The following is a 57367-nucleotide window of genomic DNA, read 5'->3' as shown; positions in this document are numbered from 1 at the left end:
GTGGGACTGGGGGGAATGTTTTTCCCTATCGCGTCGGTATTAGTTTCTCAGCCAATAACCGGAGGCTGGTGGCTTTTGCTGGTGGGATGGGCGTTTGTCTGGCCGCATCTGGCATGGCAATTGGCAAGTAAAGCTATCGATCCACTGCATAGCGAATATACCAACCTAAAAGCCGATGCCATTCTCGCCGGGATGTGGATGGGGATTATGGGGATAAACTTGCTGCCATCCACGGCGCTGTTGATGATTATCTGTATCAACCTGATGGGCGCAGGGGGTATGCGTGTCTTCATCGCAGGCGCCGTGTTGATGGTGGTTTCCTGCCTGGTGACGTTACAGTTAACGGATATTCCCGTGGCTTTTAGCAGTACGCAACTGAGTGTGCTGTTGTCGCTGCCGGTGTTAGTGGTTTACCCGTTGCTGTTTGCCTGGGTGAGTTACCAGACGCTCATCAGGCTGGCAGAACATAAACGTCGCTTACAGGTTATGAGCACGCGAGATGGGATGACCGGGGTTTATAACCGACGTCATTGGGAACTGTTGCTGCGGAATGAATTTGATAATTGCCGCCGCCATCAGCGTGATGCCACGCTCCTTATCATCGATATCGACCATTTTAAGAGTATCAATGATACCTGGGGCCATGACGTCGGGGATCAGGCCATTGTTGCACTGACCCGCCAGTTACAGATGACCTTACGCGGTAGCGATGTGATTGGTCGCTTTGGCGGTGATGAGTTTGCGGTAATCATGTGTGGCACGTCAGCGAGCAGCGCGATTGCAGCGATGTCTCGTGTTCACGAACGGCTTACCCAACTGCGTTTATCTTGCGCGCCGCAGGTTGACCTGCGCATTAGCGTGGGCGTTGCGCCGCTGACGTCTGAAACTGAACACTATCGAGAATGGTTAAAATCAGCAGATATGGCTCTCTACAAAGCAAAGAATTCCGGACGTAACCGCACTGAAGCGGCGGCCTGACGTCCGGCGGTGTTAACTCAGGAGCGGCTGAGTTTTTCCGACTGCTCCATGCACTTAATCATCGCTTCAATCACCGATGAACGGAAACCGCGTTCTTCCAGGACGCGTACCGCCTCAATGGTGGTTCCACCTGGCGAGCACACCATATCCTTCAATTCGCCAGGATGTTTACCCGTTTCCAGAACCATTTTCGCCGAACCCATTACCGCTTGTGCTGCAAATTTATAAGCCTGCGCGCGGGGCATCCCCCCCTGAACGGCGGCATCAGCCATCGCTTCGATAAACATAAATACATAGGCCGGTGCTGAACCGCTGACGCCAACGACCGGATGAATCATCCCCTCCGCAATGACTTCTGCTTCACCAAAGCAGCGGAAGATATTCAGCACGTCGGCTGTTTCTTCTGGCGTGACTAAGGCGTTCGGCGTGACGGAGGTCATTCCGGCGTTCACCAGCGACGGCGTGTTTGGCATCGCGCGAATGATTTTACGGTCGTGACCCAGGGCACGGGCCAGCTGATCGAGAGTGACGCCTGCGGCAATCGAGACGACCAGGGAATCTTTGTTCAGGCTGGAGGTAATTTCACTCAGCACCTTAATCATGATGCCTGGTTTTACGGCCCCAAAAACAATATCAGCGATTTGCGCGACTTCTTGTGCAGACTGCGCCGCATTAATGCCGTACTGGTCGTGTAGCGCGGCGACCTTATCGGGGGAAGGGGTGTAGACCCAGATTTGTCCGGGGAGAACCTGGCCGCTGGCGATCATGCCGCCAAGAATGGCTTTGCCCATATTACCGCAGCCGATAAAACCAATTTTCTTGTCCATCTTGTCACTCCCTATGGATGATATTCATTGTTTTATACCCGTCATACTTCAAGTTGCATGTGCGTTGGCTGCGTTCGCTCACCCGAATCACTTACCAGAGTAAGCTCATCGGGACTCACTCTCTTGCCGCCTGCCTGCAACCCGAATTATTTAGGGTAAATCTGGGAAAGCTAAGCTTAGCGCGGAATGAATATGTTCAGAAGGAGAAACAGCACTTTGCCTGAAAGTAAAAGCACGCGACAATGTGCGACAGCACACCAGTGGGGAGAAGTTATGACAATATGGGTGGATGCCGATGCGTGTCCGAATGTGATTAAAGACATTTTGTACCGCGCCTCTGAGCGCATGCAAATGCCGCTTGTTTTGGTGGCCAACCAAAGCCTGCGCGTCCCGCCTTCGCGTTTCATCAGCACATTACGTGTGCCTGCGGGCTTTGACGTGGCTGATAACGAGATTGTGCGTCAATGCAGCGCCGGTGATTTAGTGATAACGGCAGATATTCCGCTGGCGGCTGAAGTGATTGAAAAAGGTGCGGCGGCGCTTAACCCGCGCGGCGAACGCTATACCGAAGCCACGATCCGCGAGCGTCTGATGATGCGTGATTTTATGGATACACTGCGAGCCAGCGGTATCCAGACCGGGGGGCCGGACAGTCTTTCGCCCCGCGACAGACAGCATTTTGCGGCTGAACTGGATAAGTGGTGGCTGGAAGTTCAGCGTAGAAAATAGAGTGTGTAATTTATTATTTACACTTTATTCATTGTGAATTCTTGTTATAGTAGGGGTTAACTCATCTCGCCATTCTTTCTGTAATTTTTTCTTTACGGTTTTGGCGATGTACTAGTTTGATGATATGATTATATTTTTAACCGCATCAGATCCCGCTTGTTGGCGGCTCTCTGGGGAAATTCTGTGATGACGCAACCTCTTTTTCTTGTTGGCCCCCGGGGGTGTGGTAAGACGACAACCGGTATGGCGCTGGCAAAGGCTATTGATTTCCAGTTCGTTGATACCGATCGCTGGTTGCAATCGCACGTGCAAATGACCGTGGCGGAAATCGTCGAAAGAGAAGGATGGGAAGGGTTTCGTGCCCAGGAAACGACCGCTCTGCAGGCTGTTACAGCTCCTGCCACGGTTGTTGCGACCGGCGGCGGTATCATTCTTACCGAATTTAATCGTCATTACATGCGCAGCCACGGCGTGGTTATCTATCTAAGCGCACCGGTATCGGTACTGGTTGATCGTCTGGAGGCCACGCCTGAAGAAGGATTACGACCGACTCTAACCGGCAAACCGTTGACCGAAGAGGTTCAGGAAGTGCTCGCCCAGCGCGATGTTTTGTATCGTGAGGCTGCGCACTATATCGTTGATGCCACCAATCCGCCTTCGCAGGTAGTGGAAGACATTCTTGGGATACTGGCGCAGGCAGCGCCATGGTTGCAGGGCGGTGTCTATACTTAATGTTCATCCAGTGAAAAGGAAGAACTATGCCGACACAACCACCTTACCCACGTCAAGCGACCATTGTTACGGTTGAAAAAGGGACGCCAGGCCAGACGGTAACCTGGTATCAACTTCGTGCTGATCACCCTAAACCGAATTCGTTGATCAGTGAGCATCCTTCAGCTCAGGAAGCGATGGATGCTAAAAAACGCTACGAAGACCCCGATAAAACCTGATATGAAGACCGCTCTGGCACGAGTCTTAAAAGTGCCAGTCCGGGCGTGCATCACATTATTTTAAATTTCGCCGTATACAGTAAAAATTGAAAATTAAACAATAACAATCCAGTACTGGAATGATCTGGAATCTTTACACAATACACCGCCGATCTACTGCTACGCTTTTGAGCATTTGTAGCACAGGTCAGCGCCCGGCACTTATCCGGGATTTCACAGCAAAGTAAGAAGACGGTGGAGCAACAAATGAGTACGTCGTTGGCTATCCTCACGATTGGCGTTGTGCCGATGTGTGAGATGTTACCGCTCCTGACGGAATATATTGATGAACAGCACATTACTCACCACAGTCTGCTGGGGCAGATGCAGCGAGAAGATGTGATGGCTGAGTACGGAGCTTCACCCGGTGACGAGCTGTTATTAACGCTGCTTAGCGACCACCAACTTGCTCATGTCTCACGTCAAAAAGTGGAACGCTCGCTGCAAAGCATTGTGGAGGTTCTCGATAATCAGGGATTTGATGTGATCCTGCTGATGAGTACCGCCTCAATTACCCGTCTGACCGCCCGCAATAGTATCTTGTTGGAACCTATACGCATTATTCCCCCGTTAGTGGCTTCGATTGTCGAAGGGCATCAGGTTGGGGTCATTGTACCTGTTGCTGAATTGCTCAAAGCCCAGACACAAAAGTGGCAGGTGTTACAAACTCCGCCAGTGTACGCCGTGGCGAATCCAGTAGAAGGTTCTGAACAACAGCTGATTGATGCCGGGAAATATCTCCTTGAGCAAGGTGCTGATGTTCTTATGCTGGACTGCCTGGGGTTTCATCAACGTCATCGTGATTTACTGCAAAAGTCGCTGGATGTCCCGGTTCTGCTGTCCAATGTGTTGATTGCCCGACTGGCTTCGGAATTGCTGGCGTAATTTTGCGTGACAGGTGGAACGTCAGCCCCCTATATTGGTTCCTAACTTAATCACGAGATAGGGCCAGTTGTATGCTTCAAAGTAATGAATACTTTTCCGGCAAAGTAAAATCGATCGGTTTTACCAGCAGCAGTACTGGCCGCGCCAGTGTAGGCGTGATGGCTGAAGGTGAATATACCTTTGGTACTGCGGCACCTGAAGAGATGACGGTAGTTAGTGGCGCACTGAACGTGCTGCTGCCAGGGGAAACCGAGTGGAAAGTGTATGCCGCAGGAGACGTGTTTAACGTACCGGGCAACAGCGAGTTTCATCTGCAGGTAGCAGAGCCAACATCCTATCTTTGCCGTTACCTGTAAGCGTAAAAATGACGAATGGCGATATTGAGTCGCCATTCGCTAAACACGGCTTAACGTTGCGCTTCGCCGCCTAATCCTTCCACCAGACTTTTAATCAGCGCCGCCAGTTCGCCTGTCATCAGGATGAAATCGGCATCAAAACGCTGAGCATAATCTTCGCGGTCGATATCTTCATTCTGATCGCGCAGCTCGTCGCTGAACTTCAGGCGCTTAATGGAGCCGTCGTCACACATAACGAACTGAATGCGCTGCTGCCAGTCGAGGGCCAGCTTAGTGACCAGTTTGCCCGCTTCGATATGCACGGCGATTTCGTCGCAGACCAGATCCTGTTTTTTCGCGCGGATCACACCGCCGTCTTCAAGGATCGCTTTCAGTTCAGCTTCATCCAGCAGTTGGAAGCCCTGCGCCGTGGTGCCGGAGCGAACCCATTCAGTCAGCGTCAGCTCAATAGGGTTTTCCATCGTCAGCGGAACGACCGGCAGCGAACCGAGACTCTTACGCAGCAGCGCCAGCGTATCTTCGGCTTTTTTCGCGCTCGCACAATCAACCATGATCAGATCGTTGACGGTATCGATCCACATCATTGTCTGGCTGAAGCGGCTAAAGGCGCGCGGCAGCAATGAGTGCAGAACTTCATCTTTCAGCGAGTCTTTTTCGGTCTTCTTAAGTTTGCGACCTTGCTCAGCTTCCAGTTTGAATATTTTGGCTTCCAGCGCCTGTTTGATAACCGGCGACGGCAGAATTTTTTCTTCTTTGCGGGCGCAGATAATAATTTGGCCATTGGCGGTATGCGTTAATGCATCGCTGTGCGATCCCATCGGCGGAACCCAGCCCATTTTTGCCATATCCTGGCTACCGCAAGGGGTGAACGTCATTGATGCCAGCTGTTTTTCCATCTCTTCGGCACGCAAAGAAACATCGCGGCTAAGACGGTAAACCATTAAATTTTTGAACCACAGCATGATAATTTCCACGGCCTTGTCGTTAAATCCAGCGGGCATGATAGCGAATTGTCGCTATGCTTGCATTGTTAATCGGGAAGAGGAGCAAACAGTGCGTATAGGTATCGATTTGGGCGGTACGAAAACGGAAGTTATTGCGCTTGGCGAGGCGGGCGAACAGCTTTTTCGCCATCGCCTGCCCACGCCGCGTGATGATTATCGGCAAACGATAGAAACCATCGCCACGCTGGTGGAGATGGCGGAAAACGCCACCGGGCAGACGGGAACCGTGGGAATGGGCATTCCAGGTTCAATCTCGCCTTACACCGGGGTGGTAAAGAATGCCAACTCGACCTGGCTTAACGGACAACCTTTTGACAAAGACCTGAGTTCGCGTCTGAATCGTGAAGTGCGGTTGGCAAATGATGCCAACTGTCTGGCGGTTTCAGAAGCGGTGGATGGTGCGGCGGCCGGGGCGCAAACCGTGTTTGCGGTGATTATCGGCACCGGATGTGGCGCAGGCGTGGCACTGAATGGTCGGGCGCACACGGGCGGTAACGGTACAGCGGGCGAGTGGGGGCATAATCCGCTGCCATGGATGGACGAAGATGAGCTGCGTTTTCGACAGGAAGTCCCCTGTTATTGTGGCAAACAAGGCTGCATTGAAACCTTCATTTCCGGGACCGGCTTTGCCACCGACTACCAGCGTCTGAGCGGTAAGCCGCTCAAAGGCAGTGAAATTATCAGCCTTGTTACTGCGCAGGATGCTCTTGCGGAGCAGGCGTTGAGCCGCTATGAGCGTCGTCTGGCGAAATCACTGGCACATGTGGTGAACATTCTCGATCCGGACGTCATTGTGCTGGGGGGCGGAATGAGCAATGTCGACCGACTGTATCAAAACGTTCCGGCGTTGATTAAGCAGTTTGTCTTTGGTGGCGAGTGCGAAACGCCTCTACGCAAGGCGCTACACGGGGATTCCAGCGGTGTACGCGGTGCGGCCTGGCTGTGGCCGCAGGAGTAAGGTTCGCGTAGCCGGGTAGCGCAGATGCTATCCGGCAGCGTGTGTCATCTGGGGGACTGCGCGCTTCAGGCGACCGTACAGCAGCAGTGACGACATCGCAGAAAACGACAGCAGTGCCGCCGGCAGCGTCACGTAGTTGTAGGCAAAGCCCAGCGTCAGCATCATGCCACCGCAGTAAGCGCCAATCGCGCTACCGAGATTAAAGGCAATTTGCCCGCCAGCCGCACCCAGCAGCTCCCCTCCTTTAGCATTTTGCAGCAGCAAAATTTGCAGCGGTGCCGACAGGGCAAACAGGCCCGCGCAGCAAATAAAGGCGAAGGTCAGCGACGCGGCTTTGATCCCGCCAAAGGCAAAGAGCAACAGCAGAGCCAGCACAATCACGAAGTCGGTTATCACCGCAATGCGCAGCGGCGTATAGCGACCAGACAGCCGACCGCTCAGCAGATTTCCCAACACCATTCCTAATCCTACCAGCATCATGATGAAGGTCATCAGCGCTTCGGAAAAGCCGGAGGTGAACATCATGTATGGTTTGACATAGCTGAACCAGGCGAAAACCCCGGCGTTACCAAACATGGTGGCGGAGAAAATGAGCCACGGGGCGGGGCTTTTCAAAAAGTGAAATTGTTCGCGCAGGTTTCCTTTTGCTTCATCGCTGATGTTGGGAACCCAAAAAGCGACCGAGACCATCACGGCGATATTAAAGACGGCAATCAGCAGGAACGTATAGCGCCAGCTAAATTCCTGACTCAGCCAGGTGCCGACGGGAATGCCAACCAGATTGGCAACGGTCATCCCCGAAATCATGCCCGCGACAGCGGCGGTGACTTTTCCCGGGCGGGCGAGCTTCGACAGGATAATTGCGCCAACGCCAAAAAATGCGCCGTGCGGGAAGCCTGAAACCAGCCTGCCTACCGCCAGCATAAAATACGAGGAGGAGAGGGTGAAAATGGCGTTGCCAATCACACACAGCGTGACCAGAAACAGCAGAATATGCTTGAGCGAAAAGCGGCTGGAAAAGAGTGCAATAATGGGCGCGCCAAGCACCACGCCAAAGGCGTAAAACGAAATCATATGGCCAGCGGCAGGAATGGAGATTCCCACGTCCCGCGCCAATTCGGTGAGTACACCCATGATGCCAAACTCGGCCATGCCCAGCCCAAACGTCCCAAGGGCTAAAGAGAAAATGACTTTTTTCATACCACCTGTCATACACAGCAACAACAGCTAAGTAGGGCTAATGCTATCATATTTGTGAAGTCTGAACGAACGATTGCAATTATTCTTGAAAGCAATTATTTGCATGTTAGATGCCGATAACATACGGACTCGGAATTGTAGTCTTTTCAATATATAAAATACACTAAAATAATGTTTTATTGATGGGCGGTTTCTGGTTGGGAATGGGTTGTTGTATTCATAACGAATATGAATCGATAGTGATTTATTTTTTATATATAAAACGCATAGCTATAAATTATTTAAATATTGTTTTTCTTTGTGTGGTTAATTTATTTTAACTTACTGTTTTATAATGGTATTGTTTTTTGTCTTTGTGCTATTGATGAAATAAAAATCATATTATATTATATATGCCGACCACAATATCCATTGGGTTAGAACGCATAAGATTCTATCTTTCGGACCTCTTCTGAGGACTGTTTGGGATTTTTATATGCAAAAGTCTTTGGCGGGAATTTCAGAGGCAGCATTCGAAAGATAATAAAATATATTATAGGGAAATTTTACATGAAAAAGAAAGTACTCCTTTCTGCCTCTTTGTTGCTTGTTGCGGCTATCAATGTTGCGCATGCGGCAGACTTAACTGATGACCAGGGCACCGTCACTTTTACCGGTACTATTATTAACCCACCTTGCCAGGTTGATACAGACAGCGAAGATGTTCAGGTACCCTTTACCCCGCTGGGGACGAACGCCTTTGCTGGTATTGGCGAAGAAGCGTCTCAGGTTCAGCCATTTGCAATTAAATTGACTAAGTGCCCGGCAAATACTGTGGTAAACCTGACCTTTACAGGTGATACCGCAACGGAAAATACGCAGCTGAAAGCGCTTACTGGCGGCGTTGATACCGGTGTTGGCATTGTGGTTTATGGCGCTGATGCCAGCAATGATAAAGTCGTTTTTAACGACGAAGCGAACTCTGCTTTTGCTCAAACGACCGGGGCAAGCGAAGAAAATGACCTGACGTTTAACTTCACATCAAAAGTTGTGGCAACCGTTGATCCGGCGAGTATCAAAGGCGGCGAGTTTGCCGCAACCACAACCTATACCATTTACTATCCATAAGGGACGTAGAGTGGGAGTGATGTAAGTCCAGACAGGATATGCCATAGGATAATCAGGGTATGTCCTGTAATTCTTTTCGAGATTTAGCCATAAGGGATGAATGATGAATCTCAACATTTCTGGTTTGCTGTTTTCAGCAATATTCATTCTTTTTCAAAACGCTGCTTCGGCGGGGGTGCAAATTAGCAATACGCGTATTATTTATCCTGGAGATGTAGATGAAGTTCAGGCAACGGTAAAAAATACGGGTAATGGAAATCAGCTTGTTCAGGCATGGGTTGATAACTTCGATAAGAATGATAAAAGTAAGCCTCCTCTTATTATTACTCCTCCGTTATTTAAACTTATTGGCGGACAGACAAATATCCTGCATTTTATCTCAGTCGATAAAAATGGCATCCTGACAAAAGATCGTGAACAAATTTTTTGGGCTAATATCAAGTCTATCGAAGCGACGCCTAAAGTGTTAGTACAACAAAGTAAGCTACAATTGGCTACCCGCAGTCGTATTAAGCTGATATGGCGACCAAAGGGATTAAATAAAAGCGACGCGCAAGAAGCATACAAAAGTCTGATATTTTCTGTTTCAGGTGGACGTTTGGCTGTGGATAACCCGACGGCATATTATATTTCTTTGCATAACATGACCGTTGACGGCAAAGAGGTAAAGCCGCCGAAAGATACGCTTTCCGCTGTGTCTATGATGATTTCACCCTATTCAAAAATGATCTATTCCCTACCGGGTGGGAACGCTAAGTCTGTTCGGTGGAGCGCAATCGACGACTACGGTAATGCCACTTCCGAACAGGAAAAGTCACTTTAAATTTGGCGGATAAGGATATCCACAATATGCGGCCTATCAATAATTATCATGAAATACTCTCATTGAAATTATCAGCTATTACCGCCGCATTGATTTTGTGTAGTCCGTTTTGTATCGCTGACTCACAAGTTGCTGATGATGAGTTTAATATTGATGCGCTACGTTTTGATTCCCCAATAGACAGCGCAGAGGCGATCCGTACTTTTTTAGACGATAATGCGCTTGCACCAGGCGTCTACCTCAGTTCTGTTTATTTTAATAATCATTTTGTTGAAAAAAAGAATGTGACGTATGTGCTTAATGAAGCCCATACCGCACTCATTCCCGTGTTAAAAAAATCAGAACTGGCCGCCTATGGCGTCAATGTCAGCAAAATGCCATTGATGAAAACGATGTCTGATGACGCCACGGTTGATGATATCGGACGTTACATTGAAGAGGCTTCCTGGACTTTCTCCACACAGCAACAACGGCTGGATATTCGTGTTCCGCAAGTTGCTGTTAATCAGGAAGTGCAGGGGTATATCGACCCTGATAATTGGGATGATGGAATACCTGCTGCACTGTTGGGTTATTACTATAGCGGTTCTAAAACACACTACAGCTCTCAGGGCTCGTCGACACAAAATTACCTAAGTTTAAACAGTGGACTGAATTTAGGGCCGTGGCGCATACGAAACAATGGAAACTACCAAAGTGGAGACGGTTGGGAAAACATTTCGACGTATATTCAGCGGGATATAAAGCGCCTGCGTAGCCAACTGACGCTCGGCGATAGCTCTACAGCGGGAGATATTTTTGACAGCCTTCCGATTCGTGGTATTCGTCTGCAAACAGATACCGCTATGCTGCCCTATAGCCAACAAGGGTTTGCGCCGGTGATCCGGGGGATTGCGAAAAGCGATGCTAAGGTGACCATTAAGCAAAATGGCTACACTCTCTATCAAACCTATGTCAGCGCAGGGGCGTTTGAAATTACGGATGTACCGCAGGTATCTTCCGGCAGTGATTTCGATATAACAATCACGGAGGCTGATGGGAGTGAGCGTAGCTTCGTTCAGACGTCGTCTTCTTTACCTATCATGCAGCGACAGGGGGCATTGCAATATAGCGTTGCCGCCGGGCATTACCAAAATAATGATACATCAGAGGATCCTAATCTGGTCGAAGCGCAACTTATCTATGGGTTGCCTTATGGTTTTACCGTGTATAGCGGCGTGTTGGGCAGTGATTTTTATCGTTCCGCGGCATTAGGTTTTGGTATTGATCTTCATGATTTTGGCGCGTTTTCGTTTGATGCCACAACGGCCAGAAGCGAAGTGGCTGATAACGTCTGGCAGGGGATGTCTTATCGTGCCCAGTATGCGAAGAATATCGATACGACCAACACCAATCTTACGCTTGCGAGTTATCGTTACTCTACCCGTAATTTTTATACGTTTACGGAAACGTTAAATAACCGAACTAACGATATTGATGACGACAGTTTTTATGCTTATCGCAATACCAATAACCGTCGTAGCCGCTTTCAGGTAAATATCAGCCAGAGCCTGAATGAGCTAGGTTCTTTCTATATCTCCGGTTATCAGCAAGATTACTGGGGACTGGCGGGATATGAGCGCACGGTATCTGTCGGTTATAACCAGAACTGGGAACGGATCCGATTTATGCTCAACTATTCGTTGACGCAAACGCCAACCTCACATCGAGATGAGCAGGTTTCATTTACTGTCAGTATTCCCTTAGATAAATGGTTACCCAGTGCCTGGGCGAATTATACTTATACAGATAACCGTCATCGTAGTCAGCAACATCTGATTGGGATCAGTGGTACTGCATTGCAGGATGATAACCTCAATTATAATCTCCAGCAGTCCTGGGGGAATAATGGAATGGGGGAGAATGGAAGTATGAATGCCACCTGGCAAGGCTCATTTGGCTCTGTTTCTGGTGGGTACAATTATGACAACAACAGCCGGCAAGTGAATTATAAGTTACAAGGTGGGATTATCGGCCATGCTGGCGGGTTTACTTTAGCACAGTCGCTACCTGAAACGGTGACCTTAGTCGATGCCGACGATGGGCCTGATATTAAAGTAGAAAACAGTACCGGCGTATATACTGATTCCTATGGCTACGCTGTTATTCCATATGCCTCACCCTATCGAACGAATAACATTATATTGAATACGGCAAGTAACCCGCAGGTTGATATTGAGGAGCCCGTCAAACAGGTGATTCCTTCGCGTGGTGCGGTCACACTGGCAACATTTTCTGCACGCACCGGTATACGTGTTTTGTTAACGCTACAACATAATGGAAATAACGTTCCTTTCGGCGCGCTTGCGGCATTGGCAGGGGAAAACGAAAAAAATTATGCCAGTATCGTGGGTGATAATGGACAGGTTTATTTAACCGGTGTATCGGCAGGCGATCGCGTTATGGTGAAGTGGGGTGAGAAAGCAACACAGCAGTGTACCGCGCAGATTGCTATTCCTGCCGATGAACTTACCAACAAAACCGTTGCTATATTAGCGGCAGAGTGTAAATAAAGGTGAAAGTGATAATGATATCCTTCATTAGGTATGTGATTGTATTTTTTGTACTAAACTGGTCAGTGGTAAGTTATGCTTCATGTTATTATAAAAATGATACGACAGCTGCAACCTATACGGTCACCGTTCCGACTATTAACGCTCAGCGCGATGTCCCTGCAGGAACTGTCCTATGGGATAGCGGTTATCTTAGTGCTCCAAATCAATCGGATATATTTTGTAATGGGGTGCACCCAATCTATCGTGGATATGATGACTCATCATTGACGCTGGTAAATGGTGTTGAAGAATATGTTTATCAGACGAATAACCCAGGTATTGGGATTAAAATTTGGTGGTTGTCTGTTGATAGTGGCAAAAGCTACTCACCAAGTGATGCCCGTATTTTTTATTCTCCGGCGAAGGCTGAAGGTTCAAAAACATGCAATGGCTGTGAATACACAAATGTATCGGCAATGTTTGAGGTGCGATTAATCTCAACCGGGCAACCTATTACAGATACTCCCTTGCAATTATCACGATTTAGTGCTTCCCGAATATATGAATCCGCCGCTCAACTTCATATTAACTTTACCGATGCAGATGTGGTAGTTAACAGTGCCAGTTGTGTGCTTAATAGTAAGAATATTTCTGTTAATTTGGGTCGTTACTTTAAAACTGTCAGTCTGAATAACCCGGGTGATACTGGTGATGCGGTTGATTTTAAAATTGATTTGACGTGCGATCAGGATACCAATGTCAATGTATTATTTTCTGGTACAACGGCAGCAGGCGATAGCACTATTCTGACATTAAATGATCTTGATTCTCCGACGTCTGCGCAAGGTGTCGGTGTGCAAATTTTATATAACGATCGGTTAGTGAATTTTGGCGAGCTCCTGTCCACGATAAAAAATGGTGCAGAAGGGAGCGTCGCTCTGCCGTTTAAAGCTCACGTCATACGTTTAAATGAGAACTTGCGGGCCGGCGAAATCAACGCCACGGCGACCTTTGATATGATTTACCGCTAGCGGTTATTTTTTAAGCGTAAGAATAATATGCAGGGAATGATATTGCCGATCTTGTCGGCAATATCAATACGTCGAAAAATCAGCGTCATTCCACTCTGAAAGTGTTGTCGAGTTTGCTGTAACCCAGCCCGTTGATTTTTTTCACTTTGATTTGCACCGGAATGCGTTCTTTCATTGCTTCGACGTGGCTGATCACGCCAATGGTTTTACCGGTAGCGTTGAGTGCATCCAGTGCGTCCAGAGCGGTATCCAGCGTTTCGCTGTCCAGCGTGCCGAAGCCTTCGTCGAGGAACAGGGAGTCAATTCGCGTTTTGTGGCTGACCAGATCGGACAATGCCAGCGCCAGCGCCAGACTCACCAGGAAGCTCTCACCTCCGGAGAGCGTACGCGTGTCACGCACCGCATCGGCTTGCCAGGTATCGACCACTTCCAGCTCCAGCGCTTCGCTGGCCTTGCGCTGCAACAAATAGCGACCGTGCAGACGGGTTAACTGGTTGTTGGCAAGCCAGACCAGGTTATCCAGCGTCAGTCCCTGGGCAAATTTGCGGAACTTATCTCCCTCTTTCGAGCCGATCAGCGCATTCAGATAGCCCCAGTCTTCGACCTGCTGCGCGACTTTTTCAATCTCCTGCATCAGCGCCTGCTGCTGCTGGCGGTTTTCAGTATCCTGCCTGAGCTGCTGGCGAATTTCTCCCTGACGAGTGGTGTTATCCCGCAGCAGTTGGGTGAGCTGCGCCAGCGTGTCGCGAAGATGTTGTGCCGTGAGCGTGAGATCCACCCCGGTTGGTTGCTGCTGTTGATGAGTCACCAGCGCCTGCTGGGCCTGATTAAGCAGCGTTTGTGCCTGTTGTTGCTGGTTTTCCAGCGATTGTTTCAACAGCTCAAGACGGTTGAAGGTCTCTTCATCCAGCAGGGCGGCAATAAAGGCGTCACGGTTGTCAAAGATGCTGGCCTGCAATGCGGCATCAAACTGCGCCTGAATGTCTGCGGCGCGCTGAACGTCCTGTGCTTCCTGCTGCTGCAAGGTTTGCCACTGTCCCTGTAAAGAGAGGCAATCGTCGTGCACCTGCCGCCAGTTTTCCAGCGACAGATCCTCAATGATTTCAGAAAGAGCCTCTGATTCTGGCAGCGTTTCCAGCAGCGGCGCAAGCTGGGCAATCCGGGCCTGTATCTCGGTCAGTTCATTCTGGCGCTGTTGCCACATTTGCGCTTCGTTCGCCCGTTCTCTTAGCCATGAGGAGACTTCATCCTCGGGCGGAAGGGCCAGACCATGACGGTCCAGCTCTGAGGTTAAGGTTGCCTGGCGCTGGTCAATATGCTGTTGGAGTTGAGTAATATGTTCGGTATGCGCGGCGATTTGCGCCTGCAGGGTATGACGCAAGCTTAACTGGTGAAGCTGTTGTTCGTACTCTTCCTGAGCGGCCAGCCACGGGGCAATGTCATCCTGCGGTTGTAGCGATACGTTGAGGCTGGCGGTAACGGTCAACCACTCTTGAGTAAGTGCTTGCTCCTCCTGAGAAAGCCTCTGTGCTTCGTGTTCATCGCGCTGAAGTTGCTGCGTTATCGCCTCAAGCTGCCCGCGCAGGGTTGAACCCTCATCGGCCAGCGTTTTGACCTCTTTTTCCAGCGCTTCACGTCGTGCCTGATTTACGCTCAGCTCAAGCGTCTGGTAACGCTCAATAGCCGGATGTGTGGTAGAGCCACAAAGCGGACAAGGTTTGCCGGATTCCAGTAACGCCCGATGGCTTTCCAGATCTTTGATGCGGGCTTCCTGCTCGCAAATGAGTCTCACATCGGCAAGTTGCTGATTTTTATCTTTATAGCGCTGACGTTTCTCGGCAAGTACCGCGTTGCGCTGGGTCAGCTCTTGCTGGCGCTGCACCAGTGAAGCGCGTAGCTGTGCCAGCTGCTTTTGCTTCGGGGCGATTTGCCCGTGCAGATTACTGAGGCGCTGGCGTAGTGGACGAAGCTGCACATGTTGCGCCAGCGCTTCTGTCACTTCCTGCGGGGAAAGGGTCAGCGCAGGAAGCGCCAGTGCATCGAGCTTACGTGTGTCGTTCTCCCGCAGCTGTTGCCACTGGCGTAGCTGGGCGCTGGCGTCGGACTGTTGCGCCAGCAGCGCTTTCCATCCTGCCAGTTCGCTACTCCATAAGCGGAAGCGGTCATGTTCGTTCAGCCAGTCGGTTAACGTCTGTTGTTCGGCGAGTATCGCGGTCGATTGCGTGTGCGCTTGCTGACGGATACACCCGCGCAGCGCTAAGCTGCTTTGTAAGCGAGTATTCACTTCCTGAATCTTCTGGCGCGTACGCTCGATAGTAGCCGTTTGTTCCTGGATTCGCTCCCAGTGAGGGCGCAATGCTCTGGCCGGCTGCGCCAGGCTCAGCGCTGCCAGCTGCGGCTGCGCGTCTTCTTGCGCCTGAAGTGCTGCCTGTAATGCCTGCTGATGGCGGTTTATGTCCGTCTGAAGCTCATTTTGCCGAATAAGCCAGTTGAGGTGCTGTTGCTGGGTTTGTTGGCTGGTAAGGTATTGTTTTTCTTCGTCAGTAAGTACCTGCAAACTTTCCGTCAGGGACTGCACCTGCTCTGCTGCTAACAGCGCCACGCCGCTGGCCTGGGCCTGCAGTTTTTCCAGCTCCGTACGCGCCGACTTGTGCTTTTCAAACACCATGGCGGAGATTTGGCCGTAGATCTCAGTACCAGTTAACTCTTCCAGAAGCTCGGCGCGCTCTTTCGGTTTGGCATTAAGAAAGGCGGCAAACTGGCCCTGAGACAGCAGCATCGAACGGGTAAAACGCCCGTAATCCAGCCCGGTAAGCTCGGCTGTCATCTCCAGCTTGTCTTTGACTTTATCGGCGAGGATTTTACCGTCAGCGCAGCGGGCCAGCTCTACGCGCGGGATCTGCAGGTTGCCCTCGGGCTGATTGCGCGCCCGGTTCTGGCTCCAGAATGCGCGGTAGGCTTCGCCGCGCACCTCAAACTCAACTTCGGCCAGACACTCCGCGGTGTCGCGGGTCATCAGGTCGTTTTGCGACTGTGATACGGTATTCAGGCGCGGCGTTTCGTGGTACAGGGCGAGGCAAATCGCGTCCAGCAGGGTGGTTTTCCCCGCGCCCGTTGGCCCGGTAATGGCAAACAACCCGTTGCTGGCAAAAGGTTCTGCCGTGAAATCGACTTTCCATTCTTCCTTCAGGGAGTTGAGGTTCTTCAGGCGCAGGCTGAGAATTTTCATGCTTCGCTCTCCCCGGCAAGCGTGTGTAAGGTTGCGCTAAACAGCTGACTCAACCGCTCACGCTGAGGCTCCTCGAGCTCTTCCAGCGCCAGGCGGCGGTCAAAAACTTCCGTTACGCTTAGCTCGCTTAACGTTTCGCGTCGTTCATTGGCCATAATACGTTCACGTTGTTCCCTACTGCGGCGCACCAATAACACCTCGACCGGTAAATCTTCGGTTAAGGCCTGGATCTTACGTTGCATGTCATGCAGATAGTCGTCGGTGGTGATTTCAATATCCAGCCATATCGGCGGCTCTTGTGGCACGTTACGCCACTGTTCAAGCTGGGTGGTAATGGCGGCTAAATCGCCTTTCAGTACCGCAAGCGGCTGGGTGACCGGTACGGTGAGATTTTCAACGGCGCTGAGTTTCCCCGCTTCAAAGCTCACCAGATGTACACATTTGTTTTTGCCGCACTCGTCAAAACTGAGGGCAATCGGTGAACCGCAGTAGCGAATATGGTCCGTCCCGCCGATAACCTGCGCCCGGTGAATATGCCCCAGTGCGATGTAGTCCGCGGGTGGAAAGTTTTGCGCCGGAAAGGCGTCCAGCGTACCGATATAAATGTCACGTACGGCGTCACTTTTACTGGCGCCAACGGTGGTCAAATGCCCGGTCGCAATGATGGGCAGGTTTCGATCGCCACGCAGCGTGCAGGCGTCCTGATACTGCTGCTGGTAATAGTCGGTGATCGCCCCCAGCAGATGCTGCTGTTTTTCTTGTCCGGTTAGCCCGGCCTGGCTGGTAATGATGTCACGTGGTCGTAAGAAAGGAACCGGACACAGGATCGCTCCCGGCGTGCCATCACGTTGCGGCAGCACCTGCGGCGCATGGCCGGCGCTGGCAACGACCGTGGTGTTGAGAAACGCCAGAATATCGCGGGACTCATTGAGCGTGGCGACGGAGTCGTGGTTGCCTGCCAGCACGACCAGATGACAGCCAGTTTGCTGCAGATTGACGACAAAACGGTTATACAGCTCACGGGCGTAGCTTGGCGGTGAGCCGGTATCGAAAATATCGCCTGCCACAATAATGGCATCCACCTGCTGGGATTGTGCCGTTTCCAGCAGCCAGTCGAGAAAGGCCTGATGTTCAGCGGCGCGGCTCTTGCTGTAGAAATTTTGGCCCAGATGCCAGTCAGACGTGTGAAGGATGCGCATAAGAGTTCCATGACGATAAAACAGTGGCGGGGATTATAACCTTTCAGAGACGGTAATATCTTGTCTCCGGGCTGTCATAATTCGTCTGGCTGCGTTAAACCTGGACTATCTTTTCATAAATCTGTCATAAAACTGACGCATAATGGCACCGTATTGATGGCAAACGATTTAATTATAAACAGGGCAAATCATGGCGAGACGTATTCTGGTCGTAGAAGATGAAGCTCCAATTCGTGAAATGGTCTGCTTCGTGCTCGAGCAAAACGGTTTTCAACCCGTAGAAGCCGAAGACTATGACAGTGCTGTGAACCAACTCAATGAACCCTGGCCGGATCTCGTCCTGCTTGACTGGATGCTTCCCGGCGGCTCGGGTCTACAGTTTATTAAGCATCTCAAGCGCGAAGCCATGACGCGGGACATCCCCGTGATGATGCTGACGGCGAGGGGAGAAGAGGAAGATCGCGTCCGGGGTCTGGAAACCGGTGCGGATGACTATATTACCAAGCCGTTTTCTCCCAAGGAGCTGGTGGCGCGTATTAAAGCTGTGCTGCGTCGAATTTCCCCCATGGCGGTGGAAGAGGTTATTGAGATGCAGGGGCTGAGTCTTGATCCCACTTCGCATCGCGTAATGACCGGCGAAGAACCGCTGGATATGGGGCCGACCGAATTCAAACTGTTGCACTTCTTTATGACTCACCCCGAGCGCGTCTACAGCCGTGAACAACTCCTCAATCATGTCTGGGGAACCAATGTCTACGTAGAAGACCGGACAGTGGATGTGCATATCCGCCGCTTACGTAAAGCGCTGGAGCACAGCGGACACGATCGTATGGTGCAGACAGTTCGCGGGACGGGATATCGTTTTTCGACCCGCTTTTGACTGACAAGAATCAGGGCCTGATGGATTAGGCCGTTTATGGAGTAAGACGTTTGCTAGAACGATTGTCATGGAAAAGGTTGGTACTGGAGCTGATCCTGTGCTGCATACCGGCATTTATCCTTAGCGCTTTTTTCGGTTACCTGCCCTGGTTTTTACTGGCGTCGGTAACGGGCCTGCTTATCTGGCATTTCTGGAATTTATTACGTTTGTCCTGGTGGTTATGGGTCGACAGAAGCATGACGCCGCCGCCGGGGCGAGGCAGTTGGGAGCCGTTGTTATATGGGCTGCATCAAATGCAGCTTCGCAACAAAAAGCGCCGTCGAGAACTGGGTAACCTGATTAAACGTTTTCGCAGCGGGGCGGAATCCCTACCCGACGCGGTGGTGTTGACCACCGAAGAAGGCGGTATCTTCTGGTGTAACGGACTGGCTCAGCAGGTTCTGGGACTGCGCTGGCCGGACGATAGCGGGCAAAATATTCTTAACCTGCTGCGCTACCCGGAATTCACACAATATCTGAAAACGCGCGATTTTAGCCGGCCAATAAATCTGGTGCTCAATACCGGACGGCATCTGGAAATTCGCGTGATGCCCTATACCGATAAGCAATTGTTGATGGTGGCGCGCGACGTTACCCAGATGCACCAACTGGAAGGTTCACGGCGTAACTTTTTCGCCAACGCCAGCCATGAGTTGCGCACACCGCTGACGGTGCTGCAAGGCTACCTGGAAATGATGCAGGAGCACCCGCTGGAAGGGACAACGCGCGAAAAAGCACTGCATACCATGCGTGAGCAAACGTACCGTATGGAAGGCCTGGTGAAGCAGTTGCTGACGCTGTCAAAAATTGAAGCTGCGCCGACGTTGCAGCTGAATGAGAAAGTCGATGTGCCCATGATGCTGCGCGTGATCGAGCACGAAGCGCAAACCCTGAGCCAGCATAAACATACCTTTACCTTTGATGTCGATAACAGCCTGAACGTGCGAGGCAACGAGGAGCAGTTGCGTAGCGCTATCTCGAATCTCGTGTACAACGCGGTTAACCACACACCAGCGGGAACGCACATTACCGTACGCTGGCAGCATGTGGCGTCGGGGGCGGAGTTTTGCGTGGAAGACAACGGTCCGGGCATTGCCCCCGAGCATATTCCACGTTTGACTGAACGTTTTTATCGTGTGGATAAGGCGAGATCGCGACAAACGGGCGGTAGCGGGCTGGGTCTGGCTATCGTGAAACATGCGCTGCATCATCACGACAGCCGTTTGAACATCGAAAGCGAACCAGGCAAAGGGACGCGATTTAGTTTCATGATCCCGGAACGTTTCATTGCCAAAAGTAACGGCTAAGACGTATTCGTAAGATTATCTTTCCAAAAGCCAGCGCAAGCTGGTTTTTTTTATGTGGTCAATAGATGCCTCCTGAATTTTACGACGTTTGATTGTTTTTTGTTCGAATTATTACCCATACCTTTTTCCATGAAATGGTGTTTTGTGCTAACCCTATTTTTCATATCGCTATATTGTTCTGGTTTTTGGATCCCACCTTGCTTTAAAACGTTATAAGCGTTTAAATTGCGCTCCAGGTGCTGTCATACCGACTGCATTTACGCGGTAAATCGAAAAACTATTCTTCGCCGCGCCAGGTCGGGAGTGTTTCCCGCTGGAATTGAGCAAAAATGCCGCTGTATTGTCCCCCAGGGAAAGGCAAAAATTTACTATTTTCAACACCACATCCACAGGCAGTAAGACTTTATGACCCATCAGTTAAAATCGCGCGATATTATCGCTTTGGGATTTATGACATTTGCACTGTTCGTTGGTGCAGGTAACATCATCTTCCCCCCAATGGTTGGTTTGCAGGCAGGTGAACACGTCTGGACTGCGGCTTTTGGCTTTTTGATTACGGCCGTTGGCCTGCCGGTACTTACCGTTGTCGCGCTGGCGAAAGTCGGCGGTGGTGTGGACCGACTGAGCACGCCTATCGGTAAAGTTGCCGGTCTGCTGCTGGCGACCGTTTGCTATCTGGCCGTTGGGCCGTTATTCGCTACCCCGCGTACCGCGACGGTCTCTTTCGAAGTCGGGATTGCACCGCTGACTGGTGATTCTGCGCTGCCGCTGTTTATCTATAGCGTTATCTATTTCGCGATTGTCATTCTGGTTTCGCTTTATCCGGGCAAACTGCTGGATACGGTGGGTAATTTCCTGGCACCGCTGAAAATCCTGGCGCTGGTGGTCCTGTCTGTCGCTGCAATCGTCTGGCCAGCAGGCCCGATCAGTAATGCGATGGAAGCCTATCAAACTGCGGCGTTTTCTAATGGCTTCGTGAACGGGTATCTGACCATGGATACGCTGGGCGCGATGGTGTTTGGTATTGTTATCGTTAACGCCGCTCGCTCGCGTGGTGTTACTGAAGCGCGTCTGCTGACTCGTTATACCGTTTGGGCGGGTTTAATGGCGGGTGTGGGCTTAACGCTGCTGTATCTCGCGCTGTTCCGTCTGGGTTCAGATAGCGCGATTCTGGTCGATCAGTCTGCTAACGGCGCGGCGATTCTGCATGCGTATGTTCAGCACACCTTTGGCGGTGCAGGAAGCTTCCTGCTGGCGGCGCTGATTTTCATCGCCTGTCTGGTCACCGCGGTTGGCCTGACCTGTGCGTGCGCAGAGTTCTTTGCCCAGTACGTTCCACTGTCTTATCGCACGCTGGTATTTATCCTCGGCGGCTTCTCGATGGTGGTTTCTAACCTGGGTCTGAGCCATCTGATTCAGATCTCTATTCCGGTGCTGACGGCTATCTATCCGCCATGTATCGCACTGGTTGTATTAAGCTTTACCCGCTCATGGTGGCATAATTCTTCCCGCGTCATTGCTCCTGCGATGTTTATCAGCCTGATTTTTGGTATCCTTGATGGCATTAAAGCTTCTGCAATTGGCGACGTGTTACCGGCCTGGACCCAGCGTTTACCGCTGGCGGAGCAGGGGCTGGCGTGGTTGATGCCAACAGTCGTGATGGTGGTCCTGGCAGTTATCTGGGATCGCGCCGCGGGTCGACAAGTGACCTCCAGCGCACACTAATATCACTGACAATAAGTTTTAACCACGGGGCTATTAACATGGCCCCGTGGTTTTTTTATTGTGTTAACAGGTTAGGAATCGATGGAAAGTAATAACAAGCTAAAGCGTGGGCTGAGCACCCGGCACATCCGCTTTATGGCATTAGGTTCAGCAATTGGTACTGGGCTGTTTTACGGCTCGGCCGACGCTATCAAAATGGCGGGGCCAAGCGTATTGCTGGCCTATATTATCGGCGGTGTCGCGGCGTACATTATTATGCGTGCGCTGGGCGAAATGTCTGTTCATAACCCGGCAGCCAGCTCCTTCTCGCGCTACGCGCAGGAAAACCTCGGACCGCTGGCAGGCTACATTACCGGCTGGACCTACTGTTTTGAAATCCTGATTGTCGCCATTGCCGACGTGACAGCCTTCGGCATATACATGGGCGTCTGGTTCCCGGCGGTACCGCACTGGATTTGGGTACTCAGCGTGGTGCTGATTATCTGCGCCATCAACCTGATGAGCGTGAAGGTGTTTGGTGAGCTGGAGTTCTGGTTCTCGTTCTTCAAAGTCGCCACCATTATCATCATGATTGTCGCCGGTTTCGGTATCATCATTTGGGGGATTGGCAACGGCGGGCAACCAACCGGTATCCATAACTTATGGAGCAACGGTGGCTTCTTCAGCAACGGCTGGCTCGGCATGGTGATGTCGCTGCAAATGGTGATGTTTGCCTATGGCGGGATTGAGATTATCGGGATTACCGCAGGCGAAGCCAAAGACCCGGAAAAATCTATTCCGCGCGCCATCAACTCCGTACCAATGCGTATCCTGGTATTTTATGTGGGGACGCTGTTCGTCATTATGTCTATCTACCCGTGGAACCAGGTGGGTACCGACGGTAGCCCGTTCGTTATGACGTTCCAGCATATGGGCATTACTTTTGCTGCCGGGATCCTCAACTTTGTGGTTCTGACTGCGTCGCTGTCGGCTATTAACTCTGACGTCTTCGGTGTGGGGCGTATGCTACACGGCATGGCGGAGCAGGGCAGTGCCCCGAAAATGTTCGCCAAGACGTCGCGTCGTGGCGTGCCGTGGGTGACGGTAATGGTGATGACTATCGCGCTGCTGTTTGCGGTGTATCTTAACTACATCATGCCGGAAAACGTCTTCCTGGTGATCGCCTCTTTGGCGACCTTCGCCACGGTATGGGTGTGGATTATGATCCTGTTGTCGCAGATTGCTTTCCGTCGTCGTCTGCCGCCGGATGAGGTCAAAGCGCTGAAATTTAAAGTTCCGGGTGGGGTAACGACGACCGTTGTTGGCCTGATTTTCCTGGTCTTTATCATCGCGCTCATCGGCTATCATCCGGATACCCGCATTTCGCTGTACGTCGGCTTTGCGTGGATTGTCCTGCTGCTGGTCGGATGGGGATTCAAGCGCCGTCGCGAGCGCCAACTGGCTGAAGCACAGTAATATTTTTGCCGGGTAGCTTTGCGTTACCCGGCAATTTTCTCCTCCCCCGAACTCCTCCCCCAATAAACGTTAAGATGATGAGTGATCCTGCACTTCGCTATGGCAAGGTGACGTCATTATCATCAAAGGGGATACGTGATGTTGAACGCCTGGCACCTTCCGGTTGCCCCATTTGTTAAGCAAAACAAAGATCAACTGACGATTACATTATGGCTGGCGGGGGAAAATCCACCCCAGCGGGTGACGCTACGCGCAGAAAACGATAACGAAGAGATTTCGCTGGCTATGCACAAGCAGCGCAGCCAGCCGCAGCCGGGTGTGACCGCGTGGCGAGCGGCGATCGATCTCTCCAGCGGGCAGCCTCGTCGACGCTATAGCTTTAAATTACTTTGGCTCGATCGTCAGCTGTGGTTCACCCCGCAGGGATTCAGCCGTTTTCCGCCTGCGCGTCTGGAGCAGTTTGCGGTTGATGTGCCGGATAATGGTCCGCAGTGGGTTGCCGATCAGATTTTCTATCAAATTTTCCCGGACCGTTTTGCCCGCAGCCAGTCGCGTGAAGCGGGCCAGGATAACGTCTATTACCACCACGCCGCCGGACACGACATCGTGCGGCGCGAATGGGACGAACCGCTTACGGCTCAGGCCGGTGGCTCCACGTTTTATGGCGGCGATTTGGACGGCATCAGCGAAAAGCTACCGTACCTGAAAACGTTAGGGGTCACGGCGCTGTACCTGAATCCTGTATTTACCGCCCCGAGCGTGCATAAATACGATACCGAAGATTACCGTCATGTTGATCCGCAATTTGGCGGCGACAGGGCGCTACTGCGTCTGCGGCACAACACCCAACGGCAGTGTATGCGTCTGATTCTCGACGGCGTCTTTAACCATAGCGGCGATTCGCACGCCTGGTTTGACCGACATAATCGGGGGACAGACGGGGCGTGCCATAATCCAGAATCCCCCTGGCGCGACTGGTATCATTTCTCAGCCGACGGCGTTGCGCTCGACTGGCTGGGATATTCCAGCTTACCTAAGCTGGACTTTTCCTCGGAAAGCCTGGTGAATGAAATTTATCGTGGTGAAGACAGTATCGTCCGCCACTGGCTGAAAGCGCCGTGGAGTATGGACGGCTGGCGTCTTGATGTGGTGCACATGCTGGGAGAGGCTGGAGGCGCACGTAACAACCTACAACATGTGGCCGGAATTACGCAGGCGGCAAAAGAAACCCAGCCAGAGGCGTATGTGGTGGGTGAGCATTTTGGCGATGCGCGCCAGTGGTTGCAGGCTGATGCAGAAGATGCCGCCATGAACTATCGCGGATTTACCTTCCCCCTCTGGGGATTTCTCGCCAATACCGATATCTCATACGACCCGCAATCCATTGATGCCCAGACCTGTATGGCATGGATGGATAACTACCGCGCGGGGTTGTCGCATCAGCAACAGCTGCGGATGTTTAACCAGCTCGACAGCCACGATACCGCCCGCTTTAAATCTCTGCTCGGTAAAGACGTCGCACGGTTACCGCTAGCGGTGGTATGGCTGTTTACCTGGCCTGGCGTGCCCTGTATTTACTACGGTGACGAAGTGGGGCTGGATGGGAACAACGATCCGTTTTGTCGCAAACCGTTCCCGTGGCAGCCTGAAAAACAGGACGCTACTCTGCTGGCGTTGTATCAGCGGTTGGCAAAATTACGCCACCAGAATCAGGCGCTGCGCCACGGTGGTTGCCAGGTGATTTACGCCGAGGATAACGTGGTAGTGTTTGTTCGCGTGCTAAACCGTCAGCGCGTGTTGGTGGCGATTAACCGTGGCCACGCTTGTGAAGTGGTCCTGCCAGCCTCGCCATTACTGAGCGTGAGTCAATGGCAGCACAAAGAGGGCAACGGCATGCTTGCCGACGATATCCTGACGTTGCCGGCGATTTCCGCCTCGGTATGGATAGGTCATTGATATAAGCGCGCAATCTCCGGGCTTGCCAGCAGCGTTTCCCGCCACCAGCGCTGTGCCAGCCCATCGCGGTTATTGCGCCATGCCATATATGCCACGTCTTTTTGGCGAAATGAGATAACCGTTTTTTCCACTAGCTCGCCCGTGGTAAGCCACGGGCTGGCAATATGGCGGGGGAGAAATCCGCAGCCCATACCGGCTCGTAGTAGCATCACCTTACTGTGGAAGTCATCGACGCGGATTTGCGCCTGTTCCTCCATCAGATTGGTTTGTAACGGATGGCAGAAGCGGGCGCTGTCGCTGATAACAATCGCCCGATGCAGGCATAACTGTTCGTTGGTCAGGCCGTCTGCTGCTGCGGCCAGCGGATGCTCAGGCGCAACGACAAACACATTGTCCAACGTGCCGAGCATTTTATAGGACCAGGCTGCAGACGTTGGCGGTTCATTAATTGCCCCCAGAATAATATCGGCTCCATTATGGGTCAGCTCCTCCCAGGAGCCCGCCAGCGTATGGTGGGTAAAACTGAGGCGAGTTTGCTTATTGAGCGCATGAAATTCATCGATAATGGGCAACAGCGCGGCGAAAGGGAAGGAGTCGTCCAGCGCAATTGCCAGCTCTTTTTCCCAGCCTGAACTCAGCTGTACCGCCTGCTTTTCGAGATCTTTTGCCGCATTCAGCAGCAAACGCCCTTTTTCCAGCATCATCTGTCCGGTATCGGTAAATTTTGCCCGGTGCCCGGAACGGTCAAGCAGCTCGATATTCAAATCGCTTTCCAGCTTCTGAATCATATAGCTGAGTGCGGCAGGGGTTTTAAACAGCGACTCGGCCGCTGCGGCAAATGAACCCTGTTTGTCGAGTGCGTCGAGAATAAGCAAAACATCCAGATTAATGCGCATAAGCAGAAAATATCCTGAAAATTAAACCCTTCTGTTGTACCGAATGAAGAAAAACAATGCCAGTGAATAAATTAGATGAGTCATGCGCATTTTTTTGATGTTGTTTAGGATATATCGCAACACAAAATTAATAGTTTCACAGGATAGTAAGTTTTCTTTAATAACTCGTTAGAAATTTCCCGCTATACTCAACAAGCTTTCTGATTCAGGATCCTGCTGCTGACGGCAGATACAGACCGTTGCCTTTTAACTTATTGATTAAGAAGGTGTGCTATGTCTATTCGGGAACTGATTGACCCTCAAAATTCTACGCTTATTTTTATTGATCATCAGCCGCAAATGTCATTCGGTGTGGCAAATATTGATCGCCAGACTTTAAAAAATAATACCGTTGCATTAGCGAAAGCCGGGAAAATATTCAATGTTCCGGTGATTTATACTTCTGTAGAAACCAAAAGTTTTAGCGGATATATCTGGCCGGAATTGTTAGCGGTTCATCCTGATGTCAAACCCATTGAACGCACCTCAATGAACTCCTGGGAAGATGCGGCGTTTGTGAAAGCGGTGGAAGCGACCGGGCGTAAAAAACTGATTATCTCCGCGCTGTGGACCGAAGTATGCCTGACTTTTCCGGCGCTAATGGCACTGGAGGCAGGCTATGAAGTTTATGTGGTAACTGATACCTCCGGCGGCACGTCCGTAGATGCTCATGAGCGTTCTATCGACCGCATGGTACAGGCAGGTGCCGTACCCGTAACCTGGCAACAGGTTCTTCTCGAGTACCAGCGCGACTGGTCCCGCAAAGAAACCTACGACGCCGTAATGGATCTGGTACGCGAGCACAGCGGCGCCTACGGTATGGGCGTGGATTATGCCTATACCATGGTGCATGGCGCGCCGGAACGTAAAGCTTAAATACATGTCATCCTTCATGTTGCATCTTTGTTGGCTTCGCTTGCGTACCCCGGTCACTTACTTATGTAAGCTCCCGGGGATCCACAACCTTGCCGCCTCGATGCACCATGAATGATTTTGTGTATTGCTTTCTTGGCCTAAGTGGCCTGTTTCCTCTCAACAAGGAACCCTTCATGGCGCAGAACAAACATGTGACGTTGGTAATTACTCACACTCTGCTACCTGAGCAGGCGCAGAGGTATGAGCAGTGGCTGGGGAAAATCATGCCTGTAGCGGCTGAATTTCCCGGTCATCTCGGGGCGAACGTGATTCGCCCGGCAGATGGCAACAACCTGTGGAACATCATTATCCGCTTCGACACGCTTGAGCATCTGTATAGCTGGACCCAGTCCGATACGCGCCGCGTGTTGGTCGAAGAGATTGCTCCACTGCTGGCTGAAGGTGACAAAACCGAAATTCGCACCGAAGCAGCATTCTGGTTTACGCCGCCCGCGCCCCATGTACGCCAGCCCAAACGCTGGAAACAGTTTCTGATAACCCTGCTAGTGATATTTCCCAGCACCAATCTGGTGCCGTGGTTGACCGGCATTGTGCTGCCTGCAATGAAGGGCTCGTTACTCCTGCATCTCATCAATGATGCCTTTGTGGTTGCGCTGGTGGTCTGGTTCTGGATGCCCATCGTAACCCGTCTGTTTGCCGGATGGCTGAAAAAAGCCTGACCGGTACCTCAGGAGATTGTTATGTCTCAAACTGCCACACTGATTCTGACACACGGAAAAATTCATACTCTCGACAGGCAAAGTCCGCAGGTCGAGGCGGTGGCGATCGCCAACGGAAAGATCCTGGCGACCGGTAGCCACGAACGGGTAATGAGCTTTGCCGCCGAAGGGACGCAGGTTGTCGATCTGCAAGGACATACGGTGATTCCGGGCCTGAACGATTCGCACCTGCACCTTATTCGTGGTGGACTGAATTACAACCTGGAATTGCGTTGGGAAGGCGTGCCGTCACTGGCGGACGCGCTACGCATGCTCAAAGACCAGGCTGACAGAACGCCGTCGCCACAATGGGTACGCGTGGTGGGCGGCTGGAGTGAATTCCAGTTTGCCGAACGTCGCATGCCAACCCTCGAAGAACTGAATGAAGCCGCTCCGGATACTCCGGTTTTTGTTCTGCATCTCTACGACCGGGCTTTGCTCAACCGCGCCGCGTTGAAAGCGGTTGGCTATACCAAAGCGACGCCGGATCCGGCGGGCGGTGAGATTGTGCGTGATAGCAACGGCAACCCGACCGGAATGCTGATCGCTAAACCGAACGCCATGATCCTTTACTCGACGCTGGCAAAGGGACCAAAACTGCCGCTGGAAATGCAGGTTAATTCGACCCGCCAGTTTATGCGTGAACTGAACCGTCTGGGACTGACCAGCGCCATCGATGCGGGCGGCGGCTTCCAGAACTACCCGGAAGATTACGAGATCATTGAGCAGTTACACGCTAACAAACAGATGACGGTACGTATTGCCTACAATCTGTTTACCCAGCGTCCGAAGCAGGAACTGGAAGACTTTGAACGCTGGACCGATATGCTCAAGCCAGGGCAGGGAACCGACTTCTATCGTGCCAACGGGGCGGGGGAAATGCTGGTCTTTTCTGCAGCGGATTTTGAAGACTTCCTTCAGCCACGTCCGGATCTGCCGGAGGGGATGGAAGATGAGCTGGAGCGCGTGGTTCGTCACCTGGTGGAGCATCGCTGGCCGTTCCGCCTGCACGCCACCTACGATGAATCTATCAGCCGAATGTTGGACGTATTTGAGAAAGTTAATCGTGATATCCCGTTCAATGGCCTGCACTGGTTCTTCGATCACGCCGAAACAATTACTGAACGGAACATTGAGCGTGTAAAAGCACTGGGCGGCGGGATTGCGGTCCAACACCGTATGGCGTTCCAGGGAGAGTATTTTGTCGATCGCTACGGCAAAGACGCGGTTAAACATACGCCGCCGGTGGCGAAAATGCTGGCGGCTGACGTTCCGGTCGGGCTGGGGACTGACGCCACCCGCGTGGCCAGCTACAACCCGTGGACCGCGCTCTACTGGCTGGTTTCGGGCCGTACCGTTGGCGGGATGGCGATGTACGATGATAACAACCGTCTGCCGCGTGATGTTGCCCTGGAACTGTGGACGGCCGGGAGCGCCTGGTTTTCCAGCGAGCAGGGTAAGAAAGGGCGCATCGAGAAAGATCAACTGGCCGACCTGGTGGTGCTGTCTAAAGATTACTTCAGCGTGCCGGAAGAAGAGATCAAAGGTATCGAGTCGGTGATGACCGTTGTTGATGGCAAAGTGGTTTACGCCGCCGGGCATTTCACCCCGCTGGCACCACCTGCTATTCCGATTGTGCCGGACTGGTCGCCAGTGGTGAAGGTGCCAGGGCATTATCGCTCAGCGCCACCTGCTGCGGCGAAAATTGGCGCAATGGTGCAGATGCACCAGTGCTGCGGCAGCTGCGGCGTACACGGTCACCAGCATGATATCGCGCGGAAATCGGGGATTCCGGTGTCAGATGACCGGGCTTTCTGGGGCGCGCTTGGCTGCTCCTGCTTCGCGTTTTAATCGCTTATCGGATCTGCTAACAATAAAAAAGGCCCGCATTTGCGGGCCTTTTGTCGATTCATGCCAATTACAGGCTGGAAACGTTCTCGGTCAGGTATTTTGCCACGCCGTCCGGAGACGCGTTCATACCTTCTTTACCTTTTTCCCACTGTGCCGGGCAAACGTCGCCGTGCTCTTCGTGGAACTGCAGCGCGTCAACCATGCGCAGCATTTCGTCGATGTTACGACCCAGCGGCAGATCGTTAACCACCTGGTGGCGAACAACGCCGTTAGCGTCGATCAGGAAAGAACCGCGCAGCGCAACGCCCGCTTCCGGGTGCTCGATGCCGTAGGCTTTCTGGATTTCGCGTTTGATGTCAGCAACCATTGCGTATTTCACTGCACCGATGCCGCCTTTGTCGACAGGGGTGTTACGCCATGCGTTGTGGACAAATTCAGAGTCGAAGGAAACGCCAACAACTTCAACGCCGCGCTTCTGGAATTCTTCGTAACGCTTGTCGAATGCGATCAGTTCAGACGGGCAAACGAAGGTGAAGTCCATCGGCCAGAAGAACAGAACGGTGGTTTTACCGTTGGTATGCTGTTTGAAGTTGAAGTTTTCAACGATCTCACCGCTACCCAGTACCGCAGCTGCTGTGAAATCCGGAGCCTGACGAGTTACCAGTACCATATAATTCTCCTGCAAAGTTAAGGGGTTTTTGGAACGCAACGCGGGCCAGTATAGAGAGTGTTCGGGAATAAGACAAAGAGGCGCTGGCAATCAATGAGACAGGTTTTGTCTATCAATCTTTTGCCGGACGGCGGCTACTGCTTATCCGGCGGGGAATGCGGGCTCGATCAAAGGGTTTTACACCGCGCCTGTTCCATCATTTGCGGATAAAACTGCCAGAATCGTTCTTCTAACGCATCGTAATGCGTATCGAGGTCATACCATGAGTCGCGTAGGGCATCGAGCCGTGGACGGCGGCTGGCCATGCCGTTCAGGACGTTCTGGATAAAATCCATGTCCCGGTAGCGCTCAAGCCATTTCTCTGACCATATATAGTTGTTCAGATTGATAAAGCGCGGCGGCGATTCCGGCAAAATAGTGGTTACCTGGGTACGGGCATAGCGCACAAAGTCCGTCAGCGGGAAGTCAGGGGAGATTTCCGACCAATGGCGCGACAGAAAATGATCCCACATAACGTCCAGCGTAATCGGCGCGACGCGGCGCGTTTCGCTACGAAACCACTCTTTGGCTTCACGCACCTGCGGTAAGTTATCGGTCATCACGTCGATACGACGATGCATGAAGATGCCTGCTACCACATCAGGCGAGTAGTGCGTTTCCGGATTACCCCGGACAAAATCGGCCAGCAGATTGCCGGAAAGCGAGCTATCGGCAAGATGAGCGAGATGCAAATGTGCAAGAAAATTCATAGTTAAACGTTTATCCAGAGGGGTAAAGGTTGCAGGGAGAACGCCCCGGCACTAGACTACCCGCCTCTTATTTTAGTCTGAGTCAGTGTCATGCGCGTTACCGATTTCACCTTTGAACTACCCGAATCCCTGATTGCCCACTATCCGCAAGCTGAGCGCAGTAGCTGCCGCTTGCTGTCTTTGGACGGGCCGACGGGCGCGCTGACGCACGGTACTTTCACCGATTTGCTCGATAAGCTCAACCCTGGAGACTTGCTGGTCTTTAACAACACCCGCGTCATTCCTGCGCGTCTGTTTGGTCGTAAAGCCAGCGGCGGCAAGATTGAAGTGCTGGTCGAGCGTATGCTGGATGACAAACGTATTCTGGCGCATATTCGTGCCTCGAAAGCGCCGAAACCGGGTGCCGAGCTGCTGCTGGGCGACGACGAAAGTATTAAAGCGACGATGGTCGCCCGCCATGACGCGCTGTTTGAAGTTGAGTTTAACGACGAACGCAGCGTGCTGGATATCCTCAACGCCATCGGCCATATGCCGTTGCCTCCGTATATCGACCGTCCGGATGAAGACGCCGACCGCGAGCTGTACCAGACCGTGTACAGCGAAAAACCGGGTGCCGTCGCTGCGCCGACCGCGGGTCTGCATTTTGACGATCCGCTGCTGGCTAAACTGCGCGATAAAGGCATTGAAATGGCGTTCGTCACCCTGCACGTTGGCGCGGGTACTTTCCAGCCGGTGCGCGTAGACACCATCGAAGACCACATTATGCATTCCGAATATGCGGAAGTGCCGCAGGATGTGGTGGACGCGGTGCTGGCGGCGAAAGCGCGCGGTAATCGCGTGATTGCGGTAGGTACCACCTCCGTGCGTTCGCTGGAAAGTGCGGCGCAGGCGGCCAAAAACGATCTCATCGAGCCGTTCTTCGGCGATACACAAATCTTTATTTATCCAGGCTATAAATATCAGGTGATTGATGCTCTGGTCACCAACTTCCACCTGCCGGAATCAACGCTGATTATGCTGGTTTCCGCATTTGCTGGTTATAAAAACACCATGCACGCCTATCATGAAGCGGTAAAAGCGGAATATCGCTTTTTTAGTTACGGGGATGCCATGTTTATCACGTACAATCCGCAGGCTATTTCTGAGCGACCGTGAGAAGGCTATCTCACTTGCCATTTTGATGTCGGGCAGTGCTCGCCATCCTCACGTACTGCGTGTACGCTCCGGTGGCTGTGCGCTGGTCGCCCCCAAACTGGCTGCGCCGATTGCGCCTTCGCCAGTGGGTTAATATATTTTTACTCCGTGGAGTGATTCCGTGGGGAAAGTTTAATCATCAGACTGTCTCTCTGATGCAGGAGAAAAAATGAAATTTGAACTGGATACCACAGACGGTCGCGCTCGCCGTGGCCGCCTGGTTTTTGATCGTGGCGTAGTAGAAACGCCTGCTTTTATGCCGGTCGGTACTTACGGCACAGTAAAAGGCATGACGCCGGAAGAAGTTGAAGCGACCGGCGCACAGATTATCCTCGGCAACACTTTCCACCTGTGGCTGCGTCCGGGTCAGGAAATCATGAAACTGCACGGCGATCTGCACGATTTCATGCAGTGGAAAGGGCCGATCCTCACCGACTCCGGCGGCTTCCAGGTGTTCAGCCTGGGCGATATCCGTAAGATAACCGAGCAGGGCGTGCATTTCCGTAACCCGATCAACGGCGATCCGATTTTCCTCGATCCTGAGAAGTCAATGGAGATTCAATACGATCTCGGTTCCGATATCGTGATGATCTTCGATGAATGTACACCGTATCCGGCCGACTGGGACTATGCTAAACGCTCAATGGAGATGTCTTTGCGTTGGGCGAAGCGCAGCCGTGACCGTTTTGATAGTCTCGGCAACAAAAATGCGCTTTTTGGCATCATTCAGGGCAGCGTTTACGAAGATTTACGTGATATCTCTGTTAAAGGTCTGGTAGATATCGGCTTTGATGGCTACGCTGTCGGCGGTTTGGCTGTCGGTGAGCCGAAGGAAGATATGCACCGCATCCTGGAGCATGTATGCCCACAGATTCCGGCAGATAAACCGCGTTACCTGATGGGCGTCGGCAAACCAGAAGATCTGGTTGAAGGCGTGCGTCGCGGTATCGATATGTTTGACTGCGTGATGCCAACGCGAAATGCCCGTAATGGTCATTTGTTTGTGACTGACGGCGTGGTAAAAATTCGTAACGCGAAACATAAAAGCGACACCAGTCCGCTCGATGCTGAGTGTGATTGCTACACCTGTCGCAATTATTCGCGCGCTTACTTGCATCATCTCGACCGTTGCAACGAAATATTGGGCGCGCGACTCAACACGATTCATAACCTTCGCTACTACCAGCGTTTGATGGCGGGTTTACGCAAGGCTATTGAAGAGGGTAAATTAGAGAGCTTCGTGACCGATTTTTACCAACGTCAGGGTAGACCAGTTCCACCTGTGAACGTTGATTAATTTTAATAATGAGGGAATTTGAATGAGCTTTTTTATTTCTGATGCGGTAGCGGCAACAGGTGCTCCGGCGCAGGGCAGCCCGATGTCTCTGATTCTGATGCTGGTGGTGTTTGGTCTGATTTTCTATTTCATGATCCTGCGCCCACAGCAAAAGCGTACCAAAGAACACAAGAACCTGATGAACTCCATTGCGAAAGGCGATGAAGTACTGACTAACGGTGGTCTGGTGGGTCGCGTGACTAAAGTAGCAGAATCTGGCTACATCGCTATCGCGCTGAACGACACCACTGAAGTGGTTATCAAACGTGATTTCGTAGCTGCCGTTCTGCCGAAAGGCACCATGAAGGCGCTGTAATTTATTGTTTTCCCAAAGGGAACTGCCGTGTTAAACCGTTATCCTTTGTGGAAGTATGTCATGCTGATCGTCGTTATTGTCGTCGGTCTGCTCTATGCGCTTCCCAACCTGTATGGTGAGGATCCGGCTGTTCAAATCACTGGCGTGCGCGGTGCCGCCGCCAGTGAGCAAACGCTGATCCAGGTCCAGAAAACGTTACAAGAAGATAAAATCACACCTAAGTCTGTGGCTCTGGAAGAGGGTGCTATTCTCGCGCGCTTCGACTCCACTGATACCCAACTGCGCGCACGTGAAGTATTAATGGGCGTACTGGGCGATCAGTACGTCGTGGCGCTTAACCTTGCTCCGGCAACCCCGCGCTGGCTGGCTGCCATTCACGCAGAACCGATGAAACTCGGTCTTGACCTGCGTGGCGGCGTTCACTTCCTGATGGAAGTGGATATGGACACCGCGCTGAGTAAGTTGCAGGAACAAAATATCGATAGCCTGCGCAGCGATCTGCGTGAAAAAGGCATTCCTTATACTACCGTTCGCAAAGAAGATAACTACGGTCTGAGCATCACTTTCCGTGATAGCAGCGCCCGTGATGAAGCTATCTCTTACCTGAGCAAACGTCACCAGGATCTGGTTATTTCCAGCCAGGGCAGCAATGCTCTGCGTGCGGTAATGACCGATGCGCGCCTGAGCGAAGCCCGTGAATACGCGGTACAGCAGAACATCAACATTCTGCGTAATCGTGTTAACCAACTGGGTGTTGCTGAGCCGGTGGTACAACGTCAGGGTGCTGACCGCATTGTGGTCGAACTGCCGGGTATTCAGGATACCGCGCGTGCGAAAGAAATTCTGGGCGCAACCGCGACGCTGGAATTCCGTCTGGTAAATACCAACGTTGACCAGTCTGCTGCGGCATCCGGGCGTGTACCGGGTGATTCGGAAGTGAAACAATCTCGCGAAGGTCAGCCGGTTGTGCTGTACAAGCGCGTGATCCTGACCGGTGACCATATCACCGACTCCACTTCCAGCCAGGACGAATACAATCAGCCGCAGGTTAACATCTCGCTGGATAGCGCAGGTGGTAACATCATGTCCAACTTCACCAAGGACAATATCGGTAAGCCGATGGCGACCCTGTTCGTGGAGTACAAAGACAGCGGTAAGAAAGATGCCAACGGTCGTGCAGTACTGGTGAAACAGGAAGAGGTGATTAACATCGCCAATATCCAGTCTCGCCTGGGTAACAGCTTCCGTATCACCGGTATCAACAACCCGAACGAAGCACGCCAGCTTTCCCTGCTGTTACGTGCCGGTGCGTTGATTGCGCCGATTCAGATTGTTGAAGAACGTACCATCGGCCCAACCCTGGGTATGCAGAACATTAAACAGGGTCTGGAAGCATGTCTGGCCGGTCTGGTGGTGTCTATCCTGTTCATGATCTTCTTCTATAAGAAGTTCGGTCTGATTGCGACCAGTGCGCTGATTGCTAACCTGGTGCTGATTGTCGGTATTATGTCGTTGCTGCCGGGTGCTACGCTGAGTATGCCGGGGATTGCGGGGATCGTCTTAACCCTTGCCGTCGCGGTCGATGCGAACGTACTGATCAACGAACGTATCAAAGAAGAGTTGAGTAACGGGCGTTCGGTGCAGCAGGCCATCAATGAAGGTTATGCGGGCGCATTTAGCTCCATCTTTGATGCGAACATTACGACGCTGATCAAGGTCATCATCCTGTACGCAGTTGGCACCGGGGCAATTAAAGGGTTCGCGATTACTACCGGTATTGGTGTGGCGACGTCGATGTTTACCGCGATTGTCGGTACACGTGCCATCGTAAACCTGTTGTATGGCGGCAAGCGCGTCAAAAAGCTGTCAATCTGAGGAGTGCGAAGTGGCACAGGAATATACTGTTGAACAATTGAACCACGGCCGTAAAGTCTGGGACTTTATGCGCTGGGACTACTGGGCTTTCGGCATTTCAGGTTTCCTGCTGATTGCGGCCATCGTGGTGATGGGCGTACGCGGGTTTAACTGGGGGCTCGATTTCACCGGTGGTACGGTTATTGAAATCACGCTGGAAAAACCGGCCGATATGGACGTGATGCGCGATGCGCTGGAGAAAGCGGGCTTCGTTGATCCGCTTCTGCAGAACTTCGGCAGCAGCCACGACATTATGGTACGTATGCCGCCAACTGAAGGTGCAGACGGCGGTCAGGTGCTGGGTAGCAAAGTGTTGAGTGTGATTAACGAATCCACCAACCAAAACGCCGCGGTGAAGCGAATTGAATTCGTGGGTCCGAGCGTGGGTGCAGACCTGGCGCAAACCGGTGCGATGGCGCTGATGGCGGCGTTGATCTCCATCCTGGTGTACGTTGGTTTCCGCTTTGAGTGGCGACTGGCGGCAGGGGTAGTTATCGCGCTGGCGCACGACGTGATTATCACACTTGGGATCCTGTCGTTGTTCCATATCGAGATTGACCTGACTATCGTCGCATCACTGATGTCGGTAATCGGTTACTCGCTGAACGACAGTATCGTTGTATCTGACCGTATTCGTGAAAACTTCCGCAAAATTCGTCGCGGTACGCCTTACGAAATCTTTAACGTGTCACTGACTCAAACGCTGCACCGTACGTTGATTACGTCCGGTACAACGTTGATGGTTATTCTGATGCTGTTCCTGTTCGGTGGTCCGGTACTGGAAGGATTCTCGCTGACGATGCTGATCGGTGTTTCTATCGGTACTGCGTCTTCTATCTACGTGGCATCGGCGCTGGCGCTGAAGCTGGGTATGAAGCGTGAGCACATGCTGCAGCAGAAGGTCGAGAAAGAAGGGGCGGATCAACCGTCGATTCTGCCTTAACCCATCCTGGAGTGAAGATACTGGAATCCCGATCGCAAGGTCGGGATTTTTTTTGCCTGTGAATTAGCGACAGGTAATTATCTTTTCCTGTCGCCACACTACTGACAGTATGCTGTCAGTAGCCCTGCCTTATAGTCCTCCTGAGATTACCCACACAGGCAGGAGGAAGTATGAGCAATGTAATTAATTGGTTTGAAATCCCCGTGGCACAAATGGACCGCGCCATCGCTTTTTATGAGCCAGTAATGCAGATTTCTTTGCGCCGGGAGAACATGGACTGCGCTGAGCTCGCCGTATTTCCGCATCAGGATCCCGCTCCCGGCGGGGCGCTGGCTAAATTTGACGGTATTACGCCTTCAACGCAGGGCGCTATTATTTATCTGCATACGGGCGATTTGGCTGCAACGCTTGAACGCGTCGCCACTGCTGGCGGTCAGTGCGTGTTTGGCCCACTAGAACTGGGTCAGGACATTGGTACGATTGCGCTATTTACTGACAGCGAAGGCAATCGTGTTGGTTTACATCAACCCGCGTAATATTTTCAGCACTGAGGATTAAAATGAGCAGACGCGCCGACCGCTTGTTTCAGATTGTGCAAATCCTGCGTGGCAGGCGAGTGACAACGGCGGCGCTGCTGGCAGAGCGTCTTGAGGTTTCTGAACGGACGATTTATCGCGATATCCGCGATCTCTCTTTATCCGGTGTGCCTATTGAAGGCGAAGTGGGCAGCGGATACCGCTTAATGGCCGGGTTTGATCTACCGCCGTTGATGTTAACGCATCACGAATCAGAAGCATTGATGGTAGCGATTCGATTGCTGAAAACATGGGGTGGGGATTCACTCTCACAGGCGTTGGAATCCGCGCAGGAAAAAGTGTTGGCGATATTGCCGCCAGAGAGTCGGCGCAGAGCCGAGCAAACGCGGATTTTCGCGCCAGATTTTGGTAATCAGCCGCATTCACGTAGTGCCTTCGATCTCATACATCGCGCGGTTTCAGCCCAGCAGGTGCTGGCGCTGCATTATCGCGATGAGTCCGGGAACCTCTCCTGGCGCGACGTTCAGCCGCTGGGATTATTTTTCTGGGGCGAGCACTGGCTGCTGGTTGGCTGGTGCGAGAAGCGTGACGATTATCGTTGCTTTCGCGTTGATCGATGTCTGAAGATTACGCCACTCGAAAGGCATTTTCGCGAATCGGCAGATCGCTCGCTAAGTGACTTTTTGCGTAAAGTACGCTGTGAAGACCAGCCATAAAAAAGCCAGCGGTTAAGCTGGCTTATCTGCGAGACATTGTCTGGATTAGAAGTTGTAACCTACGACCAGGTAACCACCCCAACCGGTAGATTTCGCGCTGAAGTCGCCTTCGCCCCAGTTCAGGGTATCTCCACCTTTCCACTGACCGCCGTTATGGAAGTAACGCGCTACGACGGAGTAGTGCCAGTGATCGTAGTTCAGCGCCAGGACGTGGCTGGACGCGATAGAGTTGCTGGTGCGGTTCGGATCATCACCCAAATCTGAGCCCCAGTCGAAGTTGGTGAAGCCGATGTAGGTCAACTGGCCGCCCCAAACCTGGGTGATCGGCACAAAGTATTTAACTTTGAAACGGTAGCCATCCCACTCGTTTTCGTTGGATGCGCCATAGTTCTGCCACTGGTATTTAGCATACACGTTCAGGGACAGACCCATCGGCAGACCGGTATCGATATCGGTACCCAGACCCATGTACCAGGTGCTCTGGCGGCTGGCTTTGTTATCACCCATATCGTAGATGTAGTTGTTGGCGAAATACCATTCTTTGAACGGACCAAAGCTCAGGTCAGCACCGGTCAGTTTGTCGATGGAGAAACGCGGTTCGATTTCCATAAACAGCGGGGAACCGTCAGACCAGATACCTTTATCGTTGCCGTTACCCCAGTCGAAGGTTTTCGGAATATCGATGTAGCCATAGAAGTCAAACCAGTCTTTTTTGGCAAACGCTTCGTATTCAAGATACACGTCGTTGTTCAGCTTCGGGGAGAAACGGGTGTGATAGCTACCCACCACGTTAACGCTCTGGTGCCACCAGTCGGACAGATATTGCGGTTTGTCATTTTCTGCTGCGTTGGCAGTAAAAGACGAGGAGAGCGCCAGCACTGCACCGGCTGCAAGTAATGTTTTTTTCATATGTATGCCACTGTTTGAAATCCCTTTCGGGAGTGAAAAATGCGCAATTTGCGTTTCTAAATATTTCGTAATTCTTCGGAGCCTATTATAAAAATCATTGTTCACAAAAATATGTCTTGTTTCACAGTTCTATCATTTACGTAATCGATTGCGTTCACGTTTGCGTACTTTAGGCGGCGAATTGTACTGGCTCCCATGAATGTTGCCAAGTTTTACCAGAAATATCGGTTATGTCAGGGGAGTAACAAAAAGAAGCAGAGTGATGTTGCGGAACGCACAAAACGTTCCGCAAAAAAGTTTATTGGCTAACAGGCTGGACGTCGTGGATGCGCACAAATCCTAACTGATCTGGAGTGAGGCCATTTATCTGTAACGGAATGTCTACGTCGCTGGGAGCTAGAATACTCGCCGGAGCGTTGACCAATTGGTTATGAACGTTCACTTCCTGATAGTTGTCCGTGGTGCCCTGAATTTGCCCGTACTCGACGGTGGCGCTAAAGGCGGGTAAAGGCGTGTTGGATTCACCCTGAATTCGTAGCGTCAGGCGCGTACCATCGGCGTTCGGCGCAATGTTCACCAGCGACATGCGTAAGGTGCCAATCTGGCTGTCCAGTCGTGCCGGGGTTTTGGAGCCGGGCAGCAGATAGGCGCCTCTGGTTGATTTTGCATTCAACATATTTTGTTGCGTAATTTTTACCGTTTCCTGATTAAGCTGCGTCATCTCTTTATTCAACGTGCTAACGCTTTGATGCATCTGGCGTACTTCGCTTTGCTGTGCGCAGGCACTAAGACTAAAGAGACTTCCCACCAGGAGAATTCTTAGGTAACGTCTTGTCATTGTGATTACTTCCTTCATTGTCGCGATAGCATAATGGTAGTGTGCACTGAGCACGAAGGCATCGATCCTTTGTCTCAAAAGCGCAGCGCCTTTGTTGTCACGGCAGTTCAGGGTAAAATAGATTCTGTTAACCACTGAGGTACAGGACGCCGTATGCATTGCCCATTCTGTTTCGCCGTAGACACTAAGGTAATTGACTCTCGTCTTGTAGGCGAGGGCTCCTCGGTACGCCGCCGTCGGCAGTGTCTGGTTTGTAACGAACGTTTCACCACTTTTGAAGTGGCTGAACTTGTCATGCCGCGCGTTGTGAAAAGCAACGATGTGCGTGAACCCTTTAATGAAGAAAAGCTGCGCAGCGGCATGCTCAGAGCGCTTGAGAAACGGCCTGTCAGCGCAGATGACGTCGAAATGGCGTTAAACCATATCAAATCACAGTTGCGTGCGACGGGCGAGCGTGAGGTGCCGAGCAAGATGATTGGCAACCTGGTGATGGAGCAGTTGAAAAAGCTCGATAAAGTCGCCTACATCCGCTTTGCCTCTGTCTACCGGAGTTTCGAAGATATCAAAGAATTTGGCGAAGAGATTGCTCGCCTACAGGACTAAGCCATGCAGGATGAATTGTACATGGCGCGCGCGCTAAAGCTTGCTGCGCGCGGACGTTTTACCACTCACCCCAACCCCAACGTGGGCTGCGTGATTGTGAAAGATGGGGAGATCGTCGGTGAGGGATATCATCACCGCGCGGGCGAACCGCATGCCGAAGTTCATGCTCTGCGGATGGCTGGAGAAAAAGCGCAGGGGGCAACTGCCTACGTGACGCTTGAACCCTGTAGTCATCATGGTCGCACGCCGCCGTGTTGCGATGCGCTGATTGCGGCGGGGGTGTCGCGTGTGGTTGCGGCGATGCAGGATCCCAATCCGCAGGTCGCAGGACGTGGGCTCTACCGTTTGCAGCAGGCGGGTATCGACGTCAGCCACGGGCTGATGATGAGCGAAGTTGAGCAATTGAATAAAGGCTTCCTCAAGCGCATGCGTACGGGATTCCCATATCTTCAGCTTAAGCTTGGCGCGTCGCTTGATGGCCGTACAGCGATGGCCAGCGGTGAAAGCCAGTGGATTACCTCGCCACAGGCGCGCCGCGATGTGCAACGCTTGCGCGCGCAAAGTCATGCCATTTTAACCAGCAGTGCGACGGTGCTGGCAGACGACCCTCAGCTTACCGTGCGTTGGTCGGAGCTTGGGGAGTCAACTCAGGCGAGTTACCCGCAGGAAGAGCTGCGTCAGCCAATCCGCATTGTTCTTGATAGCCAGAATCAGGTCACACCGGCGCACCGAATTGTGCAACAGCCTGGAGAAACCTGGATTGTCCGGACTGAAGACGACCCTCGTAGCTGGCCGGAGACGGTGCGCAGCCTGAAGGTGCCGGAACATAACGGACATCTGGATCTGGTGGTGCTAATGATGCAATTGGGCAAACAGCAAATTAACAGCATTTGGGTTGAAGCTGGCCCAACGCTCGCCGGGGCATTATTACAGGCCGGTTTGGTCGATGAGCTAATCGTGTATGTTGCGCCTAAACTGTTAGGCAGCGATGCGAGAGGATTATGTGTGCTTCCAGGCCTTGAGAAACTGGCTGACGCACCCCATTTCAAATTCAATGAGATACGCCAGGTGGGCCCGGACGTTTGCCTGCATTTAACGACTGCGTGAGGCTTTCTGATTTAGAGGAAGCAGCGCACAGAATATTATGATAAAATCCGCCCCCCTTACGGGGCCATAAATCGAACCCGAAGGAAGAATATGAACATTATTGAAGCTAACGTTGCTACCCCGGACGCTCGCGTCGCCATCACCATTGCGCGTTTCAACAACTTTATCAATGACAGCCTGCTGGAAGGTGCTATCGACGCCCTGAAACGTATTGGCCAGGTTAAAGATGAAAACATTACCGTTGTTTGGGTTCCAGGTGCATATGAGCTGCCACTGGCCGCTGACGCACTGGCAAAAACCGGTAAATACGACGCGGTGATTGCGCTCGGTACGGTGATCCGTGGCGGTACCGCGCACTTCGAATATGTGGCTGGCGGTGCAAGCAATGGCCTGGCGCATGTCGCTCAGGACAGTGGCATTCCGGTAGCCTTCGGTGTTCTGACCACCGAAAGTATTGAACAAGCCATCGAACGTGCTGGCACTAAAGCCGGTAACAAAGGCGCAGAAGCTGCACTGACTGCGCTTGAAATGATTAATGTATTGAAAGCCATCAAGGCCTGATTTTTGTAAGGGGAAATCCGTGAAACCTGCTGCTCGTCGCCGCGCCCGTGAGTGTGCCGTCCAGGCGCTCTACTCCTGGCAGTTGTCCCAGAACGACATCGCTGATGTTGAATACCAGTTCCTGGCGGAACAGGACGTTAAAGATGTCGACGTTCTGTATTTCCGTGAACTGCTGTCCGGGGTGGCGACTAACAGCGCGTACCTGGATGGATTAATGAAGCCTTACCTGTCTCGTCTGTTGGAAGAGCTGGGTCAGGTAGAAAAAGCCGTACTGCGTATTGCGCTGTTTGAATTGTCTAAACGTAGTGATGTGCCGTACAAAGTGGCCATCAACGAAGCGATTGAACTGGCAAAAACCTTCGGCGCTGAAGATAGCCACAAATTCGTGAACGGCGTACTGGATAAAGCAGCACCTGTGATTCGCCCCAACAAAAAGTAATCCCGAGGCCGGCTGGATGGTGGAACCTGTTTCCGCTGTCCCCGGCTTTTTCTTTTTTTTCTGCTGAGGCATAACGTATGGCATGTGGCGAGTTTTCCCTGATTGCCCGTTATTTTGACCGCGTAAGAACTTCTCGTCTTGATGTCGAAACCGGTATTGGTGACGACTGCGCACTTCTGAACATCCCTGAAAAACAAACGCTGGCGATCAGTACCGATACGCTGGTGGCAGGCAACCACTTTCTCCCCGACATTGATCCGACCGATCTCGCCTGGAAAGCACTGGCGGTGAATTTAAGCGATCTGGCGGCGATGGGGGCGGATCCTGCGTGGCTGACGCTGGCGCTCACGTTACCTGACGTCGATGAAGCCTGGCTGGAAGCCTTCAGCGATGGCCTGTTTGAACTCCTCAATTACTATGATATGCAGCTGATTGGTGGTGACACCACGCGTGGGCCGCTGTCGATGACGCTGGGTATCCATGGCTACGTCCCCGTTGGGCGGGCCTTAAAACGCTCAGGCGCGAAACCGGGTGACTGGATTTATGTTACCGGCACGCCGGGCGACAGTGCGGCCGGGCTGGCGATTTTGCAGAACCGATTGCAGGTTGCAGATGCAACAGACGCGGACTATCTGCTGCAACGCCATCTGCGTCCCACGCCGCGTATTTTGCAGGGACAAGCCCTGCGCGATCTGGCCAGTGCGGCTATCGATCTCTCCGATGGCCTGATTTCCGATTTGGGACACATCGTTAATGCTAGCGGCTGTGGCGCACGGGTTAACGTTGATGTGCTGCCATACTCCACGGCATTGTCACAGCACGTTGAGCCGGAACAGGCCCTGCGCTGGGCGCTCTCGGGAGGTGAAGATTATGAGTTATGCTTTACCGTACCGGAAATTAATCGTGGTGCGCTGGAAGTGGCGCTGGGAAATCTCGGCGCAGCGTTTACCTGCATTGGGCAGATGAGCGCGGACGTGGAAGGCATTCACTTTACGCGCGATGGAAAACCCGTCACGTTTGACTGGAAAGGATATGACCATTTTGCCGCGCCTTAAAAAAGATGTCGCCAAAAGCCGCCTGAGTATGCGCAATCCGTGGCACCTGTTAGCCACCGGTTTTGGCAGCGGGCTGAGCCCAATTGTTCCAGGCACGATGGGATCGCTGGCGGCGATCCCTTTTTGGTATTTAATGACCTTTCTGCCGTGGCAGCTGTATTCGCTGGTGGTGATGTTATCTATCTGTATCGGCGTTTATCTGTGCCATCAAACGGCGAAAGATATGGGCGTGCACGATCACGGTAGTATTGTCTGGGACGAGTTTGTCGGGATGTGGATTACCCTGATGGCGTTGCCGACCAACGACTGGCAGTGGGTTGCCGCCGGGTTTGTGATTTTCCGTATTCTGGATATGTGGAAGCCGTGGCCTATTCGTTGGTTCGATCGCAACGTACATGGCGGGACGGGGATCATGATCGACGATATTGTGGCCGGGATACTCTCTGCCGGAATTTTGTATTTTATCGGTCATCACTGGCCGGTAGGTATCATTTAACCCTTTTCAGGGGCTATTGTAGGCCCGATAAGCGCCGCGACATCGGGCGATCAGTGCCGGATGCGCTATGCTTATCCGGCCTACAATCTTCAACCGCGCTTATTTAAATCCCACCACCGGATGCTGTTTGTACGGCGTTTCCAGCTCGGCAATTTGCTCCGGCTTCAACGTTAAATCTACCGCGTTGAGCAACTCATCCAGCTGTTCCTCACGTGAAGAACCAATAATTGGCGCTGCCACGCCGGGTTTGCTCAGCAGCCAGGCCAGCGCAACCTGTGCCCGCGTTACACCCAACTCCTCACTGACACCGGTCAGTCGTGCGGCGATTTGCGCGTCGTTTTCATCGCTCTCGTTGTACAAATTTTTACCGACTTCATCGGAAACCAGACGTGCGGTTGTTTCTCCCCAGGGACGCGTCAGGCGACCGCGCGCCAGCGGGCTCCATGGGATAACGGCCACGCCTTCCTGATAGCAAAGCGGCAGCATTTCGCGTTCTTCTTCGCGGTAGATTAGGTTGTAGTGATCCTGCATGCTGACGAACTGCGCCCAGCCGTGTTGCTTCTGTAAGGCCAGAGCCTGGGCAAACTGCGAAGCGTGCATGGATGAGGCGCCAATATAGCGAGCTTTACCGGCTTTCACGACGTCGTTTAGAGCCTCCAGCGTTTCTTCGATTGGCGTGTTGTAATCCCAGCGGTGAATTTGCAGGATGTCCACATAGTCCATACCCAGGCGTCTGAGGCTGTCATCAATCGAGCGCAGAATTTGTGCGCGGGATAATCCTTCTGCTAAATCATCAACCTGGTGAAAAACCTTGGTAGCGACCACGACATCTTCGCGGCGGGCGAAATCACGCAGCGCGCGGCCGACAATCTCTTCGCTGCTGCCAGCGGAGTAGCTGTTGGCGGTATCGAAAAAGTTAATGCCGCCCTCAAGGGCGTGTTTGATTATCGGGCGGCTGCTTTCTTCAGGTAGCGTCCAGGCGTGATTGCCGCGATTGGGTTCGCCAAATGTCATGCAACCCAGGCAAAGGCGGGAGACCCGTAGGTCGGTTTTTCCTAAGATGTTGTATTTCATCAATCCACTCCTGCTTAGCTCGTGATGAATTAAGCATAGCAGGAGCGGGGAGGGGATTATGCCAGCCAGGCCTTGATTTTGGTCTCAATTCCGGCGGCATTCAGACCCAGATCGGCACGAGCTTCATCCTGAGTTCCCTGCGGGATGAAGAAGTCTGGTAGGCCAATGTTCAGCACCGGGACGGGCTTACGATGGGCCATCAGCACTTCGTTTACGCCGCTGCCAGCACCACCCATAATGGCGTTCTCTTCAATGGTAACCAGCACCTCGTGTTGGGCAGCCATTTCAAGGATCAACGTCTCATCCAGTGGTTTTACAAAGCGCATATCGACCAGCGTGGCGTTCAGCGACTCTGCGACCTGAGCGGCTTCCGGCATCAGGGTGCCGAAGTTGAGAATCGCCACTTTTTCCCCGTGACGTTTCACGATGCCTTTACCAATTGGCAGTTGTTCCAGCGGGGTCAGCTCAACGCCTACCGCGTTACCGCGTGGGTAGCGCACGACCGTTGGACCATCGTTGTAGTGATAGCCGGTGAACAGCATCTGGCGGCATTCGTTTTCATCACTCGGGGTCATGATGACCATTTCCGGGATGCAGCGCAGGAAGGAGAGATCGAACGCCCCCTGGTGGGTTTGTCCATCTGCGCCAACAATTCCTGCCCGGTCAACGGCAAACAGGACCGGCAGTTTCTGGATGGCTACATCGTGCAGCACCTGATCGTAGGCGCGTTGCAGGAAGGTCGAGTAAATGGCTACCACCGGCTTGTAGCCGCCAATCGCCAGACCGGCAGCAAACGTCACGGCGTGCTGCTCGGCAATCGCCACATCGAAATAGCGATCCGGGAACTTACGTGAAAACTCCACCATTCCGGAACCTTCGCGCATCGCCGGGGTGATTGCCATCAGCTTATTGTCTTTCGCTGCGGTCTCGCACAGCCAGTCACCGAAAATTTTTGAATAGCTCGGCAGACCGCCGCTGCTTTTCGGCAGGCATCCGCTGGACGGATCGAATTTTGGTACCGCGTGGAACGTAATCGGATCTTTTTCCGCAGGCTCGTAGCCACGACCCTTTTTGGTCATGATGTGCAGGAACTGCGGGCCTTTCAGATCGCGCATGTTTTTGAGTGTAGTGATAAGCCCCAGCACGTCGTGACCATCCACCGGACCGATATAGTTAAAGCCCAGTTCTTCAAACAGCGTACCCGGCACAACCATGCCTTTGATGTGTTCTTCGGTACGTTTGAGCAGCTCTTTAATCGGCGGCACGCCGGAGAAGACTTTCTTCCCACCTTCGCGCAGCGAGGAGTAGAGTTTGCCAGAGAGCAGTTGCGCCAGATGATTGTTCAGCGCGCCAACGTTCTCTGAAATCGACATTTCGTTGTCGTTGAGGATAACCAGCATGTCGGGCCTAATATCGCCCGCGTGGTTCATCGCTTCAAACGCCATCCCAGCGGTGATGGCTCCATCACCAATCACACACACGGTACGGCGCTCTTTACCTTCTTTCTCGGCGGCAACGGCAATACCGATACCTGCGCTGATGGAGGTAGAAGAGTGCCCAACGCTCAGTACGTCATACTCGCTCTCACCGCGCCATGGGAACGGATGCAGGCCGCCTTTCTGACGAATGGTGCCGATTTTATCGCGGCGACCAGTCAGAATTTTGTGCGGATAAGCCTGATGTCCCACATCCCAGATTAACTGGTCAAACGGGGTGTTGTAGACATAGTGCAGCGCGACGGTGAGTTCCACCGTGCCCAGACCAGAGGCGAAGTGCCCGCTGGAACGGCTTACGCTGTCGAGCAAATAGCGGCGCAGTTCGTCGCAAAGCTTTGGCAGGCTCTCTTTTGGCAGCAGACGTAACTCCTGGGTGGAGTCGACCAGCGCCAGGGTCGGGTATTTGGCTATATCAAAACTCATCGCAAGCTCATGGGATATGTTGGTTTATTTATCACGCTGGATTATGTAGTCCGCTAGCGCTTCCAGTGCCGAGGTATCGAGTGACTGTGCGGCCAGCAGACTTAGCGACTGGCGGGCATCCTCGATTAAATCCCGGGCTTTATTCTGGGCTTGCTCAAGACCCAGAAGTGCAGGATAGGTACTTTTGCCAAGCTGCTGGTCAGCACCCTGACGTTTACCCAATGTTGCAGTATCGCCTACCACATCCAGGATGTCATCCTGAACCTGGAAAGCCAGACCGATGCTTTCTGCGTATTTGTCGAGTATTGGCAGGCATTCTCGCCCTTTATCGCCAGCACTTAACGCCCCCAAACGCACGGCGGCGCGAATCAATGCTCCGGTTTTATGGCGATGAATCCGCTCCAGCGCATCCAGCTCAACCTGATGACCTTCAGCTTCCAGATCCAGTGCCTGACCGCCGCACATACCGGCGATGCCGCTGGCCTGAGCCAGTTCAGAGATCATCGCGATGCGGTCACGGTCAGTGACTTCCGGCATTGGGGCGTCGCTGATAATGGAGAATGCCAGCGTTTGTAGCGCATCTCCGGCCAGGATCGCATTTGCCTCGCCAAATTTTACGTGGCAAGTCGGCAGACCGCGTCGCAGGTCATCGTCATCCATCGCGGGCAAATCATCGTGCATCAGCGAATAGGCATGAATGCATTCGACGGCGGCAGCGGGAGCATCAAGCGTACTCAGGCTGACACCAAACATCTGACCGGTCGCATACACCAGGAACGGGCGCAGGCGTTTACCGCCTAATAATGCGCCATATTGCATGGTTTCGACCACGGGAGTGTTCTGAAAGGGCAGTGGCGCGATAAAACGGCTCAGTGCCTGGTTGGCCTGCTCAACGCAAGCCTGTAGCTGCTGCGTAAAATCCATTTACTCATTATCCGGTGTAAAAGGCGTAAGGGCCGCGTCTTCAGTATCTGACAGCAGGATTTGTACGCGCTGTTCAGCCTGTTGCAATTTGACCTGTCCCTGACGCGCCAACTGTACGCCACGTTCGAATTCGTTCAACGCTTCTTCTAACGGCAGGTCGCCGCCTTCCAGACGGGTAACAATTTGTTCCAGCTCGCTCAGCGCGGTTTCAAAACTGGCGGGCGCTTCATTTTTCTTCGGCATAATGAATGTCTGACTCTCTGTATTGGCAGCACAAGACTATGGTAACGGACTCGCACTGATAAGCAAATAACGCGCAATGTGCACAGTAGCCGCGTGATGGTGATATACTTGCGCGCCTGGATGCAGTCGCGGGTATGGGCTGCTGTATTTTTTTCCATTACAAGTCATTCAGACTTGCCTAAGAACCATTGCCGCCATGAAGTTTATCATTAAATTGTTCCCAGAAATCACCATCAAAAGCCAATCTGTGCGTTTGCGCTTTATAAAAATTCTGACAGGGAACATTCGTAACGTTTTAAAGCACTATGATGAAGACCTTGCCGTTGTCCGTCACTGGGATCACGTTGAGGTTCGCGCTAAAGATGAAAGCCAGCGCCTGGATATTCGCGACGCGCTGACCCGTATTCCGGGTATTCACCACATTCTCGAAGTAGAAGACGTGCCATTTACCGATATGCACGATATTTTCGAGAAAGCACTGGTGCAGTATCGCGATCAACTGGAAGGTAAAACCTTCTGTGTACGCGTTAAGCGTCGCGGGAAGCATGAGTTTAGCTCCATTGAGGTGGAACGTTATGTTGGCGGTGGACTGAACCAACATATTGAATCTGCACGCGTGAAGCTGACGAAGCCGGATGTGACCGTTAATCTTGAAATCGAAAACGACCGTCTGCTGCTGGTTAAAGGCCGCTATGAAGGTATTGGTGGTTTCCCGATTGGGACGCAGGAAGACGTACTGTCGCTGATTTCCGGCGGTTTCGACTCTGGTGTATCCAGCTATATGCTGATGCGTCGCGGCTGCCGTGTTCACTATTGCTTCTTTAACCTCGGCGGCGCCGCGCATGAAATCGGCGTTCGTCAGGTGGCGCATTATCTGTGGAACCGCTTCGGTAGCTCGCATCGCGTGCGTTTTGTCGCGATCAACTTTGAGCCGGTGGTGGGCGAGATACTGGAGAAAGTCGACGACGGCCAGATGGGCGTGGTTCTCAAACGTATGATGGTTCGCGCGGCGTCGAAAGTCGCTGAGCGCTACGGCGTACAGGCGCTGGTAACCGGTGAAGCACTGGGCCAGGTGTCCAGCCAGACGCTGACCAACCTGCGTCTGATCGATAACGTTTCTGACACCCTGATCCTGCGCCCGCTTATCTCCCATGATAAAGAGCACATCATCAATCTGGCGCGTGAAATTGGTACCGAGGACTTTGCCCGTACCATGCCGGAATACTGCGGTGTAATTTCAAAAAGCCCGACGGTGAAAGCGATCAAAGCGAAGATTGAGGCCGAAGAAGAAAACTTCGATTTCTCTATCCTCGATAAAGTGGTTGAAGAAGCGAACAATATTGATATTCGCGATATCGCCCAGCAGACGCAGCAGACCGTGGTAGAAGTGGAAACCGTGAGCGGTTTCGGCCCGAATGACGTAATCCTTGATATCCGTTCTGTGGATGAACAGGATGATAAACCGCTGAAGGTTGAAGGTGTGGACGTCGTTTCTCTGCCATTCTACAAGCTGAGCACTAAATTCGGCGATCTGGACCAGAGTAAAACCTGGCTGCTGTGGTGTGAACGCGGGGTGATGAGCCGTCTGCAGGCGCTTTATCTGCGCGAGCAGGGCTTTGAGAACGTGAAGGTGTATCGCCCGTAATTGAGTAAACACCGTGTTGTAGGCCGGATAAGGCGGTTACGCCTCCATCCGGCAATATAACGATATTATTCAAAACGAACGGGAAGCGTCTTCCCGTTCGACTCCCAGACCCCCTGATAGACACCGTTTTTTAATTCCAGCGTTATCTTCTCTTGCGTTTGTTCAGCCGCAGATGTCTTCAGTTCATAATGTTGATTGTCGGCTGTGTCGCATTTGCCGGTCAATTCAATCGGTGCGCCAAATTTTTGGTAAAAGTAAGCCCCTTCAAAAAAATCACCGTATTTGCAGTCCACCTTCAACACAATACGCATGCTTTTTCCCAGCGTGCCGTACATGACTTTGCCGTCAATGCCGGGCGCTGGCGAAACTGGTGTTGTACTCTTTGCGGTAGTCAGATATTGGCCGTACGGTGTGAGTCGATTTTGCAGTTCCGCGGTTGGGATTTTCGTTGTGAAATCACCCAACTCGTCGAGCGCACGGCTGGCGTGGTTGCTACAGCGTCCGTTCAGGAAAGCCAGATGGTCTTTTTGCAGGGAGAATTTGTCGATGTAGTACAAACCGTCGGTGTAGGTTGCGCACGATGCGTAGAATTCGGCATAGTTAAAATCTTCACCTTTCTCTTCTTTTATTTGTTCTGGTGTTTGCGAATTATGCGCCGTAACAAAGGTATCGATTTGGCCGCGGATATCTTTTCTGGTGCGGGTGTTTAATTCGGCGATTGTAGCCCGGGAAAAGAGATCGTTAAGGGTAATTGCCGCACCGCTGGCTAAATCGAAGCTGATCGGCACATTGTACGACTCGCAATACGCCCCGCAACCTTCGACAAACATGTTGAGCGTCAGGATTTTTGCGTTGCGATACTCAACCGTGTAGTCAAGATTTGCGGTGGGATTCATGGCTGATTTCGCAAACTGATTTACTGTGGCCTGTGGAGTATTACCCGGTAGCTGATTGATAAAGCTTGCGAAAATATAATCGTTAATGCGTTTTGCAACGTTGGGGTTATCCGTCGAGGAAAACCATGGCACGCGATACTGCATTTCAGTGCTTCCGGGATAGCGATATTCAATACTCTTTATTTCGAGTTGTGTCGCTATGGCATAACCGGAAAGGAGCAGTAAAGCCACTCCACTCAGATATCCTTTCATTATGATTCCTTATAAGGGAGTGGCTCGAAGATTTACTCGTAATAGTTATAGATTCCCGCGGCCATCACCAGTTGTGACGCCACCTCGTGAGCTTTTTCGCGACTCACCAGAAGATCAATGATTTTCAAACCGAAATCGATTGAGGTTCCCGGTCCCTGGCTGGTTAACAGATTGACGCGCGGATCCCATACGACGCGCTTGTCCTGCCACTGGTCAGCGGGAATTTGGTCTTTCAGCGCCGGAAAACCGGTCATGTTACCGATGGGGAAAATATCGTGTGGGACGAGTACGGTGGCGGCCGCGGCGCAAATTGCCGCGACAATGCGCCCGGAACGATGAAACTGTTTCACGGTTTCGATTAGCAGCGGGCTGTCGCGAAAACACTCGGCGCCTTTAATACCGCCCGGTAGCACGATAATGTCGAAATCGCCATCAGCAACTTCGACTAATGGCGCATCCGCCAGCAGCTTCACTCCGCGTGAGCACACGATCGTCAGGTCGCCATCGCTGGCGACGCTAGCGGTCGTGACCTTAATTCCGCCGCGCACCAGCAGATCGATAGTGGTGACCGCTTCGGTCTCTTCACTACCAGGGGCGAGACATACCAGTGCTTGAGCGCTCATACTCACTTTCCTTTCTCTTTACCATTTCAAACAGTTGGGCGTTTTCCGGGACGGCGATGCCGTGCGCGCGGGCGCGTTTTAACAAATAACCGGTAATGTAGTCGATCTCAGTATGGCGCAGGGCACGAATGTCTTGCAGCATTGATGAGATATTTTCCGCCGTACTGTCAATCACTTGCTCGACATAATAGCGTAAATCGTCCACAGATGTATGGTGGCCTTCGCGTTCAATGACCGCGGCCACTTCCTCGCAGATGAGTGCTATTTTTTCAGGATGATGTCGTAACTCGCCGTTTGGGCAATCCCATAATGCGGTCAGCGGGTTAATGACGCAGTTGACGGCCAGCTTTCGCCACAGCTCGGCGCGAATAGTGTCGTGCCAGGCGACGTCCGGTAGCACCTCTTGCAGGACTTCAGCCAGATAACTGAAATCACCGTCTTGTTCACGTGCCGGACCAATGCGTGTTGTTCCCTGAGCGACATGAATGATGACGTTGCCGTCACGGCGTGCCGCGTGGGTGGTGGTGCCTATCAGCAGAGGTTGCTTAATGTTATGCAGCTCTTCAATTGTCCCCATGCCGTTGTGAATCAGCAGAATGGGAGTAGTTTCAGGCAGAATTGCGGCCAGGCCTTTTACCGCATCAGAAACCTGCCAGGCTTTAAGGGTGACCAGTAGCAGGTCGCTTTTTGCCAAAAAGTCGGGGTCGTTTGCCGTCAGGGATTCATTAAAAACTGACCCATCCGTGTCGATCAGGTTTACGCTGCAATAGGGTTGCGGTACGCGTAGCCACCCTTGCACCTCATGTCCATGTTTGCATAGCGCGGTAAGCCAAAGCTGTCCTAGCGCTCCACATCCCAGTACGGTAATTTTCATTCTTCCTCCTCACCTGCAACAGCACCAGGTGTTAATCCATATCGGCCGTACCCCATTATTGTTCGCAGGTATCAGTACCACGTACAATTAAAGGATACAGCCTAGTATAGCGCTGTCTGTTGGGTAACTTTGCAGGTATTATGCTTCGCATCAAAAATGAAGGGAGAGGAAAAGATGCCATCTTTCGATATTGTCTCTGAAGTTGATCTTCAGGAAGCCCGTAACGCGGTAGATAACGCCAGCCGCGAAGTGGAGTCACGCTTTGATTTTCGTGGCGTTGAAGCGACTTTTGAGCTGAATGAGTCAAATAAGACGATTAAGGTGCTGAGCGAATCTGATTTTCAGGTCAATCAGTTGCTGGATATTCTGCGTGCCAAGCTGCTCAAACGCGGTATTGAAGGCACGTCGCTGGACGTACCAGAAACCTTCGTGCACAGCGGTAAAACCTGGTTTGTTGAAGCTAAGCTGAAACAAGGCATTGAAAGTGCAGTGCAAAAGAAGATCGTTAAGCTGATCAAAGACAGCAAACTGAAGGTGCAGGCGCAGATTCAGGGCGAAGAAATCCGTGTAACCGGCAAGGCGCGTGACGACCTGCAATCCGTTATGGCGCTGGTTCGCGGCGGCGGCCTCGGTCAACCGTTCCAGTTCAAGAACTTCCGCGATTAAGTCGTTATGTCAGATGGCGTAAGCCGCCATCTGACAAATCTCATCTTTACGCCTGGCTGATGGCCTGCTCAACCTCAAATCGATTGGTGACTTTGCTGTCGATTTTCACGTAGGCCGAATGCTCTTTCGCCACAATTAACACTTCGCTTATTCCTTCTTTTGCCAGCAGGCGCTGCTTCAGGGTGTCATCCGCAGCAATTTCAGGTGGGATTTCGACCCGCAGGCTGCTGACATACGGCGGCTCTTTCATTGTACTTGCCACCAATAACCACACTGCCGCCAGAAGCGCACCGGCCAGGAATACGGCCTGACCATCAAACATTTCAACCACCCAACCGCCGAGCGAACCGCCAATCGCCACGCCAAGAAACTGGCTGGTGGAGTAAACGCCCATTGCCGTGCCTTTATAGCCAGCCGGAGACTCTTTACTGATAAGCGAGGGGAGGAGGGCTTCCATCAGGTTGAAGGCGAGGAAGAATATCTGCACGCCCGCAATCAACCCCCAGAAACGCACGTTAGCGCTCCACAATACAATCTCTGCAATAAGAATCAGTAACACGCAGGCGAGGAACACGCGTTTCATGCGGCGCTTCACTTCGGCGTAAATGATGAACGGCACCACGGAAACAAAGGACAGCAGCATCGTCACCAGATAAATTTTCCAGTGCTCTGCGGCGGGGAAGCCTGCTTTCGCCAGTTGGCCTGGTAAGGCAACGAAGGTGGACATCAGCAATATGTGCAGACACATGATGCCAAAGTTGAGCTTCAGCAGTTTGGGCTCTGCCAGCACTTTACTGAAGCTGTCTTTTACCATCCCCGACTCGCGGTTCAGCACGTGGGTAGTGCTATTGGGAACGACCCAAATGGTCAGCACGATACCCGTGGTAGCAAGGGCTGCAATCATCCAGAACAGCGCGTGTAGCCCCAGCGCATGGGTAACGATTGGTCCCAGCACCATCGCAATGGCGAAGGTGATACCAAAGCTGACGCCGATAAACGCCATCGCTTTGGTACGGTTTTGCTCACGGGTTAAGTCGGAAAGTAGCGCCATTACGGCAGCAGCAATCGCGCCAGAGCCTTGCAAGGCCCGGCCAAGAATAATTCCCCAGATTGAATCGGAGAGAGCAGCAATTATGCTGCCGAGAACAAATACCGCCAGCCCGCCGACAATAAGCGGCTTACGGCCGATGCGGTCTGACAGCAGACCAAAAGGGATCTGGAAGATGGCTTGCGCTAGGCCATAAATACCGATAGCAAGGCCTATCAAGGCTTCGCTGGCACCCTGTAGCGCCATACCGTACGTGGTCAGAACCGGCAGGACCATAAACATGCCAAGCATGCGCAACGAAAATACGGTCCCTAAACCCCAGGTGGCGCGCAACTCACCGGGCGTCATTTTGTAATCGTTCATTCCCACCTCTGTATTAATTTCGCGCCTAGTGTAAAGCGCTAAGCAGGCTGGGTAAATATGCGCTTTATTAACAAATGTTGGGGTTGTGAGGGGCGTCGGCTGGAGACGAAAATGCCGGATAGCGATCTGAACGTAACTTATCCGGCCTACAAGCTATGTGCTTTTTTGTAGGCCGGATAAGGCGTCAGCCGCCATCCGGCATAGAAGGTATGACGATTAACTTACCAGACGTAAGTCAGCAGGTTCTGCGAGTTTGGCACCATAAAGTCGACGGACATCATCACGCTGAGCGCGGTAATGGCAATGATGGAGAAACCGAACAGCTTGCGCGCCCAGACTCTGTCATCTTCCACTTTATAACCACGCAGCGCCATGCCCAACCACCAGACGCTCACCGCCGCGGCAACAATCAGGTATTTATAACCTGCATAGCCGCCCAGGGTTAGCATCAGTGTGGCGATAGCAAACGCCACGATGTACAGCGTGATATGGTTCTTCGCGACCGAAATACCTTTCACCACCGGCAGTACCGGGATGTTGGCAGCCTGATAATCCTTGAAGCGGAAAATCGCAATCGCGTAAGAGTGCGGCATCTGCCACAGGCTGAAAATAGCCAGCAGAATCAACGCACCGCTATCGAACTCACCGGTTACGGCACAGTAGCCAATCACCGGCGGCGCAGCGCCGGAGAGTGAGCCAATCAGCGTGCCATAAACGGAATGGCGCTTCATGTACAGGCTATAAACGCCCACATAGACCACGAAGCCCATTACCCCCAGCCAGCAGGCCAGAGGGTTCGCGCCAAACCACAGCAGCATAAAGCCAGCAATACCCAGCAGGGTGGCGTATACCAGCGAGACCGCAGGGGAAATCAGACCTTTAACCAGCACGCGGTTTTTGGTCCTCTCCATCTTCCTGTCGATATCCCTGTCGATGTAGTTGTTAAATACACAACCCGACGCCACAACCAGTGACACCCCAACCAGCGTGTAGATAAACAGGGGATAATCAATGCTGCCTTTCGAGGCCAGCAGGAATCCCCCAATCACCGAGATCAGGTTGCCAAAGATGATGCCTGGTTTCGTTACTTGCAGGTATTGCTTAAACATCATAATCGCCGCTCTTAGTGCATCATCATGTTGTAGTTAAGGTTCCACATAATCCAGATGGAGCCCACAACCAGGATGGCGATGATTAGCACAGTAAAGACAAAGGCCGTCATGTTCCAACCTTCATCAGATTTGCTATTCATGTGCAGGAAGCACACCAGGTGCACCAGAATCTGTACCACTGCCATTGCCAGAATAGTTCCCAGAATGACGGCCGGTGAGGCAGAACCTGTCATCACCATCCAGAACGGAATGACCGTCAGGATGATCGACAGGATAAAACCTGTCATGTAGGTTTTTACGCTGCCATGGGATGCGCCGCCGCTCTCGTTAGAATGACTCATTACATCGCCCCCATCAGATAAACAACAGTGAACACACAGATCCACACCACATCCAGGAAGTGCCAGAACAGGCTCAGGCACATGATGCGGGTACGGTTAGTACTGGTCAGACCGCGACGAGCAACTTGCACCATCAGCACAGCCATCCAGATAAGACCGGAGGTGACGTGCAGACCGTGCGTACCGACCAGCGCGAAGAACGCAGACAGGAAGCCGCTGCGATCCGGGCCCATACCGTTAACAATCAGGTGATGGAATTCATAGAGTTCCATCCCGATGAATCCGGCACCGAACAAGAAGGTCAACGCCAGCCAGGAGATAACCTGGCTCTTGTTGTTCTTGTACATGGCAATCGCTGCCATGCCGTAAGTAATGGAGCTGAATAACAGCAGGAATGTTTCAACCAGAACGAACGGCAGTTCAAAAATGTCCTTACCTGTCGGGCCACCTGCGGTGCCGTTCACCAGAACGGCATAGGTTGCAAACAGAATAGAGAACAGAATGCAGTCGCTCATCAGGTAGACCCAGAATCCGAAGATCTTGGTCTGGCCTGCATCGTGGTGCCCGTGTTCGTGCGCGTGGGCAGTCGCGTGCGTTAAAGTATCAGTTGCCATTTTTCAGCCCTGCCTTAGTAATCTCATCGAAATGCTGGTTTTCCAGTTTTTCGACTTCCGGGACCGGCACGTAGTAATCCACGTCTTCATCAAAGCTTTTCACAATCCAGCTGATGATCATGCCTGCGAAGCTTGCAATCGCCAGCCACCAGATATGCCAGATCATGGCGAAACCAAACAGTGTTGCGAAGGCGGTAATGACGATACCGGCACCGCTGTTCTTCGGCATATGAATTTCTTCATAGTGCGCAGGCTGCTTGTACGCTTCACCTTTTTCTTTCATTTCCCAGAAGGCATCACGCTCGTGAACGTGCGGCACAACGGCAAAGTTATAGAACGGAGGCGGGGAAGAGGTTGCCCACTCCAGCGTACGACCACCCCATGGGTCACCGGTCAGGTCACGGTTCTGCTCGCGGTCGCGAATAGAAACGAAGATCTGAATCAGCTGGCACAGGATACCCAGTGCAATCAGCGCGGCGCCGCAGGCGGCAACGACCAGCATCGGATGGAACTGTGGATCAATCTGCTGGCTGAGGCGACGGGTCATACCCATGAAGCCCAGCACGTACAGCGGCATAAATGCTACGAAGAAGCCGATGATCCAGAACCAGAATGCGCGTTTACCCCAGGTTTCGTTCAGCGTGAAGCCAAACGCTTTTGGCCACCAGTAGGTCATACCAGCGAAGCATCCAAATACGACACCGCCGATGATAACGTTATGGAAGTGCGCAATCAGGAACAGACTGTTGTGCAGAACGAA

General features: G+C 52.3%; 56 protein-coding genes (2 of these 56 running past the window's edge). 34 read left to right on the top strand and 22 right to left on the bottom strand.

Translation table 11 applies throughout. The annotated features are described in order from the left end of the window. Positions 1-978, top strand: partial view of a diguanylate cyclase AdrA gene (adrA, locus tag OGX83_RS12335; RefSeq protein WP_095533161.1) — the 3' portion only. Its footprint begins 138 nt before the window's first position; the window shows 978 of its 1116 coding nt (coding positions 139-1116); its start codon lies off the left edge, out of view; the stop codon is at positions 976-978. Positions 979-995: 17 nt separating this feature from the next. Here adrA and proC read toward each other — a convergent pair whose 3' ends face one another. Beyond that, positions 996-1805, bottom strand: coding sequence for a pyrroline-5-carboxylate reductase (gene proC, locus OGX83_RS12330; RefSeq protein WP_204558866.1), 810 nt, complete (start codon positions 1803-1805; stop codon positions 996-998). 273 nt (positions 1806-2078) lie between these two features. Here proC and OGX83_RS12325 point away from each other — a divergent pair, with 273 nt between their 5' ends. From OGX83_RS12325 to ppnP, 5 genes are all read left to right on the top strand, one after another. Continuing rightward, on the top strand, positions 2079-2534 hold the full coding sequence (locus OGX83_RS12325; RefSeq protein WP_008783909.1) for a YaiI/YqxD family protein: 456 nt from the start codon (positions 2079-2081) through the stop codon (positions 2532-2534). 186 nt (positions 2535-2720) lie between these two features. Then, the gene (gene aroL, locus OGX83_RS12320) at positions 2721-3266 is read left to right on the top strand and encodes a shikimate kinase AroL (protein WP_032942513.1); all 546 of its coding nucleotides are present in this window, start codon (positions 2721-2723) and stop codon (positions 3264-3266) included. 26 nt (positions 3267-3292) lie between these two features. Continuing rightward, a complete protein-coding gene (gene yaiA, locus OGX83_RS12315; protein ID WP_003021472.1) occupies positions 3293-3484 on the top strand; it encodes a protein YaiA in 192 nt (63 codons plus the stop codon). A 246-nt stretch (positions 3485-3730) separates the two neighbouring features. Next, entirely contained in the window at positions 3731-4408 is a 678-nt protein-coding gene (locus OGX83_RS12310; protein ID WP_003830963.1) for an AroM family protein, read from the top strand. A 71-nt stretch (positions 4409-4479) separates the two neighbouring features. Next, entirely contained in the window at positions 4480-4764 is a 285-nt protein-coding gene (gene ppnP, locus OGX83_RS12305) for a pyrimidine/purine nucleoside phosphorylase (RefSeq protein WP_003021477.1), read from the top strand. A 50-nt stretch (positions 4765-4814) separates the two neighbouring features. Here ppnP and rdgC read toward each other — a convergent pair whose 3' ends face one another. After that, the gene (gene rdgC, locus OGX83_RS12300) at positions 4815-5726 is read right to left on the bottom strand and encodes a recombination-associated protein RdgC (protein ID WP_003021479.1); all 912 of its coding nucleotides are present in this window, start codon (positions 5724-5726) and stop codon (positions 4815-4817) included. Between the two features lie 91 nt (positions 5727-5817). Here rdgC and mak point away from each other — a divergent pair, with 91 nt between their 5' ends. After that, positions 5818-6726 carry a fructokinase gene (mak, locus tag OGX83_RS12295; RefSeq protein WP_103015019.1) on the top strand — a complete coding sequence of 303 codons (909 nt, stop codon included), beginning with the start codon at positions 5818-5820 and terminating at the stop codon, positions 6724-6726. A gap of 27 nt (positions 6727-6753) precedes the next feature. On the opposite strand, the gene araJ is transcribed toward mak, so the two are convergent. Continuing rightward, the gene (gene araJ / locus OGX83_RS12290) at positions 6754-7926 is read right to left on the bottom strand and encodes an MFS transporter AraJ (RefSeq protein ID WP_111466001.1); all 1173 of its coding nucleotides are present in this window, start codon (positions 7924-7926) and stop codon (positions 6754-6756) included. Between the two features lie 549 nt (positions 7927-8475). Between araJ and OGX83_RS12285 the strand changes: the two genes are divergently transcribed. From OGX83_RS12285 to OGX83_RS12270, 4 genes are all read left to right on the top strand, one after another. After that, positions 8476-9033, top strand: coding sequence for a fimbrial protein (locus OGX83_RS12285; RefSeq protein ID WP_286588115.1), 558 nt, complete (start codon positions 8476-8478; stop codon positions 9031-9033). Positions 9034-9133: 100 nt separating this feature from the next. Continuing rightward, positions 9134-9856 (top strand): fimbrial biogenesis chaperone, encoded by a 723-nt coding sequence (locus OGX83_RS12280; protein WP_225623065.1) that lies wholly within the window; start codon positions 9134-9136, stop codon positions 9854-9856. 26 nt (positions 9857-9882) lie between these two features. Further along, the gene (locus tag OGX83_RS12275; RefSeq protein ID WP_286588113.1) at positions 9883-12408 is read left to right on the top strand and encodes a fimbria/pilus outer membrane usher protein; all 2526 of its coding nucleotides are present in this window, start codon (positions 9883-9885) and stop codon (positions 12406-12408) included. A 14-nt stretch (positions 12409-12422) separates the two neighbouring features. Then, on the top strand, positions 12423-13421 hold the full coding sequence (locus OGX83_RS12270) for a fimbrial protein (protein ID WP_174770632.1): 999 nt from the start codon (positions 12423-12425) through the stop codon (positions 13419-13421). Between the two features lie 85 nt (positions 13422-13506). On the opposite strand, the gene sbcC is transcribed toward OGX83_RS12270, so the two are convergent. Continuing rightward, positions 13507-16650: an exonuclease subunit SbcC gene (gene sbcC, locus OGX83_RS12265; RefSeq protein ID WP_286588111.1), complete on the bottom strand. Its 3144-nt coding sequence runs from the start codon at positions 16648-16650 to the stop codon at positions 13507-13509. Beyond that, positions 16647-17849: an exonuclease subunit SbcD gene (gene sbcD / locus OGX83_RS12260; RefSeq protein WP_191215103.1), complete on the bottom strand. Its 1203-nt coding sequence runs from the start codon at positions 17847-17849 to the stop codon at positions 16647-16649. Before sbcD ends, sbcC begins: the two co-directional genes overlap by 4 nt. Positions 17850-18039: 190 nt before the next feature. On the opposite strand from sbcD, the gene phoB reads away from it, so the two are divergent. From phoB to malZ, 5 genes are all read left to right on the top strand, one after another. Beyond that, positions 18040-18729 (top strand): phosphate response regulator transcription factor PhoB, encoded by a 690-nt coding sequence (gene phoB / locus OGX83_RS12255; RefSeq protein WP_003830970.1) that lies wholly within the window; start codon positions 18040-18042, stop codon positions 18727-18729. Between the two features lie 50 nt (positions 18730-18779). After that, positions 18780-20075, top strand: coding sequence for a phosphate regulon sensor histidine kinase PhoR (gene phoR, locus OGX83_RS12250; RefSeq protein WP_003830971.1), 1296 nt, complete (start codon positions 18780-18782; stop codon positions 20073-20075). 405 nt (positions 20076-20480) lie between these two features. Next, positions 20481-21800: a branched-chain amino acid transporter carrier protein BrnQ gene (brnQ, locus tag OGX83_RS12245; protein WP_003021501.1), complete on the top strand. Its 1320-nt coding sequence runs from the start codon at positions 20481-20483 to the stop codon at positions 21798-21800. An 81-nt stretch (positions 21801-21881) separates the two neighbouring features. Then, positions 21882-23255, top strand: coding sequence for a proline-specific permease ProY (gene proY / locus OGX83_RS12240; protein WP_008783922.1), 1374 nt, complete (start codon positions 21882-21884; stop codon positions 23253-23255). Positions 23256-23393: 138 nt separating this feature from the next. Continuing rightward, positions 23394-25211 (top strand): maltodextrin glucosidase, encoded by a 1818-nt coding sequence (gene malZ / locus OGX83_RS12235; protein ID WP_286588108.1) that lies wholly within the window; start codon positions 23394-23396, stop codon positions 25209-25211. On the opposite strand, the gene OGX83_RS12230 is transcribed toward malZ, so the two are convergent. Continuing rightward, positions 25205-26107: a LysR family transcriptional regulator gene (locus OGX83_RS12230; protein ID WP_003830973.1), complete on the bottom strand. Its 903-nt coding sequence runs from the start codon at positions 26105-26107 to the stop codon at positions 25205-25207. The genes malZ and OGX83_RS12230 overlap by 7 nt on opposite strands. Before the next feature lie 273 nt (positions 26108-26380). Between OGX83_RS12230 and OGX83_RS12225 the strand changes: the two genes are divergently transcribed. From OGX83_RS12225 to OGX83_RS12215, 3 genes are all read left to right on the top strand, one after another. Further along, complete coding sequence (locus tag OGX83_RS12225) at positions 26381-27022, top strand: hydrolase (protein WP_003021513.1); 642 nt, start codon at positions 26381-26383, stop codon at positions 27020-27022. 173 nt (positions 27023-27195) lie between these two features. Next, entirely contained in the window at positions 27196-27741 is a 546-nt protein-coding gene (locus OGX83_RS12220) for an antibiotic biosynthesis monooxygenase (protein ID WP_003830975.1), read from the top strand. 21 nt (positions 27742-27762) lie between these two features. Next, positions 27763-29631 carry an amidohydrolase gene (locus tag OGX83_RS12215; RefSeq protein ID WP_100272841.1) on the top strand — a complete coding sequence of 623 codons (1869 nt, stop codon included), beginning with the start codon at positions 27763-27765 and terminating at the stop codon, positions 29629-29631. Positions 29632-29698: 67 nt separating this feature from the next. Here OGX83_RS12215 and OGX83_RS12210 read toward each other — a convergent pair whose 3' ends face one another. Then, the gene (locus OGX83_RS12210; RefSeq protein ID WP_003021524.1) at positions 29699-30301 is read right to left on the bottom strand and encodes a peroxiredoxin; all 603 of its coding nucleotides are present in this window, start codon (positions 30299-30301) and stop codon (positions 29699-29701) included. Positions 30302-30468: 167 nt separating this feature from the next. Further along, positions 30469-31050, bottom strand: coding sequence for an ACP phosphodiesterase (gene acpH / locus OGX83_RS12205; protein ID WP_003830978.1), 582 nt, complete (start codon positions 31048-31050; stop codon positions 30469-30471). Between the two features lie 90 nt (positions 31051-31140). Here acpH and queA point away from each other — a divergent pair, with 90 nt between their 5' ends. The 7 genes from queA (at position 31141) to OGX83_RS12170 (ending at position 38005) form a co-directional block, all read left to right on the top strand. Next, positions 31141-32205, top strand: coding sequence for a tRNA preQ1(34) S-adenosylmethionine ribosyltransferase-isomerase QueA (queA, locus tag OGX83_RS12200; protein ID WP_032942525.1), 1065 nt, complete (start codon positions 31141-31143; stop codon positions 32203-32205). Positions 32206-32413: 208 nt separating this feature from the next. Further along, a complete protein-coding gene (gene tgt / locus OGX83_RS12195; protein ID WP_003021535.1) occupies positions 32414-33541 on the top strand; it encodes a tRNA guanosine(34) transglycosylase Tgt in 1128 nt (375 codons plus the stop codon). A gap of 22 nt (positions 33542-33563) precedes the next feature. Then, complete coding sequence (gene yajC, locus OGX83_RS12190; RefSeq protein ID WP_003021544.1) at positions 33564-33896, top strand: preprotein translocase subunit YajC; 333 nt, start codon at positions 33564-33566, stop codon at positions 33894-33896. A 27-nt stretch (positions 33897-33923) separates the two neighbouring features. Next, positions 33924-35771, top strand: a complete 1848-nt coding sequence (secD, locus tag OGX83_RS12185) for a protein translocase subunit SecD (protein ID WP_003021547.1) — start codon at positions 33924-33926, stop codon at positions 35769-35771. 10 nt (positions 35772-35781) lie between these two features. Then, positions 35782-36753, top strand: coding sequence for a protein translocase subunit SecF (gene secF, locus OGX83_RS12180; RefSeq protein WP_003021550.1), 972 nt, complete (start codon positions 35782-35784; stop codon positions 36751-36753). Between the two features lie 170 nt (positions 36754-36923). Continuing rightward, positions 36924-37289, top strand: a complete 366-nt coding sequence (locus OGX83_RS12175) for a VOC family protein (protein ID WP_286588107.1) — start codon at positions 36924-36926, stop codon at positions 37287-37289. A 23-nt stretch (positions 37290-37312) separates the two neighbouring features. Continuing rightward, on the top strand, positions 37313-38005 hold the full coding sequence (locus OGX83_RS12170) for a helix-turn-helix transcriptional regulator (protein WP_057067578.1): 693 nt from the start codon (positions 37313-37315) through the stop codon (positions 38003-38005). Between the two features lie 45 nt (positions 38006-38050). Here OGX83_RS12170 and OGX83_RS12165 read toward each other — a convergent pair whose 3' ends face one another. Continuing rightward, positions 38051-38914 carry a nucleoside-specific channel-forming protein Tsx gene (locus OGX83_RS12165; RefSeq protein ID WP_003021561.1) on the bottom strand — a complete coding sequence of 288 codons (864 nt, stop codon included), beginning with the start codon at positions 38912-38914 and terminating at the stop codon, positions 38051-38053. A gap of 298 nt (positions 38915-39212) precedes the next feature. After that, entirely contained in the window at positions 39213-39752 is a 540-nt protein-coding gene (locus OGX83_RS12160; protein ID WP_286588106.1) for a SadB/YajI family lipoprotein, read from the bottom strand. A gap of 153 nt (positions 39753-39905) precedes the next feature. Here OGX83_RS12160 and nrdR point away from each other — a divergent pair, with 153 nt between their 5' ends. The 6 genes from nrdR (at position 39906) to pgpA (ending at position 44013) form a co-directional block, all read left to right on the top strand. Further along, the gene (nrdR, locus tag OGX83_RS12155; protein WP_003021571.1) at positions 39906-40355 is read left to right on the top strand and encodes a transcriptional regulator NrdR; all 450 of its coding nucleotides are present in this window, start codon (positions 39906-39908) and stop codon (positions 40353-40355) included. Positions 40356-40358: 3 nt separating this feature from the next. After that, complete coding sequence (gene ribD / locus OGX83_RS12150) at positions 40359-41462, top strand: bifunctional diaminohydroxyphosphoribosylaminopyrimidine deaminase/5-amino-6-(5-phosphoribosylamino)uracil reductase RibD (protein WP_008783929.1); 1104 nt, start codon at positions 40359-40361, stop codon at positions 41460-41462. 90 nt (positions 41463-41552) lie between these two features. Further along, positions 41553-42023 carry a 6,7-dimethyl-8-ribityllumazine synthase gene (ribH, locus tag OGX83_RS12145; protein WP_003021575.1) on the top strand — a complete coding sequence of 157 codons (471 nt, stop codon included), beginning with the start codon at positions 41553-41555 and terminating at the stop codon, positions 42021-42023. A 19-nt stretch (positions 42024-42042) separates the two neighbouring features. Continuing rightward, on the top strand, positions 42043-42462 hold the full coding sequence (gene nusB / locus OGX83_RS12140) for a transcription antitermination factor NusB (RefSeq protein WP_000801129.1): 420 nt from the start codon (positions 42043-42045) through the stop codon (positions 42460-42462). Between the two features lie 77 nt (positions 42463-42539). After that, positions 42540-43517, top strand: coding sequence for a thiamine-phosphate kinase (thiL, locus tag OGX83_RS12135; RefSeq protein ID WP_008783930.1), 978 nt, complete (start codon positions 42540-42542; stop codon positions 43515-43517). Continuing rightward, the gene (gene pgpA, locus OGX83_RS12130; RefSeq protein WP_003021578.1) at positions 43495-44013 is read left to right on the top strand and encodes a phosphatidylglycerophosphatase A; all 519 of its coding nucleotides are present in this window, start codon (positions 43495-43497) and stop codon (positions 44011-44013) included. The genes thiL and pgpA overlap by 23 nt, the downstream gene beginning before the upstream one ends. 99 nt (positions 44014-44112) lie before the next feature. Here pgpA and yajO read toward each other — a convergent pair whose 3' ends face one another. Genes yajO through xseB form a run of 4 tightly spaced genes read right to left on the bottom strand, consistent with a single transcriptional unit; the run spans position 44113 to position 48173 of the window. Beyond that, positions 44113-45087, bottom strand: coding sequence for a 1-deoxyxylulose-5-phosphate synthase YajO (gene yajO, locus OGX83_RS12125; protein ID WP_008783931.1), 975 nt, complete (start codon positions 45085-45087; stop codon positions 44113-44115). A gap of 56 nt (positions 45088-45143) precedes the next feature. After that, positions 45144-47006: a 1-deoxy-D-xylulose-5-phosphate synthase gene (gene dxs, locus OGX83_RS12120; RefSeq protein WP_003830996.1), complete on the bottom strand. Its 1863-nt coding sequence runs from the start codon at positions 47004-47006 to the stop codon at positions 45144-45146. A 24-nt stretch (positions 47007-47030) separates the two neighbouring features. After that, positions 47031-47930, bottom strand: coding sequence for a (2E,6E)-farnesyl diphosphate synthase (gene ispA / locus OGX83_RS12115; RefSeq protein WP_008783932.1), 900 nt, complete (start codon positions 47928-47930; stop codon positions 47031-47033). Then, positions 47931-48173 carry an exodeoxyribonuclease VII small subunit gene (xseB, locus tag OGX83_RS12110; RefSeq protein WP_003021586.1) on the bottom strand — a complete coding sequence of 81 codons (243 nt, stop codon included), beginning with the start codon at positions 48171-48173 and terminating at the stop codon, positions 47931-47933. It abuts the gene before it with no gap. Positions 48174-48369: 196 nt separating this feature from the next. Between xseB and thiI the strand changes: the two genes are divergently transcribed. Continuing rightward, positions 48370-49818 (top strand): tRNA uracil 4-sulfurtransferase ThiI, encoded by a 1449-nt coding sequence (gene thiI, locus OGX83_RS12105; protein ID WP_008783933.1) that lies wholly within the window; start codon positions 48370-48372, stop codon positions 49816-49818. Positions 49819-49883: 65 nt separating this feature from the next. On the opposite strand, the gene OGX83_RS12100 is transcribed toward thiI, so the two are convergent. From OGX83_RS12100 to panE, 3 genes are read right to left on the bottom strand one after another with little or no spacing between them, the layout of a single operon-like run. Next, entirely contained in the window at positions 49884-50966 is a 1083-nt protein-coding gene (locus OGX83_RS12100) for a hypothetical protein (protein WP_286588104.1), read from the bottom strand. Positions 50967-50998: 32 nt separating this feature from the next. Continuing rightward, positions 50999-51589, bottom strand: a complete 591-nt coding sequence (gene yajL / locus OGX83_RS12095; protein ID WP_008783935.1) for a protein deglycase YajL — start codon at positions 51587-51589, stop codon at positions 50999-51001. Further along, positions 51552-52463, bottom strand: coding sequence for a 2-dehydropantoate 2-reductase (gene panE, locus OGX83_RS12090; RefSeq protein ID WP_032942532.1), 912 nt, complete (start codon positions 52461-52463; stop codon positions 51552-51554). The genes yajL and panE overlap by 38 nt, the downstream gene beginning before the upstream one ends. A 174-nt stretch (positions 52464-52637) precedes the next feature. Here panE and OGX83_RS12085 point away from each other — a divergent pair, with 174 nt between their 5' ends. Further along, positions 52638-53129: a YajQ family cyclic di-GMP-binding protein gene (locus OGX83_RS12085; protein WP_286588101.1), complete on the top strand. Its 492-nt coding sequence runs from the start codon at positions 52638-52640 to the stop codon at positions 53127-53129. 46 nt (positions 53130-53175) lie between these two features. On the opposite strand, the gene OGX83_RS12080 is transcribed toward OGX83_RS12085, so the two are convergent. The 5 genes from OGX83_RS12080 to cyoB form a co-directional block, all read right to left on the bottom strand. Continuing rightward, positions 53176-54540 (bottom strand): MFS transporter, encoded by a 1365-nt coding sequence (locus tag OGX83_RS12080; RefSeq protein WP_286588099.1) that lies wholly within the window; start codon positions 54538-54540, stop codon positions 53176-53178. A gap of 221 nt (positions 54541-54761) precedes the next feature. Then, the gene (gene cyoE, locus OGX83_RS12075; protein WP_003831005.1) at positions 54762-55652 is read right to left on the bottom strand and encodes a heme o synthase; all 891 of its coding nucleotides are present in this window, start codon (positions 55650-55652) and stop codon (positions 54762-54764) included. Positions 55653-55663: 11 nt separating this feature from the next. Next, a complete protein-coding gene (locus OGX83_RS12070; protein ID WP_003831006.1) occupies positions 55664-55993 on the bottom strand; it encodes a cytochrome o ubiquinol oxidase subunit IV in 330 nt (109 codons plus the stop codon). Continuing rightward, entirely contained in the window at positions 55993-56607 is a 615-nt protein-coding gene (locus OGX83_RS12065; RefSeq protein WP_003831007.1) for a cytochrome o ubiquinol oxidase subunit III, read from the bottom strand. Before OGX83_RS12065 ends, OGX83_RS12070 begins: the two co-directional genes overlap by 1 nt. Further along, a protein-coding gene (gene cyoB, locus OGX83_RS12060) for a cytochrome o ubiquinol oxidase subunit I (protein WP_003831008.1) crosses the window boundary here: on the bottom strand, positions 56597-57367 show its 3' portion. Its footprint extends 1221 nt past the window's final position; the window shows 771 of its 1992 coding nt (coding positions 1222-1992); its start codon lies off the right edge, out of view; the stop codon is at positions 56597-56599. Before cyoB ends, OGX83_RS12065 begins: the two co-directional genes overlap by 11 nt.

It is taken from the genome of Citrobacter sp. Cpo074 (genome assembly GCF_030332745.1).
GTDB lineage: Bacteria > Pseudomonadota > Gammaproteobacteria > Enterobacterales > Enterobacteriaceae > Citrobacter > Citrobacter portucalensis.
Note: the sequence above shows the minus strand (reverse complement) of the source record. Positions and strands in the feature narration are given on the sequence as shown.

Coding starts and splice junctions, on each gene's coding strand:
- proC (WP_204558866.1), bottom strand. CDS start 1,805: ATGGACAAGAAAATTGGTTTTATCGGCTGCGGTAATATGGGCAAAGCC.
- OGX83_RS12325 (WP_008783909.1), top strand. CDS start 2,079: ATGACAATATGGGTGGATGCCGATGCGTGTCCGAATGTGATTAAAGAC.
- aroL (WP_032942513.1), top strand. CDS start 2,721: ATGACGCAACCTCTTTTTCTTGTTGGCCCCCGGGGGTGTGGTAAGACG.
- yaiA (WP_003021472.1), top strand. CDS start 3,293: ATGCCGACACAACCACCTTACCCACGTCAAGCGACCATTGTTACGGTT.
- OGX83_RS12310 (WP_003830963.1), top strand. CDS start 3,731: ATGAGTACGTCGTTGGCTATCCTCACGATTGGCGTTGTGCCGATGTGT.
- ppnP (WP_003021477.1), top strand. CDS start 4,480: ATGCTTCAAAGTAATGAATACTTTTCCGGCAAAGTAAAATCGATCGGT.
- rdgC (WP_003021479.1), bottom strand. CDS start 5,726: ATGCTGTGGTTCAAAAATTTAATGGTTTACCGTCTTAGCCGCGATGTT.
- araJ (WP_111466001.1), bottom strand. CDS start 7,926: ATGAAAAAAGTCATTTTCTCTTTAGCCCTTGGGACGTTTGGGCTGGGC.
- OGX83_RS12285 (WP_286588115.1), top strand. CDS start 8,476: ATGAAAAAGAAAGTACTCCTTTCTGCCTCTTTGTTGCTTGTTGCGGCT.
- OGX83_RS12280 (WP_225623065.1), top strand. CDS start 9,134: ATGATGAATCTCAACATTTCTGGTTTGCTGTTTTCAGCAATATTCATT.
- OGX83_RS12275 (WP_286588113.1), top strand. CDS start 9,883: ATGCGGCCTATCAATAATTATCATGAAATACTCTCATTGAAATTATCA.
- OGX83_RS12270 (WP_174770632.1), top strand. CDS start 12,423: ATGATATCCTTCATTAGGTATGTGATTGTATTTTTTGTACTAAACTGG.
- sbcC (WP_286588111.1), bottom strand. CDS start 16,650: ATGAAAATTCTCAGCCTGCGCCTGAAGAACCTCAACTCCCTGAAGGAA.
- sbcD (WP_191215103.1), bottom strand. CDS start 17,849: ATGCGCATCCTTCACACGTCTGACTGGCATCTGGGCCAAAATTTCTAC.
- phoB (WP_003830970.1), top strand. CDS start 18,040: ATGGCGAGACGTATTCTGGTCGTAGAAGATGAAGCTCCAATTCGTGAA.
- brnQ (WP_003021501.1), top strand. CDS start 20,481: ATGACCCATCAGTTAAAATCGCGCGATATTATCGCTTTGGGATTTATG.
- proY (WP_008783922.1), top strand. CDS start 21,882: ATGGAAAGTAATAACAAGCTAAAGCGTGGGCTGAGCACCCGGCACATC.
- malZ (WP_286588108.1), top strand. CDS start 23,394: ATGTTGAACGCCTGGCACCTTCCGGTTGCCCCATTTGTTAAGCAAAAC.
- OGX83_RS12230 (WP_003830973.1), bottom strand. CDS start 26,107: ATGCGCATTAATCTGGATGTTTTGCTTATTCTCGACGCACTCGACAAA.
- OGX83_RS12225 (WP_003021513.1), top strand. CDS start 26,381: ATGTCTATTCGGGAACTGATTGACCCTCAAAATTCTACGCTTATTTTT.
- OGX83_RS12220 (WP_003830975.1), top strand. CDS start 27,196: ATGGCGCAGAACAAACATGTGACGTTGGTAATTACTCACACTCTGCTA.
- OGX83_RS12215 (WP_100272841.1), top strand. CDS start 27,763: ATGTCTCAAACTGCCACACTGATTCTGACACACGGAAAAATTCATACT.
- OGX83_RS12210 (WP_003021524.1), bottom strand. CDS start 30,301: ATGGTACTGGTAACTCGTCAGGCTCCGGATTTCACAGCAGCTGCGGTA.
- acpH (WP_003830978.1), bottom strand. CDS start 31,050: ATGAATTTTCTTGCACATTTGCATCTCGCTCATCTTGCCGATAGCTCG.
- queA (WP_032942525.1), top strand. CDS start 31,141: ATGCGCGTTACCGATTTCACCTTTGAACTACCCGAATCCCTGATTGCC.
- tgt (WP_003021535.1), top strand. CDS start 32,414: ATGAAATTTGAACTGGATACCACAGACGGTCGCGCTCGCCGTGGCCGC.
- yajC (WP_003021544.1), top strand. CDS start 33,564: ATGAGCTTTTTTATTTCTGATGCGGTAGCGGCAACAGGTGCTCCGGCG.
- OGX83_RS12175 (WP_286588107.1), top strand. CDS start 36,924: ATGAGCAATGTAATTAATTGGTTTGAAATCCCCGTGGCACAAATGGAC.
- OGX83_RS12170 (WP_057067578.1), top strand. CDS start 37,313: ATGAGCAGACGCGCCGACCGCTTGTTTCAGATTGTGCAAATCCTGCGT.
- OGX83_RS12165 (WP_003021561.1), bottom strand. CDS start 38,914: ATGAAAAAAACATTACTTGCAGCCGGTGCAGTGCTGGCGCTCTCCTCG.
- OGX83_RS12160 (WP_286588106.1), bottom strand. CDS start 39,752: ATGACAAGACGTTACCTAAGAATTCTCCTGGTGGGAAGTCTCTTTAGT.
- nrdR (WP_003021571.1), top strand. CDS start 39,906: ATGCATTGCCCATTCTGTTTCGCCGTAGACACTAAGGTAATTGACTCT.
- ribD (WP_008783929.1), top strand. CDS start 40,359: ATGCAGGATGAATTGTACATGGCGCGCGCGCTAAAGCTTGCTGCGCGC.
- ribH (WP_003021575.1), top strand. CDS start 41,553: ATGAACATTATTGAAGCTAACGTTGCTACCCCGGACGCTCGCGTCGCC.
- thiL (WP_008783930.1), top strand. CDS start 42,540: ATGGCATGTGGCGAGTTTTCCCTGATTGCCCGTTATTTTGACCGCGTA.
- pgpA (WP_003021578.1), top strand. CDS start 43,495: ATGACCATTTTGCCGCGCCTTAAAAAAGATGTCGCCAAAAGCCGCCTG.
- yajO (WP_008783931.1), bottom strand. CDS start 45,087: ATGAAATACAACATCTTAGGAAAAACCGACCTACGGGTCTCCCGCCTT.
- dxs (WP_003830996.1), bottom strand. CDS start 47,006: ATGAGTTTTGATATAGCCAAATACCCGACCCTGGCGCTGGTCGACTCC.
- ispA (WP_008783932.1), bottom strand. CDS start 47,930: ATGGATTTTACGCAGCAGCTACAGGCTTGCGTTGAGCAGGCCAACCAG.
- xseB (WP_003021586.1), bottom strand. CDS start 48,173: ATGCCGAAGAAAAATGAAGCGCCCGCCAGTTTTGAAACCGCGCTGAGC.
- thiI (WP_008783933.1), top strand. CDS start 48,370: ATGAAGTTTATCATTAAATTGTTCCCAGAAATCACCATCAAAAGCCAA.
- OGX83_RS12100 (WP_286588104.1), bottom strand. CDS start 50,966: ATGAAAGGATATCTGAGTGGAGTGGCTTTACTGCTCCTTTCCGGTTAT.
- yajL (WP_008783935.1), bottom strand. CDS start 51,589: ATGAGCGCTCAAGCACTGGTATGTCTCGCCCCTGGTAGTGAAGAGACC.
- panE (WP_032942532.1), bottom strand. CDS start 52,463: ATGAAAATTACCGTACTGGGATGTGGAGCGCTAGGACAGCTTTGGCTT.
- OGX83_RS12085 (WP_286588101.1), top strand. CDS start 52,638: ATGCCATCTTTCGATATTGTCTCTGAAGTTGATCTTCAGGAAGCCCGT.
- OGX83_RS12080 (WP_286588099.1), bottom strand. CDS start 54,540: ATGAACGATTACAAAATGACGCCCGGTGAGTTGCGCGCCACCTGGGGT.
- cyoE (WP_003831005.1), bottom strand. CDS start 55,652: ATGATGTTTAAGCAATACCTGCAAGTAACGAAACCAGGCATCATCTTT.
- OGX83_RS12070 (WP_003831006.1), bottom strand. CDS start 55,993: ATGAGTCATTCTAACGAGAGCGGCGGCGCATCCCATGGCAGCGTAAAA.
- OGX83_RS12065 (WP_003831007.1), bottom strand. CDS start 56,607: ATGGCAACTGATACTTTAACGCACGCGACTGCCCACGCGCACGAACAC.